At 37.3% G+C, this 57,440-nt stretch carries 66 protein-coding genes and 1 pseudogene; 7 read left to right on the top strand and 60 right to left on the bottom strand.

What is annotated here, in order from left to right:
- On the bottom strand, positions 1–387 hold a 387-nt coding region (locus RTP52_RS03955), incomplete at its 3' end, for an AAC(3) family N-acetyltransferase (protein WP_312369328.1).
- A 149-nt stretch (positions 388–536) separates the two neighbouring features.
- Positions 537–2,066, bottom strand: a complete 1,530-nt coding sequence (locus RTP52_RS03950) for a glycoside hydrolase family 43 protein (RefSeq protein ID WP_312369327.1) — start codon at positions 2,064–2,066, stop codon at positions 537–539.
- A 278-nt stretch (positions 2,067–2,344) separates the two neighbouring features.
- On the opposite strand from RTP52_RS03950, the gene RTP52_RS03945 reads away from it, so the two are divergent.
- Positions 2,345–3,073 (top strand): SDR family NAD(P)-dependent oxidoreductase, encoded by a 729-nt coding sequence (locus tag RTP52_RS03945; RefSeq protein ID WP_312369325.1) that lies wholly within the window; start codon positions 2,345–2,347, stop codon positions 3,071–3,073.
- Positions 3,074–3,317: 244 nt separating this feature from the next.
- Here the strand turns inward: RTP52_RS03945 and RTP52_RS03940 are convergent, their stop codons facing one another.
- The 7 genes from RTP52_RS03940 to RTP52_RS03910 all read right to left on the bottom strand — a co-directional run bounded on the left by RTP52_RS03940 (position 3,318) and on the right by RTP52_RS03910 (position 8,077).
- A complete protein-coding gene (locus tag RTP52_RS03940; protein WP_312369323.1) occupies positions 3,318–4,556 on the bottom strand; it encodes a cation:proton antiporter in 1,239 nt (412 codons plus the stop codon).
- Positions 4,553–5,164: a TetR/AcrR family transcriptional regulator gene (locus tag RTP52_RS03935; RefSeq protein ID WP_312369321.1), complete on the bottom strand. Its 612-nt coding sequence runs from the start codon at positions 5,162–5,164 to the stop codon at positions 4,553–4,555. The genes RTP52_RS03940 and RTP52_RS03935 overlap by 4 nt, the downstream gene beginning before the upstream one ends.
- Before the next feature lie 513 nt (positions 5,165–5,677).
- Positions 5,678–5,827 (bottom strand): hypothetical protein, encoded by a 150-nt coding sequence (locus RTP52_RS03930; RefSeq protein WP_312369319.1) that lies wholly within the window; start codon positions 5,825–5,827, stop codon positions 5,678–5,680.
- A 230-nt stretch (positions 5,828–6,057) separates the two neighbouring features.
- On the bottom strand, positions 6,058–6,567 hold the full coding sequence (locus RTP52_RS03925) for an SHOCT domain-containing protein (RefSeq protein ID WP_312369317.1): 510 nt from the start codon (positions 6,565–6,567) through the stop codon (positions 6,058–6,060).
- 28 nt (positions 6,568–6,595) lie between these two features.
- Positions 6,596–6,736 (bottom strand): hypothetical protein, encoded by a 141-nt coding sequence (locus tag RTP52_RS03920; RefSeq protein WP_312369316.1) that lies wholly within the window; start codon positions 6,734–6,736, stop codon positions 6,596–6,598.
- The gene (locus RTP52_RS03915) at positions 6,723–7,571 is read right to left on the bottom strand and encodes an alpha/beta hydrolase (RefSeq protein ID WP_312369314.1); all 849 of its coding nucleotides are present in this window, start codon (positions 7,569–7,571) and stop codon (positions 6,723–6,725) included. The genes RTP52_RS03920 and RTP52_RS03915 overlap by 14 nt, the downstream gene beginning before the upstream one ends.
- Positions 7,572–7,765: 194 nt before the next feature.
- Entirely contained in the window at positions 7,766–8,077 is a 312-nt protein-coding gene (locus RTP52_RS03910; RefSeq protein WP_312102123.1) for a helix-turn-helix transcriptional regulator, read from the bottom strand.
- A gap of 135 nt (positions 8,078–8,212) precedes the next feature.
- On the opposite strand from RTP52_RS03910, the pseudogene RTP52_RS03905 reads away from it, so the two are divergent.
- Positions 8,213–8,404, top strand: a pseudogene (locus RTP52_RS03905) (tyrosine-type recombinase/integrase); the annotation flags it as partial.
- 196 nt (positions 8,405–8,600) lie between these two features.
- Here RTP52_RS03905 and rpsI read toward each other — a convergent pair.
- The gene (gene rpsI / locus RTP52_RS03900) at positions 8,601–8,993 is read right to left on the bottom strand and encodes a 30S ribosomal protein S9 (RefSeq protein ID WP_012201622.1); all 393 of its coding nucleotides are present in this window, start codon (positions 8,991–8,993) and stop codon (positions 8,601–8,603) included.
- Between the two features lie 25 nt (positions 8,994–9,018).
- Positions 9,019–9,453, bottom strand: a complete 435-nt coding sequence (gene rplM, locus RTP52_RS03895) for a 50S ribosomal protein L13 (RefSeq protein ID WP_012201623.1) — start codon at positions 9,451–9,453, stop codon at positions 9,019–9,021.
- A gap of 575 nt (positions 9,454–10,028) precedes the next feature.
- On the opposite strand from rplM, the gene RTP52_RS03890 reads away from it, so the two are divergent.
- On the top strand, positions 10,029–11,087 hold the full coding sequence (locus RTP52_RS03890; protein ID WP_312369313.1) for a hypothetical protein: 1,059 nt from the start codon (positions 10,029–10,031) through the stop codon (positions 11,085–11,087).
- A gap of 21 nt (positions 11,088–11,108) precedes the next feature.
- On the opposite strand, the gene truA is transcribed toward RTP52_RS03890, so the two are convergent.
- The 38 genes from truA to RTP52_RS03700 form a co-directional block, all read right to left on the bottom strand.
- Positions 11,109–11,846 carry a tRNA pseudouridine(38-40) synthase TruA gene (truA, locus tag RTP52_RS03885; RefSeq protein ID WP_312369311.1) on the bottom strand — a complete coding sequence of 246 codons (738 nt, stop codon included), beginning with the start codon at positions 11,844–11,846 and terminating at the stop codon, positions 11,109–11,111.
- A 255-nt stretch (positions 11,847–12,101) separates the two neighbouring features.
- A complete protein-coding gene (locus RTP52_RS03880) occupies positions 12,102–12,914 on the bottom strand; it encodes an energy-coupling factor transporter transmembrane component T family protein (RefSeq protein WP_312105902.1) in 813 nt (270 codons plus the stop codon).
- Positions 12,911–13,774 (bottom strand): energy-coupling factor transporter ATPase, encoded by an 864-nt coding sequence (locus tag RTP52_RS03875; RefSeq protein ID WP_312369309.1) that lies wholly within the window; start codon positions 13,772–13,774, stop codon positions 12,911–12,913. The genes RTP52_RS03880 and RTP52_RS03875 overlap by 4 nt, the downstream gene beginning before the upstream one ends.
- Positions 13,755–14,624, bottom strand: coding sequence for an energy-coupling factor transporter ATPase (locus tag RTP52_RS03870; RefSeq protein WP_312105904.1), 870 nt, complete (start codon positions 14,622–14,624; stop codon positions 13,755–13,757). Before RTP52_RS03870 ends, RTP52_RS03875 begins: the two co-directional genes overlap by 20 nt.
- 314 nt (positions 14,625–14,938) lie before the next feature.
- Positions 14,939–15,475, bottom strand: coding sequence for a bL17 family ribosomal protein (locus RTP52_RS03865; protein ID WP_012201633.1), 537 nt, complete (start codon positions 15,473–15,475; stop codon positions 14,939–14,941).
- Positions 15,476–15,499: 24 nt separating this feature from the next.
- A complete protein-coding gene (locus RTP52_RS03860; protein WP_312100843.1) occupies positions 15,500–16,459 on the bottom strand; it encodes a DNA-directed RNA polymerase subunit alpha in 960 nt (319 codons plus the stop codon).
- A 72-nt stretch (positions 16,460–16,531) separates the two neighbouring features.
- Positions 16,532–17,128 (bottom strand): 30S ribosomal protein S4, encoded by a 597-nt coding sequence (gene rpsD / locus RTP52_RS03855; protein ID WP_312100840.1) that lies wholly within the window; start codon positions 17,126–17,128, stop codon positions 16,532–16,534.
- A gap of 16 nt (positions 17,129–17,144) precedes the next feature.
- Positions 17,145–17,543, bottom strand: coding sequence for a 30S ribosomal protein S11 (gene rpsK / locus RTP52_RS03850; protein WP_312100837.1), 399 nt, complete (start codon positions 17,541–17,543; stop codon positions 17,145–17,147).
- A 62-nt stretch (positions 17,544–17,605) separates the two neighbouring features.
- Complete coding sequence (gene rpsM / locus RTP52_RS03845; RefSeq protein WP_029503021.1) at positions 17,606–17,974, bottom strand: 30S ribosomal protein S13; 369 nt, start codon at positions 17,972–17,974, stop codon at positions 17,606–17,608.
- Positions 17,975–18,556: 582 nt separating this feature from the next.
- Positions 18,557–18,670: a 50S ribosomal protein L36 gene (gene rpmJ / locus RTP52_RS03840; protein ID WP_012201638.1), complete on the bottom strand. Its 114-nt coding sequence runs from the start codon at positions 18,668–18,670 to the stop codon at positions 18,557–18,559.
- 191 nt (positions 18,671–18,861) lie between these two features.
- Complete coding sequence (gene infA, locus RTP52_RS03835) at positions 18,862–19,080, bottom strand: translation initiation factor IF-1 (protein ID WP_012201639.1); 219 nt, start codon at positions 19,078–19,080, stop codon at positions 18,862–18,864.
- 69 nt (positions 19,081–19,149) lie between these two features.
- On the bottom strand, positions 19,150–19,905 hold the full coding sequence (map, locus tag RTP52_RS03830) for a type I methionyl aminopeptidase (RefSeq protein ID WP_312369304.1): 756 nt from the start codon (positions 19,903–19,905) through the stop codon (positions 19,150–19,152).
- Positions 19,906–19,989: 84 nt separating this feature from the next.
- Positions 19,990–20,643 (bottom strand): adenylate kinase, encoded by a 654-nt coding sequence (locus tag RTP52_RS03825; protein WP_312100826.1) that lies wholly within the window; start codon positions 20,641–20,643, stop codon positions 19,990–19,992.
- 174 nt (positions 20,644–20,817) lie between these two features.
- Entirely contained in the window at positions 20,818–22,146 is a 1,329-nt protein-coding gene (gene secY, locus RTP52_RS03820) for a preprotein translocase subunit SecY (protein WP_312100824.1), read from the bottom strand.
- 1 nt (position 22,147) lies between these two features.
- Positions 22,148–22,588 (bottom strand): 50S ribosomal protein L15, encoded by a 441-nt coding sequence (rplO, locus tag RTP52_RS03815; protein WP_029503017.1) that lies wholly within the window; start codon positions 22,586–22,588, stop codon positions 22,148–22,150.
- A 25-nt stretch (positions 22,589–22,613) separates the two neighbouring features.
- Positions 22,614–22,796 (bottom strand): 50S ribosomal protein L30, encoded by a 183-nt coding sequence (gene rpmD / locus RTP52_RS03810; protein WP_312100821.1) that lies wholly within the window; start codon positions 22,794–22,796, stop codon positions 22,614–22,616.
- A gap of 19 nt (positions 22,797–22,815) precedes the next feature.
- Positions 22,816–23,322: a 30S ribosomal protein S5 gene (rpsE, locus tag RTP52_RS03805; protein ID WP_312100818.1), complete on the bottom strand. Its 507-nt coding sequence runs from the start codon at positions 23,320–23,322 to the stop codon at positions 22,816–22,818.
- Between the two features lie 16 nt (positions 23,323–23,338).
- Complete coding sequence (gene rplR / locus RTP52_RS03800; RefSeq protein WP_312100815.1) at positions 23,339–23,707, bottom strand: 50S ribosomal protein L18; 369 nt, start codon at positions 23,705–23,707, stop codon at positions 23,339–23,341.
- Between the two features lie 17 nt (positions 23,708–23,724).
- A complete protein-coding gene (gene rplF / locus RTP52_RS03795; protein WP_312100813.1) occupies positions 23,725–24,267 on the bottom strand; it encodes a 50S ribosomal protein L6 in 543 nt (180 codons plus the stop codon).
- Positions 24,268–24,518: 251 nt separating this feature from the next.
- Complete coding sequence (gene rpsH, locus RTP52_RS03790) at positions 24,519–24,920, bottom strand: 30S ribosomal protein S8 (RefSeq protein ID WP_312100811.1); 402 nt, start codon at positions 24,918–24,920, stop codon at positions 24,519–24,521.
- 23 nt (positions 24,921–24,943) lie between these two features.
- Positions 24,944–25,129: a type Z 30S ribosomal protein S14 gene (locus RTP52_RS03785; RefSeq protein ID WP_312100809.1), complete on the bottom strand. Its 186-nt coding sequence runs from the start codon at positions 25,127–25,129 to the stop codon at positions 24,944–24,946.
- Between the two features lie 16 nt (positions 25,130–25,145).
- Entirely contained in the window at positions 25,146–25,685 is a 540-nt protein-coding gene (rplE, locus tag RTP52_RS03780; protein ID WP_312100806.1) for a 50S ribosomal protein L5, read from the bottom strand.
- Between the two features lie 24 nt (positions 25,686–25,709).
- Positions 25,710–26,027 carry a 50S ribosomal protein L24 gene (gene rplX / locus RTP52_RS03775; protein ID WP_312100803.1) on the bottom strand — a complete coding sequence of 106 codons (318 nt, stop codon included), beginning with the start codon at positions 26,025–26,027 and terminating at the stop codon, positions 25,710–25,712.
- Positions 26,028–26,041: 14 nt separating this feature from the next.
- Complete coding sequence (gene rplN / locus RTP52_RS03770; protein WP_012201652.1) at positions 26,042–26,410, bottom strand: 50S ribosomal protein L14; 369 nt, start codon at positions 26,408–26,410, stop codon at positions 26,042–26,044.
- Positions 26,411–26,470: 60 nt separating this feature from the next.
- Positions 26,471–26,728, bottom strand: coding sequence for a 30S ribosomal protein S17 (gene rpsQ / locus RTP52_RS03765; RefSeq protein ID WP_312100799.1), 258 nt, complete (start codon positions 26,726–26,728; stop codon positions 26,471–26,473).
- Positions 26,729–26,793: 65 nt separating this feature from the next.
- Positions 26,794–27,003, bottom strand: coding sequence for a 50S ribosomal protein L29 (rpmC, locus tag RTP52_RS03760; RefSeq protein ID WP_312100796.1), 210 nt, complete (start codon positions 27,001–27,003; stop codon positions 26,794–26,796).
- Complete coding sequence (rplP, locus tag RTP52_RS03755) at positions 26,993–27,430, bottom strand: 50S ribosomal protein L16 (RefSeq protein ID WP_312100794.1); 438 nt, start codon at positions 27,428–27,430, stop codon at positions 26,993–26,995. The genes rpmC and rplP overlap by 11 nt, the downstream gene beginning before the upstream one ends.
- A complete protein-coding gene (rpsC, locus tag RTP52_RS03750) occupies positions 27,430–28,089 on the bottom strand; it encodes a 30S ribosomal protein S3 (protein ID WP_312100791.1) in 660 nt (219 codons plus the stop codon). Before rpsC ends, rplP begins: the two co-directional genes overlap by 1 nt.
- 11 nt (positions 28,090–28,100) lie before the next feature.
- On the bottom strand, positions 28,101–28,487 hold the full coding sequence (gene rplV / locus RTP52_RS03745) for a 50S ribosomal protein L22 (protein WP_312100788.1): 387 nt from the start codon (positions 28,485–28,487) through the stop codon (positions 28,101–28,103).
- A gap of 220 nt (positions 28,488–28,707) precedes the next feature.
- Positions 28,708–28,986, bottom strand: a complete 279-nt coding sequence (gene rpsS / locus RTP52_RS03740; protein ID WP_029503003.1) for a 30S ribosomal protein S19 — start codon at positions 28,984–28,986, stop codon at positions 28,708–28,710.
- Between the two features lie 18 nt (positions 28,987–29,004).
- A complete protein-coding gene (gene rplB, locus RTP52_RS03735) occupies positions 29,005–29,850 on the bottom strand; it encodes a 50S ribosomal protein L2 (protein WP_312100784.1) in 846 nt (281 codons plus the stop codon).
- A 209-nt stretch (positions 29,851–30,059) separates the two neighbouring features.
- Positions 30,060–30,359, bottom strand: a complete 300-nt coding sequence (rplW, locus tag RTP52_RS03730) for a 50S ribosomal protein L23 (RefSeq protein WP_312100782.1) — start codon at positions 30,357–30,359, stop codon at positions 30,060–30,062.
- Complete coding sequence (gene rplD / locus RTP52_RS03725; protein WP_312100779.1) at positions 30,359–30,979, bottom strand: 50S ribosomal protein L4; 621 nt, start codon at positions 30,977–30,979, stop codon at positions 30,359–30,361. The genes rplW and rplD overlap by 1 nt, the downstream gene beginning before the upstream one ends.
- A 28-nt stretch (positions 30,980–31,007) precedes the next feature.
- Positions 31,008–31,643, bottom strand: a complete 636-nt coding sequence (gene rplC / locus RTP52_RS03720; protein ID WP_312100776.1) for a 50S ribosomal protein L3 — start codon at positions 31,641–31,643, stop codon at positions 31,008–31,010.
- Between the two features lie 189 nt (positions 31,644–31,832).
- A complete protein-coding gene (gene rpsJ, locus RTP52_RS03715; RefSeq protein ID WP_012201663.1) occupies positions 31,833–32,150 on the bottom strand; it encodes a 30S ribosomal protein S10 in 318 nt (105 codons plus the stop codon).
- Between the two features lie 800 nt (positions 32,151–32,950).
- Entirely contained in the window at positions 32,951–35,236 is a 2,286-nt protein-coding gene (locus RTP52_RS03710) for a methyl-accepting chemotaxis protein (RefSeq protein WP_312100770.1), read from the bottom strand.
- 475 nt (positions 35,237–35,711) lie between these two features.
- Positions 35,712–36,035: a cupin domain-containing protein gene (locus RTP52_RS03705; protein WP_312369298.1), complete on the bottom strand. Its 324-nt coding sequence runs from the start codon at positions 36,033–36,035 to the stop codon at positions 35,712–35,714.
- Positions 36,036–36,298: 263 nt separating this feature from the next.
- Positions 36,299–37,174, bottom strand: coding sequence for a class I SAM-dependent methyltransferase (locus RTP52_RS03700; RefSeq protein ID WP_312369297.1), 876 nt, complete (start codon positions 37,172–37,174; stop codon positions 36,299–36,301).
- Between the two features lie 491 nt (positions 37,175–37,665).
- On the opposite strand from RTP52_RS03700, the gene RTP52_RS03695 reads away from it, so the two are divergent.
- The 4 genes from RTP52_RS03695 to RTP52_RS03680 all read left to right on the top strand — a co-directional run bounded on the left by RTP52_RS03695 (position 37,666) and on the right by RTP52_RS03680 (position 41,623).
- Positions 37,666–38,343, top strand: a complete 678-nt coding sequence (locus tag RTP52_RS03695) for a PspA/IM30 family protein (RefSeq protein ID WP_312100763.1) — start codon at positions 37,666–37,668, stop codon at positions 38,341–38,343.
- 125 nt (positions 38,344–38,468) lie between these two features.
- The gene (locus tag RTP52_RS03690) at positions 38,469–39,602 is read left to right on the top strand and encodes a TFIIB-type zinc ribbon-containing protein (RefSeq protein ID WP_312100761.1); all 1,134 of its coding nucleotides are present in this window, start codon (positions 38,469–38,471) and stop codon (positions 39,600–39,602) included.
- Positions 39,599–40,600 (top strand): TPM domain-containing protein, encoded by a 1,002-nt coding sequence (locus RTP52_RS03685; protein ID WP_312369294.1) that lies wholly within the window; start codon positions 39,599–39,601, stop codon positions 40,598–40,600. Before RTP52_RS03690 ends, RTP52_RS03685 begins: the two co-directional genes overlap by 4 nt.
- 18 nt (positions 40,601–40,618) lie before the next feature.
- Complete coding sequence (locus RTP52_RS03680; RefSeq protein ID WP_312369292.1) at positions 40,619–41,623, top strand: SPFH domain-containing protein; 1,005 nt, start codon at positions 40,619–40,621, stop codon at positions 41,621–41,623.
- A gap of 70 nt (positions 41,624–41,693) precedes the next feature.
- Here the strand turns inward: RTP52_RS03680 and RTP52_RS03675 are convergent, their stop codons facing one another.
- The 11 genes from RTP52_RS03675 to rpoB form a co-directional block, all read right to left on the bottom strand.
- Positions 41,694–42,821 carry a GGDEF domain-containing protein gene (locus RTP52_RS03675; RefSeq protein ID WP_312100755.1) on the bottom strand — a complete coding sequence of 376 codons (1,128 nt, stop codon included), beginning with the start codon at positions 42,819–42,821 and terminating at the stop codon, positions 41,694–41,696.
- A gap of 479 nt (positions 42,822–43,300) precedes the next feature.
- Positions 43,301–43,846, bottom strand: a complete 546-nt coding sequence (locus tag RTP52_RS03670; RefSeq protein ID WP_312369290.1) for a biotin transporter BioY — start codon at positions 43,844–43,846, stop codon at positions 43,301–43,303.
- Positions 43,847–44,091: 245 nt separating this feature from the next.
- Positions 44,092–44,640: a dTDP-4-dehydrorhamnose 3,5-epimerase gene (gene rfbC, locus RTP52_RS03665; protein ID WP_312369392.1), complete on the bottom strand. Its 549-nt coding sequence runs from the start codon at positions 44,638–44,640 to the stop codon at positions 44,092–44,094.
- 151 nt (positions 44,641–44,791) lie between these two features.
- Positions 44,792–45,649 (bottom strand): dTDP-4-dehydrorhamnose reductase, encoded by an 858-nt coding sequence (gene rfbD, locus RTP52_RS03660; RefSeq protein ID WP_312369288.1) that lies wholly within the window; start codon positions 45,647–45,649, stop codon positions 44,792–44,794.
- Positions 45,646–46,671: a dTDP-glucose 4,6-dehydratase gene (gene rfbB / locus RTP52_RS03655; RefSeq protein WP_312369287.1), complete on the bottom strand. Its 1,026-nt coding sequence runs from the start codon at positions 46,669–46,671 to the stop codon at positions 45,646–45,648. Before rfbB ends, rfbD begins: the two co-directional genes overlap by 4 nt.
- Before the next feature lie 354 nt (positions 46,672–47,025).
- Complete coding sequence (rfbA, locus tag RTP52_RS03650; protein WP_312100743.1) at positions 47,026–47,910, bottom strand: glucose-1-phosphate thymidylyltransferase RfbA; 885 nt, start codon at positions 47,908–47,910, stop codon at positions 47,026–47,028.
- Between the two features lie 670 nt (positions 47,911–48,580).
- Positions 48,581–49,447, bottom strand: a complete 867-nt coding sequence (fba, locus tag RTP52_RS03645) for a class II fructose-1,6-bisphosphate aldolase (protein WP_312100741.1) — start codon at positions 49,445–49,447, stop codon at positions 48,581–48,583.
- A 141-nt stretch (positions 49,448–49,588) separates the two neighbouring features.
- The gene (locus RTP52_RS03640; protein ID WP_312100738.1) at positions 49,589–49,792 is read right to left on the bottom strand and encodes a hypothetical protein; all 204 of its coding nucleotides are present in this window, start codon (positions 49,790–49,792) and stop codon (positions 49,589–49,591) included.
- A gap of 254 nt (positions 49,793–50,046) precedes the next feature.
- On the bottom strand, positions 50,047–50,934 hold the full coding sequence (locus RTP52_RS03635) for a phosphatase PAP2 family protein (protein ID WP_312100736.1): 888 nt from the start codon (positions 50,932–50,934) through the stop codon (positions 50,047–50,049).
- A 411-nt stretch (positions 50,935–51,345) separates the two neighbouring features.
- Positions 51,346–55,113, bottom strand: coding sequence for a DNA-directed RNA polymerase subunit beta' (rpoC, locus tag RTP52_RS03630; protein WP_312369284.1), 3,768 nt, complete (start codon positions 55,111–55,113; stop codon positions 51,346–51,348).
- A 21-nt stretch (positions 55,114–55,134) separates the two neighbouring features.
- Positions 55,135–57,440: DNA-directed RNA polymerase subunit beta (gene rpoB, locus RTP52_RS03625; RefSeq protein ID WP_312369283.1), on the bottom strand; the 2,306-nt coding region annotated here is incomplete at its 5' end.

Genomic DNA, 57,440 nt, shown 5'->3' with positions numbered 1-57,440 from the left:
ACACCCCTCTGGAGAACCTGGTGTGTCAGAATTCTCTTCTCCCCTAATATATTCCTCTGCCCGCCTACCAAACGCAGCCATTGAATGGGTCGGGTGGTAAGACCTTCTTCCAAGCGGGTGAGATGCCGCTATATTAGGTAGAGCTCCAATACAGGTTGTCGGTTGTATTAAATCAAGCGTTGGACCATCTCCATTAATAAATGCCCATGTATGTGTTGGTATTAATAAAAGCCCATCCTTTAAATACTCCGTAAATGCCTTTATTAACCCTTCTGCACCGTTTTCAATCTCTCCTATTGCTCTAAGAGAGGTATGTATCATAACTGTATCTGTGGGTTTGATGTGTAACCCTTCGATTTCGCTTATTAATTGACTAATTGTTCGCATCCTAATCCTCCATTAACTTATGTTGCTATCCTAACTCAGACCTCATGCCCATTATCATACCATATTATGAGGTAAGCCAGCAAGCTAATGAATTAATTGTAAACAGTAGTCTTATCTTTCCTAAACTTCCTTACGATTCTTTCTCTTATTTACTCATAAACAAAATTATGAAAGCGTGCGATGCCTCCATATTGTTTCGTAGAATAGGTAAACAATGCAAATCGGCATCCTGCAAAATGATCTAACTTAAAGTATAAGGAATGCACGATGCCAAGTTGTATAAATCCATTCTCTGTCAGATAATAAAATGTTGCTTCATCTGTCTGATTCATAAAATCAACCGAAAGCTTTAAGGTGACTTCGGAGCTTTCCACCGGAATTCTAGCGTACTCTATGCCATGGGCATTTTCCGATTCCTGCCCTAGAGAAGTATTCGGTGCCTTCCTAGCCTGCATAGAGATATAATATTTCCCATTTTCACGAGTTAAGGCTATCATGCCAAAGCATCCCTGTAATGCTCCAATTCCGGCAAAATCACCATCATTTAGCTTTGCACCGTCCACAGTGACAAAGGCAGCACAGCTAGGAAATTTCATTCGCTGCGTTAAGGTATTATTCGTCTGTGTCATATCTTTAGCAAGCTTTTGAGTACGGATACAATAGCCATTCTTTTCTTGATCAATAAACCAAGAATTAGAATCAGGTTCATGATTCCACTGCCAAAAAGACTTTAGCTTATCTTTTCCCATGCCATTGAAATCATAGATAAAATCATCACTTCCCACCAGGGGTTGGTAGATATACTTAAGATTATGGCTATTGGTCGTTATCTCTTTCGGTACCTTACCATCTTCACCAAACACCGGATAATCATTCTTCCATGTTACTGGAACTAATACCGGAATCCTTCCAACCGCTCCTCTATCTTGAAATAAAATGGCATACCATTCTCCATCTTTCGTATCAACAATCCCCCCCTGCGCAACGCCTTGGTTTCGATACCCCATATCATCATTTAGTATATCTCCACCAATAAACGTACCATCTAAGGAATCTGAAACAAAGCAAGCCTCAATTCGTTTCCACTCTTTTGCATCCGAATGAATAAGAAATATGTAGTATTTGTTATGTATTTTATAGATATGGGAACCTTCATAACCAAGTATTGGGTTCCAGTCTTCGGAAATAATCATTCGGTGAAGTCCATCCAGTTTAGGACCTAGAAGATCTTCTCTTAATTCTGTTATAAATATTTGTTTATTCCCATAAACTATATAAACTCTGTCATCATCGTCAAAAAGAAGAGATGCATCATGATAAAATCCTTCCACGTGCTGCTTCTTCCATGGTCCTATCACCTGTTTTGACGTGTAGAGATAAGTTTTTCTAGTGTCATTTGCTACAAATAAGATATAAAAGAATCCTTTGTTATAACGAAATGTAGCAGCCCACATACCTTTTCCGTATATATTATCCTCATCCTGCAATCTCTGAGCTGGTGTACTATCCAAAACCTCATAAACATAAGTGGCGTGTTCCCAGTGAATCAAATCATAAGAACGCAAGATCTCACAACCTGGCATAAAATGCATCGTTGTACTCACCATATAATACGTATCTTCAACACGGATTACATTTGGATCCGGATAATCCAATCGAAGAATCGGATTAGTTTCCATATAAGCCCTCCCTTTAAACCTTTAAATTCATGCTATATCACTAGCTTCTATCGTATCCGACATGATATGAAAGTAATAATTATTTTTTCATACGATAAATTAATTTTAGTATTTACTCATTTATTAAAATGATAGTAAATCATGGATGCTATTGCAATAGGTTTATACGATTTATTTTGATATTTCTTATATTGTTTTGTGGTATGGTTTGTTATACTTTTTGCATAGAATACAGAATTAGAAAGGATCCGTCGCTTGACGGCGGAAGGGAGAATGGTATGATTAATGTTAAAGGACGTTGGGCTCTCATTACCGGTGCAAGTAGAGGTGTAGGATATCAAATTGCCTTATTTATGGCTCATCAAGGATGTAATCTCATCTTACATAGCCGCTCATTAGAGCATACTCATGAAGTATCAGAAGAAGTTAAAAAACTTGGTGTCAATGCTTATTCCGTAGCTGCAGATTTGTTTCGTCCTGATGAAGTTAGACTTATGTTAGAAGAAATCGATTCCCTTGGTGTAGAGGTATCTCTTATCTTTAATGATGCCGGTGTTCAGGTTGCATACCGCACTGATTATTTTAAAACCCCGGTGGAAGACTTTACATCAAGTTTTATGATTAATACCATAGCCCCTGCCATGATTTCTTATCACTTTTTACCAAAGATGATAGAAAAAGGGTTTGGACGAATTATTAATACAACAAGTGGTATTCAAAATGAGCCTCAGCAAGCTGGATACTCAGCAAGTAAAGCAGCTCTTGATAAATTCACCAAGGATTTAGCTTCGGTAGTAGAAGGTACCGATGTTGTAATAAACCTAACCGATCCAGGTTGGTGCCGTACTGATCTTGGTGGACCTTATGCTCCAAATTCCGTAGAATCGGTAATACCAGGTATTGTTGTCGGTGCTTTTGTTGATGATCAAAAAAGCGGACGACTATTTAATGCACAATCATTTCATGGCATGAGCTTAGAGGATGCGGTGAAAAAGGCACAAGAATAATTTAAAAATATTTTCTAGAGTTTTTTACTCTTGAAAACATGCCTGCTCAGTATACCTTGCGAAAGAAAATTTATAATTTTCTTTCATATTTACTTATTTAAGAAAGAAAGTTTTACAAAATAGCTAATTGCTATAATGTAAAACTTTCTTTTCTTCTTATTATTTATTACCTATTACTTCTTAAGCGCTTTTGCTGGTTCCGTACGATTAAGTCTAAGATTGGATAGAATAAGAGTTTATGGCGTTAACCATTTGTAACATCTGCTTTTTTATTAAACTCTCCTGCCCATTCAAATCCTTTCTTAGCAATGATTACAGCGATTATCTCATTAATAACTGCAGCGGCTGCAATCGTACCTTGTATGATTTTCGCACACTCTGGTGCAGGTGCAGTAAGCACGGAAACAGCTATTCCTGTAAATACAAGTGATACCCCTGAATGGGGTAATAGTGTTAATCCTAAATATTTTTTTACAGTGTCTGGTGAATTTGTAACTGTTGCACCGAATAAAGCTCCAAAATATTTTCCTAAGCCTCTTGCAATAATATAGATAGCGGTAAATACTCCTGCTCCCAAAATCAAATGATAATCAAGAGGTGCTCCAAGATTTAAGATAACAATAATCATTGAGAGTCCTAATATTGGATTAAAATTCTCCATGATTTGTTCTAGTCTTTCCTCTGATACCATATTAGCGAAAGTAGCGGAAAATGCCATACCAATTAGCATAAAGTTTAACACTGGTTTTGGCATTATATAGTTATTAAATAGAAAACCAACAGCTGACGCAATTAATAAGGTTCCAATGAGCAATGCAATTGTTGCTGGTGCTTTACGCTCTTTCTTTAAAACAACTCCAGCAAGTAAGCCTGTTACAACACCAATTATAAGTGGTAAAACTACCACTAAAACTATCAGATAAGCAGGTAATTTTTTTTCAGAAATATTTGATGCTATAATTGATATTGTTGTAAAAAACACAACAACACCAACCATATCATCAAGAGCTGCCATTGGTATCAGTGCTTTGGTTACAGGTCCATCCGTTTTAAATTCTCTTACAATAGAAAGTGCTGGTGCTGGCGCAGTTGCCAAAGCAATACCACCAAATATGAAAGCTAGGTATAAAGGAATATCAGAAAAATAGAAAACTACTCCAAATACCAATGATACAAAAAGAAAGGTTCCAAGCGACTGGGTCAATGTCGTTATAATAATTGACTTCCCGGACTTCTTAATTTGCTTCCACACAAGCTCAGTACCAATCATTAATCCTACTGCACACTCTAGAATGTGCACCGTTGTCTCATACCATTTGGCATCAAGTATTTCTTGATTCATAAGTGAAAAAGCATGTGGTCCAAGGATCATTCCAGCAATAAGCCAACCAAGAATTGCTGGTAACTTAACTTTAGAAACTAGTTTACCAACAAAATACGCAATTACAATTGCAGCTACTAATCTTAATAATAAAAGTATCATTTTTTTCCCTCCTTAGCAATTCCATAGAGCATCAAATCAAGTATTTTAGCAAGCTTCGTTTCATGTGCATCCATAAGTGCAGTGAAATCATCGTTTTGAAAAACTCCGTATTGAAATATACCATGAAACATATTCTGCACCATGCTATAATACTCGATTGCCTCCTGTTCGGTAACGCTATCCCTCAAAGTTAGTTTTGATAGCGCCAAACGATAGATTTTGATATTCAATTCATCAAAATCCTTTTTTAATTCTTTAATATCCTCTATTAGATGTTTTGGTGACTGTAAAACCGATTCAAAAAAGATTCGGGCGTAAAGTGGATGTTCCGAGAAAAAACGAAATCGCATTTCCATATACTGATGCATATCACTGTCCACGTTTAGTTCCTGTAAATATGCCGTAATCGTATCAAAGCATCTTCTTACACAAAGCAAATATATCTCATCTTTGCTTTTGAAATTATGGTAGATAAGACCTTTGGATATACCGTTATCGTTGCATATATTATTTAGGGATGCCCCTTCATATCCTTTTGTTCCGAACTCAAAGTTTGCAGCGTTTATTATCTTTTCCCTTGTTAATTCTGTTTTTTCCTCTTTCTTCATTATGCACCTCTTTTCTTAGTATCATTCCGTTCGTTTATACCTAAACTACGAAAGCTTTAAACTACCAGTTGATTTAAGCTTTGCTAAATGAATCGATTCCTTACAGATATTTATAGACCATCTGGTCTGTTATCATTCTACCAACTGTTGACTGGTTAGTCAACAATATAATTACGCATTATTTTAATATTAATGTTAAAAATTATACCTAAGTCAAATAACTAAGTGCTTAGCTACTCTAGGCTCCCGTAATTTCTATCTGTTCCAATTGTAATTAGCAAAAAGAAAGTTTTATTGCATAGCTTATTCACTATGATATAAAACCTTCTTTTATCTTCATAATTTAGACAACCACTCACTACTTTTGACCGAAAAGCAACTCACTGTCGCACAAAACGCCAACCACATAAGTGATTGGCGTAATAATTATAAGTGATTCAAACTAATTATTCTATATTAATGTTCTGTTCACAAGAGAATCCTGTTTTGATTTGCTTTTAAAATACATGGAGCTTAATAATTAATTAAAGCCTGTCCTTTTTGTGGAGTGTCTGCTAAAGCTTCACGTAAAAACCCTCTCTCTTCTTCAATTCTGTCTGCAACACTATTCATTGGAACCACAGCGTGCCATTGTATTCTATGCAATGGCTTGGTTAATTTCACTTCATAACCATTGTATATTTTTATAACTACAGGTATTATAAAGTATGGAGTAGCTCCATTAGTCAAGGAGGAAAACATATGGATGAGAATAATATGAAAAAAAACTTAAAATCGTATAGCGGTTTACTGATTGGACTTAGTTTTAAAGTGAAAGTCCAAAATTCTGGCGACACACTTTATAAATTGTTATTAAAAAGACTTCGCCATTTTAGCGAAGTCTTTTGGGCTAATTATATGTCTAATAATTGTTTTTTCTTTGTATCATACTCTTCTTGATTAATAGCACCTACGTCTAATAATTCCTTCATTTTTTTCAAATTATCAAGTTTCAAATTATCTTCTGCAAGTTTTTCTTGTGATTTTTTCTCTTCCTCAGCTTTCTTTCTCTCTTCCTCAGCTTTCTTTTTCTGCTCATCTACCATATCTTTTGAAAGTCCACAAGCACAAGTTCCCGTATAACTTGGATTAACTCTACCACACTGACATTTCCAACCATCATTGCGAAGCATTCTTTTTCCGCTTTCTTCTTGTGCCGCCTGACTAAGTAGCGAAGATGACTGATAATCATAGCTGCTATAGCACTCTGGTTTTGTCAAAGCAACAATTAACGCTATAAAGCCAAAGAAAAAGCCCCACCAGAACCAATTCTCATTATAACCTTTGTTATTAACAACAGCATTTGTCGCACATCCCCAAATAACGCCCCGAATAATAACTCCTAAAAGCCATACAAACCACATTGTAGCACCTCCACAATAATATTGTTTATTATCTCATAAAATCCCATTTTTGTCCATAAATCACATAGGATTTTCCATTTCTTGTCCCTTTATCCATCGCCCGCTTATATTCTTTGGCACATCTTCCTGCAAAGCCCACAACAACATGACAGTTGCTAGGCTTCATCATAGCAAAAGTCTCTAATTATTTCTAAAACTTCCTCCGACCAAAAAGCATTTCCGCTATGCCCCACGCCCTCTAGTTCATAATATTCAACTGATTTCTTTTTATCTTTTAATACCTGATACAGATTTCTACTGTGCTCTACTGATACAATACAATCCTGATCTCCATGCAATAGAACCACGGGCGGCAACGGTAGGCTCTCTCTTATATACATTTCACAGGATCCCTGCTTTGCAAGCTCCGGATGTTCCTCTACTCGTTCAACTCCTAACAATTCTGCAGTAGGTCTTATCTTCATCCAAAATGGTAGCTGTTCCTTCTGGCATAACATTAAATCAGATGGTGCTGCTTGAGCAATAACACCTTTTATTTCGTAATCCTTCATACCTACTGTTTCTGGTCCCCACACACCATTTGCCTTAGTAAAAGCCGCCATCAATGCAACATGACCTCCCGCAGAATGTCCAGCCAAGAATATTCGCGAAGGATCTATATGAAATCTCTGAGCGTTCTCCAATAAATAGCATGCTGCTCGGTGTATATCTTCAATTTGAGCTGGAAAAATAGAAATATCGCACTCTCGATGCTGCACCATAGCAATCACAATTTCATGCTCTGCCAATTTGCATACCTTCGGTATGTCATTGTACATTTCCTGTCTATGCCATGCAGCACCAGGTACATATAAAACAACCGGATATCTGGTGTCCTCTTTCCATTCTCTTCGGTATGGAATAATTAGCTGAAGTTTTCGCTGACATCCATCAATGTTGCAATACAATTCTTCTGGTGCATATAGCCATTCTGTTTCATTATATGTTACTGATATTTTTTTCAAAATTCTGTCCTCCTCAATGATTCTTGTTTTCATATAAATTTCTAGCAAATTAAACTAAATGTACTACCCCTACAATATCCATTAAATATAACTCATAATATTGCTCAGCCTCACTAATAACCTCCTCCAATTCCATTTTGTTAAAATGTACCTAAGAATTATCTTATCTGATTAACCTGCGAATATCTATAAACTTATAGTTTAATTCTAACATGAATAAGATAAATAACAGATAAAAAAAGCATCTCTGGCTCATTATCGAGTACATAGATGCTTTCTAAGGATACCTTATATAATTCTTTTAGAACAAACATATTGTTTATATCTGGCAAACACCGCCCTGCTTCCCATTTGTAGATTGTTGTAGGGTTATTGAATCCAAATACCCTTTGTAATTGTTCCACTGTGAAATTAGCACTAATCCGTAATTCCTTTAACTTTTTTCCTGTTTTAGTCAAATTGACATTAGGAATCTCATTTGCACAAAACTTATAGATACTGTCCATGTTACCTCCCGTTTTCTTTTAATTTGCTATACAACAGTTCTTCTCGTAATTCCAATTAATAGCATTATTATATCATCAGTTACGATTCTATTAAAGTTTATTTAGTTCTATAACTATTATGACAGCTACTTCCAACCATTGATGGAACAGCTAAAGATTGACCACACACCTCACTGTAGCCGACATTCCTGTATTTCTATGTTAGCGGAAGCTGGTGTGGATCAGAAGATTATCAAGAAGACTTTAGGACACTCTGGAGCAATGACACTCATAGAGAATGTTTATACTCTGTTTGATATTAAGGAGCTAGTCGATGGACTAAATTAAGATCACACGAAAAAAGGACACTTTCCAGCGAATCGCTTCACTGAAAAATGTCCTATAATTATTACTAATATTTTTGTTGCACACCTGTTGCAAACGTGTTGCACACAGAGTAAATTCCAGTGCGTTTGACAACATTCCACAACGTCTGTAACCCTTGTAAAATCGGGCATTTCTTGATAAATGCGTTGACCGCAAATTATCTCTTGGAGAACTGTGGAGCACGACGAGCTGCTTTTAAGCCGTACTTCTTTCTTTCCTTCATTCTTGGATCTCTTGTTAAGAAACCTGCCTTCTTTAATGCTGGACGGTAATCAGCGTCTGCCTGTAAAAGGGCTCTGGAGATACCATGTCTGATAGCACCTGCCTGACCTGTAAAACCACCACCATGAACGTTAACAAGTACATCGAACTTATCAGCTGTCTCTGTTAATACAAGTGGTTGACGAGCGATAAGCTTTAATGTCTCAAGACCGAAATATGCATCCATATCTCTTTTATTTATTGTTACTTTACCTGTACCAGGTACAAGGTAAACTCTAGCGATACTACTTTTTCTTCTACCAGTTCCGTAATATTTTGCTTTAGCCAATGTTATTTCCTCCTTTCAGTCCGAATTAGTATTTGATTTCAAGTACTTCTGGTTTCTGAGCTGCGTTGTTATGCTCTGGACCAGCGTATACGTGTAATTTGTTTAACATAGATCTTCCTAAAGGTCCCTTTGGAAGCATGCCTTTCACTGCAAGAGTGATAACATCTTCAGGCTTCTTTGCTAACATTTCTTTTAATGTAGTTTCTCTTACTCCACCTGGATAATCAGAGTGGCTGAAGTAGATCTTCTGATCCATCTTCTTACCTGTTACCTTAATCTTGTCAGCATTGACAACGATTACGTAATCACCTGTATCGATGTGTGGTGTATAGATTGCCTTGTTCTTACCTCTTAAAACTTTTGCGATCTCAGAAGAGAGACGTCCTAATGTATGTCCTGTAGCGTCAACTACATACCATTTTCTTTCAATAGTTGCTGGACTTGCCATAAAGCTTTTCATTGGTTTACCTCCTTAATATAATTTCGTATTTTATTAAGCGGACCTTCATAATCCGCTTTGATGTTTCGATTCGCTAAACGCCCCTATTTCATGGCTTTCAGACCATTTGCGGTTAATTTAAGTCACTTCGTGTATTATATAGTACAAAATAGTTGGTGTCAAGCAGGATTCTACTGATTTTTATGTAAATTTTAAAATTTTCTGATTTGGTGTGGTGAATAGTCATTTTCAAAATGACTATCATTGATACACTGGAGTTTTTATGTATTTTAGAGTTTATTCCACATTCTGCTACAGCTCAGCCTATGGTCACATTGTAAGTAATTAGGGTGGCTGAACTGCTACCACGTTCTTTGTATAGAATGAACTAAGGGTTGAAGTTATTTGATTCGCCAATTATAATTAAAAAAAGAATGGTTTTCCTCCTTTGTTGATAAAGTATAGGAAATGGAAATAAATTGTCTGGATTGGCGAATAATAGAAGTTCAATAGAACAGTAACACCAACATATAAGAAGAGATGCCTTTAGAAATAATATGGGCATAAAAAATAAATTTATTTAGGAGGATTAAAACATGCTAAGTTTCAGGAAATCATCGCGTGTAATTATCATAGCAGCTGTCGTATTGGTGACAGTGTTGTTGGCAGGATTTACGATGAGTAAAGTAAATAACAAAGATAACCGTGATGAAAACAAATTATTAACGAGTCTGGGTTATACAAAAAAGCTTGTCTCAGATGTTATTAACAATCGTACCTCCTTTGGAGTGAATAGCGAACAGATAAGCCAGCTTGTAGAATCCTTACCTCTACTAGCTTATCAGAAATATATCTCATTTTCTTTGGAACCGGACAATGAAATCAACATTGTGTATGAGTTTGACTATAATAATTACAATCGAGGTGGAAATGGTTTAGATACCTTCCCTGAAAGTGTGAAGGAAAACAACGCACTGCTGCTGTTTTCCGCTATGAAAGGACTTAAAAAGGTCAATATGCTGCTTTACGATGATCTTCATAAGCTTAGCAGCGTTAATTCATTCACGATTGATGATTTACACAAGCGTTTCGGGCAGATATCACCGTTTGATATAAGCTGCGCTGAATTGTATGATTTGCTGGCAGCAAACCTTCAACTATCTGAATTTTATTTTGCACATTACTCAAGGATTTATTTAGGCGCGAACTTCGAAGATGTCTCATACCGTAACGGTGAACCGGATAAGATATTGAAACAATCGGATGGCTCCGTTATCTGGATATACGGGGAGCTTGGTAAAAGCTATAAGCTGTTCCCACCAGATAATTGGATAATCGATAATCCTGGCCATACTGTAATTTATTATTTCAACAATCCGATAGCTGAGAAAAATGATAATTTGAGCGGACTGTACGCCACAATGTTTTATACTGACAATGGTGAGAGCTATAAAGACTTGACAGCTTATTTAGGTCTGCCAACTACTATAAAAGACCTAGGAAACGGTAGCACATATATAGCCTATTTGCTACGAGAAGGGCAACAACGAAATGCATATTTCATTTTACATGATAACAAAGTAATTGCGCAAGGCGTCATGTACGGAAATGATTATACAACATTGGAATTTGAGGAGATTCCGAACGACCTATAGTCTATAGGTGTATATATCCTCTTATAAATATTCTATTTCCACCAGTGTTAGCCCTTTAGCTGGTGCAGTAGGTCCAGCAGCTTGTCGATCTTTTTTTGTAAGAGCTTCTAATACTCGTTCTGATTCCCATTGGTGAGTACCAACCTGAATGAGTGTACCAGTAATGATTCGTACCATATTATAAAGAAATCCATTTCCCTTAATACGAATCACGATAAGCTCTCGTTCCTTCTCTATTTGAATATCATAAATTGTCCTTGTTGTATCTTTTACCTGTGTATTAGCAGAGCAAAAGCTTACAAAGTCATGCTCCCCAATTAAATAAGACGCTGCTTTTCTCATTGCTTCTAAGTCCAAATCGTAATATACAAAATGAGCATATCTCCGGTTTGTTGGAAGCGGGAAAGTTGCGTTATAGATCCGATATTCATAAGTTTTTCTTGTATCACAATACCTTGGATGAAAATCGGGCGCAACCTCCATAGAAGCTTGAATCACGATATCTTCTGGTAAATGTGCATTTAATGCATACGATAGTTTTTCTGCGGGAATTCTCGAATTAGTATCAAATACAGCGACATTGCCATAAGCATGTACACCAGCATCAGTTCTGCTTGCACCTACCACTACAATCTCTTCTTTTAATAATTTAGTTAAACATTCATTCAACACACCTTCGATGGTTTTCGCATTCGGCTGTACCTGCCAGCCACAATAATTCGTTCCATCGTAAGCTACCTTTAACAGTACTCTTTTCACAAAAATCTCCCATTCCTACATATGCCTTATACACATTTAAAGTATGTGCTAAATTGCACAAGCACAAAACTTTCTTGATGAATCAAATCTTATTTTTCAAATGATTTTCCTACCATTATTACAACTAAAATTAAGTGAAAATGCTTTATATATACACGCGAAGCTTAATTAATATTGCGAACCTATTTGCTCACTCATATAATACTATCATAAATAATCTTAGAAAACTAATTCATATTTTTTTACTACTTCACACTATATCATAGGTAAGTATCGATCTACACCTAAGATGGTGACGATATAAACTACATATACACAAAAAGCTACCGCATCCTTCGGCTTATACTTTAAAGGCTTCATCTTTGTCCTACCCTTACCTCCACGATAACAGCGTGCCTCCATTGCCATAGCAAGGTCTCCTGCACGACGAAATGCCGAGATAAACAAAGGAACCAAAATTGGTACCATTGCTTTAGCTCTTTTTATTAAGCTCCCAGTTTCGAAATCCGCTCCACGTGCCTGTTGTGCCTTCATAATCTTATCAGTTTCCTCCAATAAAATTGGAATGAAACGAAGCGCGATGGACATCATCATAGCCACCTCATGTACTGGTACGTGTAACACCTTTAAGAATCCAAGTAATCGTTCAATCCCATCCGTTAGTTCGTTTGGCGTTGTGGTAAATGTCATTAAGGACGAACCTAAGATTAATAGAACCAAACGAAGCCCCATAAAAATTGCAAATCGAATACCCTCCGTGGTAATTATGATAAATCCAAAATGCACTAATACATGTTCACCGGGTGTCAAAAACAGATTAAAGCTTACCGTAAAAAGTAACAATATAATTACGGATTTGAGTCCTTTTACAATATATTTTAAAGGCACCTTAGATGCCTTAATTACACCAAACAAAAATAACCCTGTTACAAGGTAACCCCAAAATGTATCGAATAGAAACATGGATACAATATACACTATTGTCCCAATTAGTTTAACTCTTGGATCTAAACGATGTATGATGGAGCCAGAAGGGTAATATTGTCCTATCGTGATATCTCTAATCATCGAATTATCCTTTCTTGTTGCCACCAATCAAGAATCTCTAACTTTGCCTCTTCCACGGTTGTAGCATCCGTTGATACCGGGATTCGCATCTGATTAAGGTCATGCATGACATAGGTTACCGATGGAGCAGCAAGCCCAATTTTCTCAAGCTCTTTATAATGTGAAAATACTGTCTTTGGAGTACCATCATAGGCAATCTCCCCTTTATTCATGACAATAATTCTATCAACGTATTTTGCAACATCCTCCATACTGTGAGAAACTAATATTACGGTAATTTTTCTCTCTTTATGAATTTTCTCGATTTGGTCTAATATCTCATCTCTACCCATAGGGTCAAGACCAGCGGTTGGCTCATCTAAAATTAATACTTCAGGCTTCATCGCCAAGACTCCAGCGATAGCTACCCTTCTTTTTTGTCCACCTGATAATTCAAATGGGGACGCATCGTACAAATCATCTGTGATACCTACCATCTTAAGCGCATCGTATGCCCTTAAATCAACCTCGAGTTGAGGTAAATCTAAGTTTTTAGGTCCAAATTGAACATCTTTTAGCACTGTAGTTTCAAATAACTGATGCTCCGGATACTGAAATACTAAACCAACCTTACTACGTAATTCCTTCTTATGAAAATTCTCTGCACCAATATCAGCTCCATTAAAGTACACTGTACCGTTTGATGGTTTCATCAAGCCATTTAAATGCTGAATTAATGTTGATTTACCAGAACCAGTATGTCCAATTAAACCAATAAATTGTCCATCTGGAATTTCAAGATTAATATTTTTTAATGCCTGTTTTTCATAAGCAGTACCGCCACCATAAACATAGCTTACGTTATCTAGTAAAAGCGCCATTGCGTACCTCCATCATTGCCTCTACGAACTCTTCTCTAGTTAGAATACCATCCGGAAGCGGCATTCCCTGTTTCTTTAATTCGTATGCAAGTTCTGTAACCTGAGGTACATCCAAGCGATATCTCTTTAACTTATCAACCTGGCTAAAAATTTCTCGCGGAGTTCCCTGCATTACAACTTTACCGGAATCCATAACAATCACCTTATCCGCATGAATTACTTCATCCATATAGTGTGTTATCAATAATACTGTTACTTTTTCCTTTTTATTTAAATCTCTTATTGTTTTGATAACTTCTTTTCTTCCATTCGGATCTAGCATTGCTGTCGGCTCATCTAAAATGATACACTTTGGACGCATCGCCATAATACCTGCTATTGCAACCCTCTGCTTTTGACCACCAGACAATTTATTCGGAGAATGGCTTCGGTATTCATACATTCCAACAGCTTTTAGACTTTCTTCTACTCTTTGCCATATCTCTTCTGTAGGTACACCAAGATTTTCAGGACCAAATCCTACGTCCTCTTCAACTACGGTAGCAATAATCTGATTGTCTGGATTTTGAAATACCATACCTGCTGATTGTCTTATATCCCAGATTTTTTCCTCATCCTTTGTATCAAATCCGTTGACATAAAGTGTTCCTTCGCTAGGTATCAAGATAGCATTGATGTGTTTTGCCATCGTGGATTTACCGGATCCATTATGTCCTAGTATAGCGACAAAGTCACCTTCTGAAACATCTAAGGTAACTTCATCAAGTGCTCGATTAATCGCCTCAACATTTCCTTCTTCATCACGACGAATATATTCAAATACTAAATTTTTAGCATCTATCATTCTCATATAGCATATCTCATTTCTTATAGTATTATTGTCGAATGTCAATTTACATTGTATTGTATTCTGGATAACTTTGCAATGAATTTTTCAAGCAAGTAACGAAATCTAGCCTTTATGATATTTAGTTTATGGCATAATCAATAGTTAAAACATTAATTATAAGAGTTTTTTGATTTATAGAAAATTGTGGTGCAATTTCTTGTAAATCAAAAAACTGCCCCGAATCACTTCGAGGCAGTCCAACTATTCCTATGTTATCTCACAATAAGTTTATAAAAATAATACTTACTGTGACAAAGGTACTGCTTTATTAGAAATTAAACAAGCTCAATTAAAACTTCCATAGCAGCATCGCCCTTACGTTGACCGATCTTGATGATTCTTGTGTAACCACCATTACGGCTAACATACTTAGGAGCGATTTCGTTGAATAACTTTTCAGTTAAATCAACTTCCTTTGTGTTTTTCTTCTTTCCTGCAGCTTCTGCTGGAACTTCAGTTACAGGGTAAAGGTAAGCTAACATCTTTCTTCTAGCGTGAAGTCTGGATGCCTTATCCTTCTGAATAGTCTTTTCAACGCTATCATAAACGTCTACTTTCTTACCATTCACAACTTCCTTTACTCTCTTACCATCTTTATCTTTACGAGCAACCTTAGCAGTTACTGTAACAGTTTCAAAGTTATCCTTCTCTTTAACAGCAAGAGCAATCATACCTTCAGCAATTCTACGAATTTCTTTCGCTTTTGCCTCGGTAGTTACAATCTTGCCATTGTATAAGAGATTGGTTACTTGATTTCTTAACAATGCTTTTCTCTGACTTGAAGTTCTTCCAAGTTTTCTGTAGCCTGCCATTTTTTAACCTCCTTAGCTTCGAACTTAATCGTCGCTCAAATTTAATGATAATCCAAGCTCTTTGAGCTTAGCTAATACTTCTTCTAATGACTTACGTCCAAGGTTTCTTACCTTCATCATATCTTCAGAAGTTCTGTTACATAATTCTTCGACAGTATTAATTCCCGCTCTCTTCAAACAGTTGTAAGAACGAACAGACAATTCTAACTCATCGATATTCATCTCTAACACTTTTTCTTTTTCATTGTCTTCCTTCTCTACCATGACTTCAGCAGTCTTAGCATTCTCGGAAAGATCAATGAAGGAGTTTAAGTGCTCGCTTAATACTTTTGCAGCCAAGCTAACAGCTTCATCTGGACCTAAGGTTCCGTTTGTAAATACATCAAGTGTCAGTTTATCGAAATCGGTAATCTGACCAACACGAGTATTTTCAACTGTTAAATTAACACGCTCAACAGGAGTGTAAATAGAATCCACTGCGATTACACCGATTGGTAAATCATCGTTTTTATTCTTATCTGCACTGATATAACCTCTGCCTTTTGTAATTGTTAACTCAATATACAGTTTGCTATCAGAGCCACCGTTTAAAGTTGCAATTACTAATTCTGGATTTAATATCTCAATATCAGGATCTGCTTGGATATCGCCTGCTCTAACCACGCCTTCGCCTTCGAACTCAATATAAGCAGTCTTTGGCTCATTCGTCTCGCTTGTGTTTTTAATTGCTAGGCTCTTAATGTTCATAATAATTTCAGTCACATCTTCCTTAACACCAGGAATTGGAGAGAATTCATGAACAACGCCGTCAATTTTAACTTGACTGACAGCAGCACCAGGTAAAGATGAAAGCATAATTCTTCTCAAAGAATTGCCAAGTGTTGTACCATATCCTCTCTCAAGGGGCTCGACAACAAATCGGCCATATTTCTTATCTTCTGAAATGTCAGCTATCTCAATTTTTGGTTTTTCAAAATCAAACACAGTAGACCCTCCTTATGGGTTTTTTTGAGGGTATTCCAAACATAAGAAAAATAATAGGTTATTTGCTTCTTATTATTTAGAGTACAACTCGACGATAAGCACTTCGTTTACAGGAACATCAATTTGATCTCTTGTAGGGATTTCCTTTACAGTACCTGTTAAATTCTCATGATCAGCTTCTAACCATGCTGGTACAGTTCTTCCATCGGTTACTTCTAAAATATCTTTGTATCTCTGAGCAGACTTACATTTTTCTTTAATAGAAATAACATCGCCAGCTTTTACCTGGTAAGAAGGAATATTTACACACTTGCCGTTAACTAATACGTGCTTATGGTCAACAATCTGTCTTGCCTCTGTTCTTGTTCTGCCATATCCCATACGGAACATAACATTATCAAGTCTTAACTCAAGGAGAATCATTAAATTCTCACCGGTTGTACCGTATTTTAACTTCTTAGCTTTATCGAAGTTGTTTCTGAAAGGCTTCTCTAATACACCATAGATGAATTTTGCCTTTTGTTTTTCTCTTAACTGAGTACCGTACTCACTAACTTTTTTACCCGCTCTCGCAAAGTTTCTATTAGACTTCTTGTCAATTCCCAAAAATGTTGGTTCAAGACCAAGAGCTCTACATCTCTTTAAAACAGGACTCATATCTCTTGCCATCTTAATTTACCTCCTATTAGACTCTTCTGCGTTTTGGTGGTCTACAGCCGTTATGAGGAACTGGAGTAACATCTTTAATACTTGTTACTTCGATACCACAAGCCTGAAGTGCACGAATTGCTGCTTCTCTACCTGAACCAGGACCCTTAACCATAACTTCTACAGTTCTTAAACCATGAACTAAAGCTGCCTTAGCTGCAGTTTCAGCTGCCATCTGCGCTGCATATGGAGTTGACTTTCTAGAACCTCTAAATCCTAATCCACCTGCACTTGCCCATGAAAGAGCGTTACCTTCAGCGTCTGTTAAGGTAACAATTGTATTATTAAAAGATGACTGAATATGTGCCTGTCCACGATCGACGTTCTTTTTAACACGCTTCTTTGTCACTTTTTTAGCTGCTATCTTCTTAGCCATTTCAAACCCTCCTATTGGATTTTTTACATCGTAATAAATGGCTCATGTTATACTACATGAGACTATTTCTTCTTATTAGCAACAGTACGCTTAGGACCTTTTCTAGTTCTAGCGTTTGTTTTAGTCTTCTGTCCACGAACTGGAAGACCTTTTCTGTGACGGATTCCTCTATAGCATCCGATTTCCTGTAATCTCTTGATGTTAAGAGCGATTTCTCTTCTTAAGTCACCTTCTACTAACATTGTCTCATCGATGACATCACGAATCTTTGCCACTTCTTCGTCAGTTAAATCTCTAACACGAGTGTCTGGGTTAACTCCAGCTTTAGCAAGGATACGGTTGGAGCTTACTCTACCGATACCATATACATAAGTAAGTCCGATTTCTACACGTTTCTCTCTTGGTAAGTCTACACCACTAATACGAGCCATGTGACCATTGCACCTCCGTTAATTGTATTGAGCAAGACATCTTGGTATCATGTCCCTAAGGACAAGTGAAATGTATACCTTATGTTCCAGCTCTTATCATATAAGTTACCTTCAACAACCGAAATTCCACTTAGGAACTGGTTGTCGGTAAAAGTTTAGATAAACTCTTACCTAGGATAAGACAACGTCCTACCCCTCTTAAATAAGCGTAATGAACAACACACCCTGGTGTGTCAACGCGAGAATGTTCTTAGGGTAGTAATTCCCATAAAAAAAGACACCTCTAGCGGATGTCATTACGTCAGCCGCTTTAAATTGTGACAATACATTGCGAATGTACTGAAAGAGTAGATGATAATGACACCTAACTCTAAAATCAAAGATTCACTTTGACCCACAATATCACAATAATACCTGTCGGTTCACTCTCTATAATAAGAGCAGTGCCGCAATATTTGACTTAGGGCCTAAATTTTTTTCAGACTCCTAGTACAGGTGATTGTAACACAGAAAGCAAGAACTATTTCTATATAAGTACAAAATGCACTCTATGGAAACAATTAATCGCACAGATTAATTGAATTAGCCTTGTCTTTGTTTGTGTTTTGGGTTCTCACAGATAACTCTGATTGCGCCCTTTCTTTTAATGATTTTACATTTTTCGCAAATTGGTTTAACTGAAGATCTAACCTTCATTGACAATTCACTCCTTTCAAAAAAGTCCGTCTTATATTATATCATGTGTAAACTATAATAGCAAGTAGTATTTTTTCTATAAATTTCGAGAAAATTATTCTTAATTTTCTTGCTTGTATTACTGTGGGCTTGCCCACAAAATTGACAGAAGTTATGGTTGAATTGTACTAACTTCAACCTTCTTTCGCTACTTATTTATCTCTCCAGATAATTCTACCCTTCGTTAAATCGTATGGGGACAACTCTAAAGTTACCTTATCACCAGGCACAATTTTAATGAAGTTCATTCTAAGCTTTCCACTGATATGGGCCAACACTCTGTGTCCGTTCTCAAGTTCTACTGAAAACATTGCGTTTGGTAGTTTCTCAATTACGGTTCCTTCAATTTCTACAACATCGGTCTTTGACATCCTAACCTCCATTCTGGCTATTTAGCGCCAAATTATAACGATGGTATATTTGCTAGTTAGCAAAAATTACTACCATCTCAGTGACAATATTTCCGGTTCTCCGGTTGTTATTACGATTGTATTTTCATAGTGCGCGGACAGACTTCCGTCCTGAGTCGCTATCGTCCAATCATCTTCTAAGCACCACACTTCATGGCTTCCTGCATTCACCATTGGTTCAATAGCAAGAGTCATACCAGGCTCCAACCGAATACCCCTTCTCTTTTGTCTGAAGTTTGGTATCTGTGGATCCTCATGCATCTGTGTTCCTATTCCATGCCCCACTAGGTCTTTAACACAGGTAAATCCATGAGCGATTACATAGTCCTCAATAGCAGCAGAGATATCATGTAGATGATTACCTTCTTTTGCATATTTCATACCTTCAAAAAAGCTTTGCTTTGTAACATTAATCAGCAGTTCGGCCTCTTTCGACACATTTCCAACCGCTATGGTTCTCGCTGCGTCAGAATGATAGCCCTGATAGATAACTCCAGCATCTAGACTAACGATATCGCCTTCTTTTATAATGCGACTTTTCTTTGGAATTCCATGAACTACTTCATCATTTAATGATACACATACCGAAGCTGGATATCCATTATAATTTAGAAAGGATGGAGTACATCCAAAGGAACGTATTTTTTCTGTTGCTAGTTTATCAATATCGAGAGTAGAGATGCCAGGCTTTATCATTTGTTCCAGTGCATCGTGCACTTCGGCTAGAATTTTCCCAGCTTCTCTCATTAACTCTATTTCTTTTGCAGATTTAATTGTTACTGACATTCGTAATCTCCATTCTGTCACAAGCCTGCGAATTTGGGCGAAAGCTCAAATTCGTGATTCTGCTTCTTTTTCGTAACTCGCTATTTACTGTGCTACTTTCCCAAGAATGCCGATAATATCTTCGAATACTTCTAATGCGTCCTTCGTACCATCCACTTCCTCTAATAGCCCGAGTCCATGATAATAATTTATTAACGGTTGTGTCTGATTATGATATACGTTAAGACGTTTTGCTACCGTTTCTGGCTTATCGTCATCACGTATGATCAGCTCTCCTCCACAAGCATCACAGATGCCTTCCTTTTTGGTAGGAGTAAATACCACATGATAGGTTCCGCCGCATGATACACATGCTCTTCTTCCAGACATACGAGAAACAATTAATTCATCCGGAACTTCGATATTAATAGCATAATCAATTTGTTCTCCTACCTCTACCAGCGCTTTATTTAAAGCATCTGCCTGAGGAATTGTTCTTGGAAAACCATCCAATACATATCCATTCTTACAGTCATCCTGTGCAAAACGATCCATAACCATATCTAAAGTAATTTCATCTGGAACTAGTAACCCCTGGTCCATATACTCTTTCGCTTTTGCCCCGAGCTCCGTATTATTCTTAATATTTGCTCGAAAGATATCTCCTGTTGAAATATGTGGAATTTTGTACTTTTCTGCTATTTTTTTCGCTTGTGTTCCTTTCCCCGCTCCTGGAGCACCTAACATAATAATTTTCATGGTATTCATTATCCTCCTATTATTTAACAATAAAAAGCACGCTTGGCGAACTTTTTCCTTGTCATGAATAAACCAACGATAGGAGCTGAAGCAAAAGTGTCTTTTACTACAGCTCCTATGTTAGTAATACAATAGGTAACGACTTACCGTACATCCCTATTGCAATGCTTTACATTAGTCATTTAAGAAACCTTTATAATGACGAACGAGCATTTGTGATTCAACTTGCTTCATTGTCTCAAGTACTACACTGACTACGATGATTAATGATGTACCGCTAAAGGATACATGTGCATCAAACATACCAGAGAAGAAAATCGGGATAATCGCAACAATCATAAGACCAATTGCACCGATAAAGATAATGTAATTCAAAACCTTTGTTAAGTACTCAGTCGTTGGCTTACCTGGACGAATACCAGGAATGAAGCCACCCTGTTTCTTCATATTGTTTGCTACTTCCATTGGATTGAAAGTAATTGATGTATAGAAATAAGCAAAGAATACAATCAATGCCATATAAATAAGTACACCAACAGTATATTTAAATTCACCGTTTTTAATGCTAAACCAGTTTTGAGAGTTCAGCATGTATAATACCTTTGGCCAGAAGTAAGCTCTAGCTGGCTGAACACCAAAGAATGAAGCAATGATAATAGGGAACTGCATGATAGATACCGCAAAGATTACTGGGATAACACCAGCAGTGTTTACTTTTAACGGAATATGGGAGGATTGTCCACCCACCATTTTTCTACCCTGCACCTTCTTAGCATACTGTACAGCGATTTTTCTCTGTGCAGCATTAAGTAAGATAATTAATACAACAGATACTAGAATTACTGCTACGATGATGATACCGGCAGTTACACCCTTAACAACACTTTCTCCAATGATGAACTTCTGGATTAATCCATAGATATCAGTTGGCATATTAGCAACAATGTTAATTAACAGGATGACAGAGATACCATTACCTACACCCTTTTCAGTTATTCTTTCACCTAACCACATAAGAATTGCGGAACCAGCAGTGAAAGATGCAGTAATGACTACTATGTTAGTGAAGGTTAAACCACCCTCTAATGCACCTGAACCACTAAAGCCTATAACCATAGCTACAGATTCAATAATAGCTAGTCCGATAGTAACATATCTAGAAATCTCTGCGATTTTCTTTCTTCCAGATTCTCCATCCTTTTGCATCTCTTCAAGCTTAGGAATTGCAATTGTTAATAATTGCATGATAATCGAGGAAGTAATGTATGGTCCGATACCAAGAGCAAATAATGACATTCTAGTAAAGGAACCACCAGTAAAGGAATCTAGGAAACTAAGTCCACTACCGAAGTTGTTCTGTAACCAATTGGCGATTACCGCCTGGTTCACTCCCGGAACCGGGAGCTGTGAACCAAGACGTACGATAATCAAAACCATAAACGTAAATAAAAGCTTGTTTCTAATATCTTTAATCTTAAAGGCATTTCTGACCGTTTTAAGCATACTAGATCACCTCAGCATTTCCACCAAGAGCCTTAATCTTTTCGATCGCGCTTTCAGAGAAAGCTGAAACCTTAACATTAAGCTTCTTAGTTAATTCTCCGTTTCCAAGAATCTTTACTCCGTCTTTCGGATTGCTAATGATGCCAATTTCTCTAAGGCTTTCTACTGTTACGTCTGCACCATCTTCAAATCTATTTAACATGCTTACGTTAACTGAAATAATTTCTTTTGTATTTCTGTTCTTAAAACCTCTCTTAGGAAGTCTACGGTATAAAGGCATCTGACCACCTTCGAAACCAACTCTAGGAGCTCCTGAACGAGCTTTTTGGCCTTTATGACCTTTACCTGCAGTCTTACCATTTCCCGAACCGTGTCCACGTCCACGTCTGAAGTTTCCACTCTGTTTAGAACCGTCTGCTGGTCTTAAATCTGTTAAATTCATCGTGTGCACCTCCTTACTTATATTATTAAATCTCTTCTACCTTTACTAAATGCTTAACCTGCTTAAGCATACCTCTGGTAGCTGCATTGTCTGGAACTTCATTAGTACTATGAAGTTTTCCAAGACCAAGAGCGCTAACAGTTAACTTATGCTTAGGGATAGCACCGATAGTAGATTTTGTTAAAGTAATCTTTAATTTATTAGCCACTTTTAACACCTCCGCCTTTCTAACCCAACTGATCCACAGAAATACCGCGAAGTGCAGCTACTTCCTCAGGAGTCTTTAATTGGCGTAATCCTTCAATTGTTGCAAGAACTACGTTCTGCTTATTGTTGGAACCAAGTGATTTTGTACGAATGTTCTTGAATCCTGCAAGCTCTAATACGTTACGAGCAGGACCACCAGCGATAACACCAGTACCTGCAGGGCTACGTTTTAATAATACAGTAGCACTACCGAACTTACCGATGAAATCATGAGGTACACTACCATTCTCATCGATTGGTAATGAAATCATTTTTTTAATTGCATCTTCTTTTCCTTTACGAATAGCTTCAGGAATTTCAGTTGCCTTACCTAAGCCTGCACCGATATGACCGTTCTTGTCACCAACAACGACCAAAGCTGTAAAACGGAAGTTACGTCCACCTTTAACAACCTTTGTTACACGCTTAATAGTTACTACTTTATCTTCTAACTCTAATTGAGTAGCATCAACGATTGTACGTTTCATGTGTTCTCCTCCTTACTTAGAAATTAAGACCAGCTTCTCTAGCTGCTTCTGCTAATGCCTGAACTTTACCCTGATATATGAATCCGCCTCTATCAAAAACAACAGTTGTGATACCTTTTTCAAGAGCTTTCTTAGCGATTACAGTACCGAGCATTGCTGCTGCAGCAACATCGTTTGTCTTCTCAAGTTCTGCTTTTACACCTTTTTCAAGTGTGGAAGCTGCAACTAAGGTATTTCCTACTGTATCGTCAATGATCTGAGCGTACATATGGTTATTACTTCTAAACACAGCTAAACGTGGTCTTGAAGGAGTACCGGAGAAACGATTACGCATTCTATTGTGTTTTTTAATACGAACTTCTGATTTATTAACTTTGCTAACCATTATTATCTCTCCTCCCTTTACTTCTTACCAGTCTTACCAACTTTACGTCTGATCACTTCATCAGCATACTTGATTCCCTTGCCCTTATATGGTTCAGGTCTTCTCTTGTCTCTGATTTCAGCAGCATATTGGCCAACTTTTTCTTTATCGATACCTTTAACGGTGATTTTGTTCTGACCTTCAAGAACAGTTTCAACACCTTCTGGATCTTTCATAACTACTGGATGAGAATATCCAAGAGTTAATGTAAGCTCCTTACCGTTCTTTGCAGCTCTGTAACCAACACCGTTGATTTCGAGAACTTTCTGATAACCAGCTGTTACACCAGTTACCATATTAGCGATTAATGTTCTTGTAAGACCATGTAAAGATTTCATTCTCTTTAACTCGTTTGGTCTTGTAACAACAACTGTTTCGCCTTCTACTTTAATATCCATCTCTGCAGGTAACACTCTAACAAGTGTTCCCATAGGACCTTTTACAGTCACTTTATTATTTTCTGCAATTTCAACAGTAACGCCTGCTGGAACCGCGATTGGCATTCTTCCTATACGTGACATGCCCGTACCTCCTTAAATTTTAGTGAAATGTGAACCTTATTGATTCACAATTCAGACTCGTTTGACAGTCTAATCACTGTCCCCATAGAAAAGAGTATCTAATGGGATCAGGAAACCCGAAAAGACTTCTTTTCCGTGAAAGAAAATTCTAAACTTACAAACAGGTTATTTATTCTTTTGCTCATAGATTTCTCTACGAACGTTATAACGAATTGTCTCGTTATTTCCATTTTACTACATTCAGATATAAATTACCAGATGAATGCTAAAACTTCTCCGCCCACGTTAGTATTTCTTGCCTCTTTATCAGTAAGAACACCTTTGTTTGTGGAGATAATTGCTACACCTAAACCACCAAGTACTCTTGGAAGTTCTGTGCTGTTAGCATAAACACGAAGACCTGGCTTGGAAATTCTCTTAAGACCAGTAATAACCTTCTCATTCTTGTCTTTACCGTACTTTAATGTGATGTGGATTGTCTTGAAGCTACCAACTTCTTCAATCTCAAAGCTCTTGATGTAACCTTCCTTTAAGAGGATTTCAGCAATAGCAATTTTCATCTTAGAAGCAGGTACATCTACTGTATCATGTTTCGCAGTATTTGCATTACGAATTCTTGTAAGCATATCTGCAATTGGATCGCTCATTGTCATTTAAATTTGCCTCCTTTCTTAAACTACCAGCTTGCTTTTTTAACACCTGGTATTTGTCCCTTGTATGCTAACTCACGGAAGCAAATTCTGCAGATTCCGTATTTTCTTAAGTAAGCATGAGGACGGCCACAGATTCTACAACGATTGTATTCTCTCGATGAGAATTTCTGTGTCTTCTGCTGCTTTATTTTCATTGACGTTTTAGCCATGGAATTCCCTCCTTAACTATTTGCTAAATGGCATACCGAATAATGTCAGTAATTCACGAGCTTCTTCATCGGTCTTGGCAGTTGTTACGAAAATAACATCCATACCACGAACCTTATCTACCTTATCATATTCGATTTCAGGGAAGATTAATTGCTCTTTTACACCGAGTGCATAATTACCTCTACCATCGAATGCATTTGGATTAACTCCTCTAAAGTCACGAACTCGAGGGAGTGCTAAGTTAATTAAACGATCAGCGAATTCATACATCTTTTCGCCTCTTAAAGTAACTTTACATCCAATAGCCACGCCTTCTCTGAGCTTAAAGTTAGCAACTGACTTTCTTGCTTTTGTTATAACTGCCTTCTGACCAGCGATAATCTCCATATCTTTGATAGCTGTTTCAAGAGCTTTCGCATTGTCTTTCGCTTCACCAACACCCATGTTGATAACGATTTTATTAAGCTTTGGAATCTGCATTTCGTTCTTGTAACCGAACTTCTTCTGCATACCAGCCATAATTTCATTCTTGTAAATTTCTTTTAAACGAGTCAACTGAAATGACCTCCTCTCTTAGAATTAGTCAATAATATCTCCTGTTGCCTTAGCAACACGTACCTTCTTCTGGCCATTCTTACCTTCAACGGTAGTAAAGCCGATTCTGGTTGTTTTACCTTTATGCACGTACATTACGTTAGATGCATCGATAGGTGCTTCCTGATGGATGATTCCACCCTTTGGATTAGCCTGAGATGCCTTGCTGTGCTTGGTAATTGTATTTACACCTTCTACTAAAACTTTGCCATTGGAAGCGGAAATTACTTTTCCTTCTTTTCCCTTGTCTTTACCAGCGATAACCTTAACGCTATCGCCCTTTTTAATCTTTGTAGTTGCCATGCGTCGACACCTCCCTATAATACTTCTGGTGCTAATGAAACGATTTTCATGAATTGCTTTTCTCTCAATTCTCTAGCTACTGGTCCAAAGATACGAGTTCCCTTAGGGTTCTTGTCGTCTTTGATGATTACGGCAGCGTTCTCGTCGAATCTGATATAGGAACCATCCTTACGGCGTGCTCCCTTTACAGTACGAACAACAACAGCCTTAACAACATCACCTTTCTTAACAACTCCGCCTGGTGTTGCATCTTTAACGGAAGCAACGATGATGTCACCGATATTCGCATATCTTCTGGTTGAACCGCCCATAACGCGGATACATAATAATTCTTTTGCACCGCTATTGTCGGCAACCTTAAGTCTGGATTCTGATTGTATCATGTCCGATACTCCTTTCTCAATTTAAGAGTAACAATTTTACAAGCCGATCTTGTAAACGAATTATTTTGCCTTCTCAATAATTTCAACAAGTCTCCATCTCTTATCTTTAGATAATGGTCTTGTCTCCATAACTTTTACTCTATCACCAATCTGGCATTCGTTGTTCTCATCATGAGCTTTTAACTTAGTAGTTCTCTTTACAATTTTACCATAAAGAGGATGCTTTACGTTATCTACTACTGCAACAACGATTGTCTTATCCATCTTATCACTTACTACCTTACCGGTACGTGTTTTTCTGAGATTTCTTTCTACCACAGCAATACTCCTTTCTATAACCCTCACCTATTATCTAGCTAAGGTTTATTCGTCACTGTCTATAATTAGTTAGCAGCCTTTGCTTTCTGTGAGATCACAGTCTGAATTCTTGCGATGTTCTTTCTAACATCTTTAATTCTGCTTGTGTTATCTAACTGATTTGTTGCGTTCTGGAATCTTAAGTTGAAAAGTTCCTTCTTAGCAGCTACTAATGTCTCATTCAACTCTGTAGTTGATTTAACTTGTAATTCTTCTACATACTTATTAGTTTTCACTGCCCGCACCTCCTTCTAAATCTGCGCGAGAAACGATCTTGCACTTAACCGGTAATTTGTGAGTAGCAAGACGAAGAGCTTCTCTAGCAGTTTCTTCTGCCACGCCAGAAATTTCGAACATTACACGACCTGGCTTAACTACAGCTACCCAATATTCTAAAGAACCTTTACCGGAACCCATACGAGTTTCTGCTGGTTTTGTTGTTACAGGTTTATCAGGGAAAATCTTAATCCAAACTTTACCACCACGTTTGATGTAACGTGTCATCGCGATACGGGCAGCTTCAATCTGGTTTGACTTAATCCATGCTGGTTCCATTGCTACGATACCGAACTCACCGTGGGAGATAGTGTTACCTCTCATAGCCTTTCCTGTCATACTGCCACGGAATTGCTTACGGCGCTTTACTCTCTTTGGCATTAACATTATTTATCTCTCCCTTCCTTTTTGTTTCCTTTTGTTGGAAGAACTTCACCGTGGTAGATCCAAGCTTTAACGCCTAATTTACCAAAAGTTGTATCTGCTTCTGCGAAACCGTAATCGATGTCTGCACGAAGTGTCTGTAGTGGAATAGTACCATCACTATAGAACTCAGTACGAGCCATATCTGCTCCGCCAAGACGACCGGAAACTGATGTCTTAATACCCTTTGCACCAGACTTCATAGTTCTGGACATAGTGGATTTCATTGCTCTTCTGAAAGAAATACGGTTCTCAAGCTGAGCTGCAATGCTTTCTGCTACTAACTGTGCACATACATCTGGCTTCTTGATTTCCTTGATTTCAAGGTTTAATTTCTTTGTTGTGTACTGAGCAATTTCAACCTTTAATTTCTCGATCTCAGCTCCAGCTTTACCAATTACTACACCTGGCTTAGCTGTGTGGATAATAATTTTTAATTTATCGGAAGCGCGCTCAATTTCGATCTTAGCAACGCCTGCACTGTATAACTTCTTTTTTAAGTAGGTTCTGATATTATAGTCTTCTACTAAGTTATCTGCAAAATCTGCTTCCGCATACCATCTTGAGTCCCAGTCATTGATAACTCCGACTCTTAAGCCATGAGGATTAACTTTTTGTCCCATGATTGCCCTCCTTATCTTTCATTAAGCACGATTGTGATATGACTTAATCTCTTTAAGATTCTGTAAGCTCTACCCTGTGCTCTTGGTTTGATTCTCTTCATTGTAGGTGCGGAACCTGCGTAACACTCCTCAATGTAAAGTTTGGATACGTCCATACCATTGTTGTTCTCAGCGTTTGCGATCGCTGATTTTAATAATTTCTCTATTAAAGTTGAAGCATATCTTGGGTTGTATGCTAAAATACCAAGTGCTGTCTGTACATCCTTGCCTCTGACTGCATCAAGAACGAAACATGCCTTCTGAACGGAAACTCTAGCGTAAGATAACTTTGCGCTTGGTCTTGTGTCCTTATTCGCATTTCTTTCTCTCTTAATTTGGGATCTATGTCCTCTTGCCATGGATGATACCTCCTTTCAAAATTTAACGGCTCTCCGTTACTTCTCTTCCTGCAGAAGTATCGTTATAACACTCTGCTACTTCTTTTTTAAAGTGATTCACAAAAAGTTAAGGGGAAAGATACTTCTTAGCCCTACACTCTTCGATCTTCACCAATCTATTTTTTAAAGTTCGTACGAGTATCGCCACTGCGAACTTCTTTCAAGAAAGTAATTTTAAAAATTACTTTCTTGACTTCTTCTCGTCCTTACCATGTCCACGGAAAGTTCTTGTTGCAACAAACTCACCAAGTTTGTGACCTACCATATCCTCAGTAACATATACTGGAACATGTCTTCTTCCATCATGAACAGCGATTGTATGAGAAACCATCTGTGGGAATATTGTAGAACGACGTGACCAAGTTTTGATAACAGTTTTGTTACCAGCTTTATTCATGTCATCTACCTTCTTAAGTAAATGGTCATCTGCAAATGGTCCCTTCTTTAATGAACGTGCCATATAGGTTCAACCTCCTTTTTACTTCGATAATGCCTTACCGTCTCTTCTTCTCATGATCAACTTGTTAGACTGCTTATTCTTCTTACGAGTCTTAAGACCAAGTGCTGGTTTACCCCAAGGAGTAACAGGGCCCGGACGACCGATACCTGTCTTACCTTCACCACCACCATGTGGATGGTCATTAGGGTTCATTACAGAACCACGAACGGTAGGTCTAATACCCATATGACGTACACGACCAGCTTTACCGATTGTTATTAACTCATGATCAATATTACCAACCTGACCGATTGTTGCACGGCAGCCAATTGGTACCATTCTCATTTCGCCAGATGGTAATCTAAGTGTTGCATACTTACCTTCTTTAGCCATTAACTGAGCAGAGTTACCTGCAGAACGAACTAACTGTCCACCCTTACCAGGATATAACTCAATGTTGTGAATCTGAGAACCTACTGGGATGTTAGCAAGTGGTAAGCAGTTACCAACCTTAATTTCAGCAGTTGCTCCGTTCATAACTGACTGGCCAACCTGTAAACCGTTTGGTGCTAAGATATATGCTTTCTCACCGTCTGCATAGCAGATAAGTGCGATATTTGCTGTTCTGTTTGGATCGTATTCAATTGTCTTAACAACAGCTGGAATACCATCTTTCTTTCTCTTAAAGTCGATGACTCTGTATTTTCTTCTAGAACCACCACCTTGGTGTCTTACTGTAATCTTTCCTTGATTGTTACGACCAGCATTCTTCTTTAAAGAAACCACTAAGGATTTCTCAGGTGTAGAGGTTGTAACCTCTGCAAAATCGGAGCCAGTCATATGTCTTCTGGAAGGTGTATATGGGTTAAAGGTTTTAATTCCCATGGTACTATCTCCTTTCGTTACGCTCCATACGCAATAGTTATTTTCAACAAGCAACGACTTCTTGTTGAATTTATCAGCAGCTTTTATCACTGCTATAGGATGCAAAAACATTTAATTGCAATGCCCTTGCTTATCTGCGTTTATCATCACATAATAGCTTCAGCTATTTGCTTTAACTATTTTACAGCGTTATGCTGCCTGCTGTATTCCTACAGACCTGTGAAAATTTCGATTTCAGCACTCTCAGCTGTTAACTGAACGATTGCTTTCTTAGTCTTAGAAGTTTTACCAGATGTGTTTCCACGTCTGCGGTTCTTACCCTCTAAATTCATTGTGTTTACGCTTGCTACCTTAGTGCCGGCAAACATCTTCTCTACAGCCTCTTTAATCTGAGTCTTAGTAGCTTCTGGATGAACGGAGAAGGAATACTTCTTTTCGCTCATAGAATTCATGCTTTTCTCAGTTACGATTGGCTTGAGTATAACATCATAATATTTTAAATTTGCCATTATGCGTACACCTCCTCAATCTGTGCCACTGCATCCTTGGTAATTACTAAAGTATCATACTTTACAATGTCATATACATTGATAGCGTTTGATGTTGCTGTTCTTACCGTTGGAATGTTTCTTGCAGAAAGGATTACATTGTCATCCTTCTTATCAAGAACTACTAATGCTTTGTTAACTTTTAAGTTTTCAAGTACAGCCTTGAACTTCTTTGTCTTAATTTCATCCATGTTCATGGAATCTAATACGATTAACTTCTGAGCTTCAACTCTGGATGTTAATGCAGATTTGATAGCTAAAGCTTTCTCTTTTCTGTTCATCTTGAAAGAGTAATCTCTTGGCTTTGGAGCAAATACAACGCCGCCGCCTTTCCATTGTGGAGATCTTGTCGAACCCTGTCTTGCATGGCCAGTTCCCTTCTGTCTCCAAGGCTTTCTTCCGCCACCGCTCACTTCTGCGCGAGTCTTTGCGCTCTGTGTGCCCTGACGCTTGTTAGCAAGTTGGCTAACTACAGCCATGTGCATTAAATGCTCATTTACTTCTACTCCAAAGATAGCATCGTTAAGTTCTAATGAACCAACTTCTTTACCTTCTATATTATAAACCTTTACATTTGCCATTCTAGTGTTCCTCCTTTCTTAAAGCTTTCTACTTACCGCTCTTAACTGTTTCCTTTAACATTATCATAGCTTTCTTTGGTCCTGGTACAGCACCTTTAACTAAGATAAGGTTATTTTCAACGTCAATTTTAACTACTTCAAGGTTCTGCACAGTAACCTTTACGTTACCCATATGACCAGGCATGTGCTTTCCTTTGAATACACGACCAGGTGTTGTAGCAGCACCGTTAGAACCAGCATGTCTGTGGAACTTGGAACCGTGACCCATAGGTCCTCTGGATAATCCGTGGCGCTTAATAGCACCCTGGAATCCCTTACCCTTAGAAGTTCCAGTAGCATCAATCTTATCACCTGCTGTGAAGATGTCTGCCTTAATTTCCTGACCTACAGTGTAGTCTGCAGCGTTTTCGAATCTAAACTCTTTAAGAAATCTTTTATTTGCAACACCTGCTTTTGCAAAGTGTCCCTTTTGTGGCTTGTTAACAAGTGTTTCTCTGATGTCACCGAAGCCAACCTGTACTGCTGCGTATCCATCGTTATCTACAGTTTTAACCTGAGTAACTGCACATGGACCAGCCTGCAATACTGTTACTGGAGTTAAAACTCCATTTTCATTGAAGATTTGAGTCATACCAATCTTCGTAGCTAATATTGCTTTCTTCATTACTTTTACCTCCTGTTAATCTACAGCGGATTATGCTGCTTGCATAATCATCCTAGATGGTCTTATACCGGAAGTTTCCTAATATATAAACCCTAAGGATTATTACCTAAAATTTTGTTTGCATTAAGTTTTTAGCAAAGCTTTATTTTGCTTTCATCGAGATGAAACTTCTCATCTAGCAGGAAAACACTATTTTGCTTTCATCTTAATGTCAATGTACACACCTGCTGGCATCTCTAATCTAGATAATGCATCAACAGTTTTCTGTGTAGGAGCAATGATATCGATTAATCTCTTATGTGTTCTCTGCTCGAACTGTTCTCTGGAATCCTTGTACTTGTGTACCGCTCTAAGAACTGTAACTATTTCCTTCTTAGTAGGCAATGGAACTGGTCCACTCACCTTTGATCCTGTCTTCTTTACAGTTTCGATAATTTTTCCTGCAGACGCATCGATTAAATGATGATCATACGCCTTGAGAGTAATTCTCATAACTTGATTTGCCATAAAAAAAGCCGCCTCCTTTTCGCACTTCATTTCAGTACGACAAGTGGTGACTGTACACTCACCCGTGTGTTTCATACTTGTCGGAAATATATAACCTAAGACACAACCCGTCCTAGGTGTCAATAAAAATCGCTTCATCCCGAAAAGCCTTCGTTTCAACACGGTTTATCTGCCCGTAGCAGAATTATATTCTTGTACAGTGACTTGTCGCCAGTTTCATAACATGACATTCGCTCCACGGAAAACCTGTATCAATTGATACAGCAACCTCACGTTTCTACGCTATCATCGTCACAACAGTAGTTATTATATAATAGAACAAAAATATTTGCAAGTATTTTTTTATTTTTTCTTTCTAGTAAATTTTTTCCTTTATTTGTGTTGGAATTCCTTTATTCATTTCATGTACATTGTCTAATTTTCTCTGATCAGCCTATCACGATTAGCCTATCCTGATTAGTCTATCCCGACTAGTTTCTTCCTATTAATATAAGTACCTGCCATTCTTCCTATTAAAACATGTATCAGTCATTCTTCCATATTAATGTTAATATTATTCAATATAATCTTCTTCCTTATTATAATACTAACATCCAGAATGATTATTTTATCCATTCATAATTCTACAATGAATTGATATTTCCTTTTACACATTGCAGTCATTTATATAGAACAAGTAGTAACCCCTATAACAATTTACTATATACGAGGAGAACGCACTATGGACACTTTTCCTTGCACAAAAAAAGAGATGAAAAAAATCATCTCTTTTTTTGTATCTAGAACCAATATCCCAATTCTTATACCGTAAACTTACGCATCGCATCCTTTAATTCTTCCGTACGTTGCTCTAATTCTTTGGTACCTTCCACAAGAGTTTTGGATAATCCTAACTGCATCTGAGCTGTGTTATTAACAATAGAAGAAGAAGCAGCGGTTTCCTCATAAACAGCTGATATACTTTCAATTGAATCTAAGGTCTTTTGTCTGTCTTCATTCATATTTTCAACATTTTCAATTACTTCTTTCAGATTTGTTAATAGACGATCTACACATTCACTCATGCTGTGGAATGCTTCCCTAGTTGTTTCTACAGACTTCACCTGAGATGTAACTTCTGTTTCTGCTTTTTGCGCTGTCTGTACTGTTGTTTCAGTTTTTGTCTTTATATCAACAACAACTTTTTGAATCTCTTGAGCGGCATTTACAGAACCTTCTGCTAGTTTACGTATTTCTTCAGCAACTACTGCAAATCCTCTTCCTGCATCACCAGCTCTAGCAGCTTCGATAGATGCATTTAATGATAGGAGATTTGTTTGGCTAGCAATATCATTTATAATTCCAATGAATTGCTCGATAGATGCAGACTGTTTTTGAAGAGCCTTAACATCAGTCATTACCTGTTGTGTTATTTCATTTGTTGTATTAGATTGTTTTGTTAACAAGGTCATTGTATCGATACCGTTTTGAATCATCACCTGCGTCTGATCGGCAAGCGTTTGAATTTCATTAACGTTATTATTTACAATGCCCATCTTATTTGATAACTCATCCATCTGGTTACAACATAATTGAGCTTCTTCTGCCTGTTGAGCAATTCCGATATCTATCTCATTGATTGCTGTCGTAATGTGCTCACTAGAATCGGTCATATCATTTGATGTTGCCGAAAGACTATCGGTGGCCTCTGTAACTAAATTTGTTACCTGAACAACTTTATGAATCAAATCTCTCGTGTTATTTACCATTTCCTTAACATTACCGGCAAGCATACCAAATTCATTGCTTGTATGGATGTCCATATCGACGGTTAAATCACCTTCCGATACTTTAATCAATTTTTTTGAAATACGAGAAATGCTCCTACCAATCATTATGGATATTAATCCACCCACGAGTACTGCAACAATGATAGCAATTAAAACAACACTAACTGTAACCCCTTTAATGTCAGAAGCACTTTTCATTACAGATGCTTTCGGTACTAATGCGCAAATAGAGAATCCTTTTGAACTACTCTTTGACATCATAAAGAGATAATCCTCTTTACCAACTTTTACATATGTGTTATAGTTGCCTTCATTTTTACCTATACCTTCTTTATAGTAATCAGTATCGCTAAAGGTAATAGCATCGCTTATCGCAGAAATTTCTCTACCATCATCCATTACAAAGGAAATATAACTTCCTTCTGCTAAGTCAATATCCTGTAAGAGTTGAACAACTTTTTTCTTACTTAAGTCGACTACGATATAACCATTCTTTGACTTAAACTGTCGGATATAGGAGCAAGCATAATTGTTATTGGAAGATTTTAATTCTTCATCAATCGTATCATGACCACCAACCCAAGTTGCCTGAGCTTTTGATTCTGTCATTATAGCGGCGTCTGTATCCTTCATGGCGTCACTAAACCCTATGACTCCCCTTGTTTTCGTGGATAATACTTTTGCATGATCTTTTGGTATGATATGTATATCTTGAATAAATTCATTTGCTACCTGTGCTGCTGTTAACTGAGCATAAATAGCTTGTGTCAACTCATACAATCTTATTTGCTCTTCGTTTTTACTAGTAAACATATAACTTGTAACATTGTCATTTTGAGATTGCACGAAAGCCTCAGATTCTAGGGTACTCATTCCAACATCAATATAGTTTACCGCCATACCAATTGTTTTCGTTGCAGAATCTTCAAAGCTACTTATTAACCCATTCGAAGCTTTAACATAAGATATCACCCCAAGTATTATGACAAATAAAATCGGTACAGTGAAGCCAATAAGCATTTGTGTTCTAATACTAGCAATAACTTTAAAAAACTTACCATTCCTTACTTTACTAGGAACAATATTAGCATCACTTTCTATGCTTTCTTTCAGCACTTTCTTTAAATCTTTGTTCTTAAGGTTTTGTTTCTTTTTCGTTCTCTCTCTTTGTTCCCCATCTTTATTACGTTTTAATTTTTCACTCCATTTTTTCTTTTTTTCTTGTTTCATTTGTTCCATCATAGTCTCATCAAACTCAACATTTCCCTTCTTTGTTTTTCTGAGATTACCAAATAACTTTTTGTTCTTTCCATTCATCTGTTATTCGCACCCCCGTTGCTTTCGTTTCTACTCTAAGTGTCCTTAGGCTTTTTCTTATTCGACAATATAATTCCAAATGTTTTATAATTATACCACATCCTACCATCATATACAATAATTATAATGTCTCATATTATAAAACTTCACAATTTGCGTGCATGAATTCTATGGTTTAAGTGCAAAAACCAGAATTCAGAACTCTTTCTACAGTTTTTTTGTCATTCACTAATTTAAATTTATTAATAATTTATTAATAGCAAACAAAACCAAACTTTTTTTAATGACTAATCACAAATCCAAATAATACAACATAACATACAACAATAAAGAATTATAAAAACATGGCTTTTCATAAAAAAGATCCGTTCCTACAGAAAGCCATGTATATTATTTTCTCCATCATGAAAAAAGGCAATCAAAATATCCAAAAATTTATCTTTCCTGGATAATTTGATTTGCCTTTGACTAACTATTACTTTAAGAAATCTTCTCTTATTGGATTAAATACATCAACTAAGACGCCTTCTTCTAACGCTGTTACTCCATGAACAGCATCACTTGGCATATAAACACTATCTCCTTGCTTTACAACTTTGGTTTCTCCATCGATTGTAAATTCAAAACTTCCTTTTGCAATATAAGTAATTTGAAGATGTTTATGGGAATGAAAGTATCCTTTCGCACCCTTTTCAAATGTGATTTCACACATCATTAAATCATCAGAATAACTTAAAATTTTTCTTGTTACTCCTGGTTCACAATCCGTAGCTACGACATCTTTATTAAATGTAAACATATCTCTCTTCCTTTCGAACTTCCCTTTTTTCTAGGTATGATTATTCTCCAGTATAACACTTCTCTTTTTTTGCTTACCACTAATATTTTATGATTTCATGTATCTTTTACTTTATTTTCACACTATTTATTATGACTTTAATCTATCTTATACTTTATTTTCACACTAATATTTTGTGATTTCATGTATCTTTTACTTTATTTTTACAGACCATTTGATTTTACTATCTACATAAGCTTTTTCATGAGAAAGAAAGGTTCTTTTTAGTCTTCCCATCGACCTGAAGCACCACATGGTAATACTAAGCCCGTCGATGTTACCGGAAGTCCAATTTCCTCAGCATTTACGGTACCACCGAATTTCTTTTGTAACTCAATTCCTAGCATATAAGCTAATACCGCTGGTTGAAGCCCTGTTGTATAGGAATTTATCAAATAAAATAACGGTTTTTCTGTTAATACTTCAGTACACAGCTTTACAAATGGATGAATACTCTCTTCGATCTTCCATATCTCACCCTTTGGGCCTCTTCCATAAGAAGGGGGGTCCATAATGATGGCGTCATAATGATTTCCTCGACGTATTTCTCTTTCTACAAATTTAACGCAATCATCCACAATATATCGAATTGGGGCATCTCCTAATCCTGAGGATTCCGCATTTTCTTTCGCCCAAGTAACCATACCTTTGGAAGCATCTACATGAGTAACATTTGCTCCTGCTTTTGCTGCCGCTAACGTAGCACCTCCAGTATAGGCAAATAAATTTAATACTTTTATCTCTCGGTTCGGATTTTTTTCTTTCGCTTTTCTTATTTTATCACCAAACCAATCCCAATTGGTCGCTTGCTCAGGAAACAATCCGGTATGCTTAAAACTAAATGGTTGTAAGTTAAAGGTTAATTCTTTATAGCGAATCTGCCATTGTTTTGGCAAATCAATAAACTCCCATTCACCGCCACCTTTGTTACTTCTATGGTAGTGTGCATTTTTGATTTTCCAGCCACGTTCTTCTTTTTTAGTATCCCAGATTACTTGAGGATCGGGACGAACTAATATATACTTTCCCCAGCGTTCTAACTTTTCACCGTTAGAAGCATCAATCACCTCATAATCTTTCCATCCGTCTGCAATCCACATAAATTCCTCCAACTCTTAGTATCTCATCTACTAATGGTTTATTTCTATCAAACATACTTTTTAAGTATCCTATACAATCAGCGTTTCCAATATCTTAATCTCCTAATCATAAGAAGCAACATCCATTGCATATCACATCTTCCCGAAGTGTCTTCGCCTTCAAGATAAAGTCTATGGAGTAACATTTCCCATAAATTAATATCTTAAGATAATCAGGACTTAGAATTACTTTTATAACATATAGATTATATAGTACTTTCCTACACGGTGCAAGTTAAACAAGAATTTTTTATCCTAATGAAATTTTAAACATTCTGAACTTATTATAAGTATTCTTGTCTTATTTTAACTTGACGTTTATTGGTTAAAATACTAAACTATTAGATAACAGGAGAAAAGGTAAAACTTCCTTTCCTTTGTTAAACAAGAGAGCTTTTATAGAGTCTCACTTGTCATGAATAAAATTATCATAATAAGTGGAGGTACATACTATGGGTATATTAACACGTTTTAAGGATATTATGTCCGCAAATATCAATGCACTTTTAGACAAAGCAGAAAATCCTGAGAAAATGATAGATCAATGTCTTCGTAATTTAAATGAGGATTTAGGTAAGGTAAAATCCGAAACTGCTGCCATTATGGCAGAGGAAGCTAGAGCAAAAAGAGCATTGGATGAATGTAATGAAGACATTACCAAGATGCAGACTTATGCTATCAAAGCTTTGGAAGCAAACAATGAAACAGATGCTAGAAAGTTCTTAGAGCAAAAGGTATCCTTAACAAATAAGTCAGCAGGATTACAACAAGCTTATGACCTTGCTCATACCAACGCAACTAACATGAAAGCAATGCATGATAAGTTAGTAAGAGATATTAACGAGCTTGAGTCTCGTAAAGATATGATTAAAGGTAAGCTTGCTGTTGCTAAGACACAGGAACGTATCAATAAGATGGGTTCTTCCGTGGATAGTGCTAATAATTCTATGGCCAGCTTTGCTAGGTTTGAGGAGCTTGCAAATAAAAAACTTGATGAAGCAAATGCAATGGCGGAATTAAATAACTCCTCACCAGAGAATACCATTAAAGATTTAGCTGCAAAGTACAATTCCTCTAGCCCTGATATCGAGAATGAATTGGCAGCTTTAAAGCAAAGCCTAGGAAAATAATTCCAAGTAATTGCTGCCACAAAGACACTTGTCGTGTGCCTTTGTGGCATTTTTTATGAATGCATACACTTTTTAGCGCCGAATTACGGCATGCTATAAAATTGTTTAGAAAGTGAGAACTACTCATGGTAATTCAATATAAATGCCCTAGCTGTGGCGCTGATTTAACATATGATACTATGTCAAAAAAACTTCATTGTGCCAGCTGCGGAAGTTATTATTCCATTGATTCTATGCCCCCTCCTGATATCCCTCTTGGCGAATCAAATGACGCCCCGAAGGTTAATCCCTTTGGCCCTCAGGATATCCACGAGGAAGCCTCCTTTGATTATGACAAGCAGAAATCTGCATGGCAACATAAGGATTTTACTAACAGTAAGGTCTCTGAGTATCATTGCAAAAGCTGTGGTGCTGTTGTTATTACAGACAAAGATACCATTGCAACTTCCTGTAGTTTTTGTGGGGCTGCCGTAGTTTTAAGTGATCGAGTAGAAGGACAACTAGAACCTTCAAGAATTATACCCTTTAAAATCAATCGCGATCAAGCAACAAAAGCATTTCAAAAGTGGTGCAAAAAAGGGCTACTTACTCCTACAGAATTTAAACATGCAGACCGAGTAAAAAACATTACCGGCATCTACATACCATTCTGGTTATATGACTTAAATGGCATAGGAGATATTGATGCTACCTGTACTAAGGTAAGAACCTATACCCGCGGTGACTATATCTATACTGAAACGCAGTATTATCACGTTTACCGTAAGGTTAGTCTTAATTATTCCAATGTACCAGCCGATGCCTCTGAGAAAATGAATGACGATTTAATGGATCGTTTGGAACCTTATCAAAGCCGTGAATTGATCACCTTCGAAATGCCGTACCTAGCAGGTTACCTTGCCGAAAAGTATAACTTTAGTGCCGATCAAATCTTTCCGCGTGTTCGAAACAAAGTAGGTGGTTTTGTGGACAATTATCTAAGAAATACCATACATGGATACAGTAGTGTTGTCACGAACCGAAAAGATATCTCTATCTATAAAAAGAATGCCTACTACACTCTTTTACCAGTTTGGATGGTTTGCTATGACTATAAAGATTCGGAACATATCTTTGCAATGAACGGGCAGACCGGAAAGATTGTTGGAAAACCTCCTCTATCTGTACCAAAAATATTCGCATGGTTTGCTGGCATTACCTCCTTATCCTTTCTGATTATAAAACTAATTGTTGTTCTGAACGGAGGGCCTTGGTTATGACAGTAAAACACAAGAAAAATTTCATTGCCATTCGGCTGATGCTTATGATAAGCTGTATCTATATCATTGCTACAGTACTAGGCACGCCTAAATTTATCGTTATGGCCGAAGATTCCAAACATTCCGCTCACATTGAAGACAATGCAGGCTTATTATCTGATAGTGAGGAATCAAATCTTTTACAAAAGCTCACAGACTATGCCGTAAAGTCAGAGCTTGATCTTGTCATCTTAACAACAGATGATCTAAATACGAAAGTGAAAGATGATGATACTGCTATCATGAACTATGTAAAAGGATTCTTAGAAGATTACATTGACGAGAACCTCGATAATGGTACTTTTACAGAAGATGTAGCAATCTTGTATTTTGATTCTACTTATCGTTGGTTAAACATCCAGGGATATGGGAGTGCCGAGAACATATTAAATGACGACCGTATTGAAACTATCTTAGATAAAATCTCAAGTTATTTTGGTGAGAATGATTATTATAATGCATTTTTAAATTTTGGCAAGAATGCGAAATATTATGCAACATTACAAAGTACAAATTCCGGTAATAGTAGTAACAGCAGCCAGAATGGTTCTAATAATACCTCACCAAATGGAAGTCACGGAAATAATTACAATAGCGGGCATGGCCAGACATCTCAAAATAATTATAATGATACACAAAGGCAATTTGTTGAAAATGTTCTTTATAAAACATGGTTTCAACTATTAGCAGCTATTATTATCGGTGTAATTACCGTAGCAATCATGGCCTCACGATCTGGCGGTAGAGTAACCATTAATAACCATACCTACCTTAATGAAGGTAATTCAGGAATCGTTGCAAGACGCGATGACTACATTAGCACTAGTGTAACAAAGGTAAAACGTCCAGAACCTAATCACACCACAAATACATCTAGTAGTGGTGGCGGTAGAAGTAGCGGTGGCGGTGGAGTCAGCAGTGGTGGACGGTCACATAGCGGTGGTGGACGCAGAGTATAAAGAGAAAGGTGGATTTCTATGGGATTTTTTACAAGTCAGTTATCAAATGTCGTAGAGTGGAAAGAATTCCGCGATGACATGATTTTTTACAAATGGCACAACAATGAAATAAAACGAGGTAGCCGCCTCATCATTCGCCCAGGTCAGGATGCTATATTTCTATTCAATGGAAAAATAGAAGGTATATTTAAAGACGATGGAGATTATGATATTGAATCGGATATTATTCCATTCCTTTCTACACTAAAAGGATTTAAATTTGGTTTTAACAGTGGTATGCGTGCAGAAGTTGTATTTGTTAATACAAGAGAATTTGCTGTTCGTTGGGGTACCTCTAATCCAATTAACATACCTGCCCCACAATATAACTTACCTGGAGGACTTCCAATCCGTTCCCATGGTACCTATACCTTTAAGGTAAAGGATTATGTGAAGTTAATCGATAATGTGGCTGGGATTAAAGATTCTTACTTAGTAGAAGATGTGAAGCTTCGTATCTCTTCTGTATTGGATCAATTATTGATGAAGTGGGTTGTGCAAGAAGGTAAAGATATTTTTAATCTTTCTATTAATTCCTTAAATATTGCGAATGGTATTAAACAGGATCTTGATATGCAACTATTTGATACCGGAATTAGCATTAGCTCCTTCCAAATCATGAGCTTTACTTACCCAGAAGAAGTTCAGGCAATGATTAATAAAAATGCCTCCCAAAGTATGGTTGGCGATATGAGCCGTTATCAGCAGATTAACTTCTCCGATGGTCTCTCCTCTGGTAAAATAAAAAGCGGTGGGGTTGCATCCGATATGGCAGGTATGATGATGGGGATGCAGTTTGCAAATCAGATGGTGCAAAATATGAATCAAGGCATGGCGGAGGCCGATGCTCAGCAAAAAACTTTTACTCATACGGCAAATAATGAAGCTGGCACATCAGCAAACAAACCGAACTTCTGTCCTAACTGTGGACTGAAAACTGGAAATAGTAATTTCTGCCCAAATTGTGGTCAAAAGCTGGTGTAATTAAAAAAAGGATAAATCAAAGTATCCAAGGTAAGCTTACAGGCTTACTTAAGTTACTCTGATTTATCCTTTATTCTGCCATTCTATTTCTTTTTCCACATACCTTTTCTTGATATACCACTACATTTCTACCGCTTTGTTTTGCTGTATATAATGATTTATCCGCCAATTTATATAATTCCGACATGCACTTCGTCGTAGTAGGAACTACAGAGGATACACCAACGCTAACCGTAACAACTGCAGTTCCAAGCGTTGGACTATGTTTAATATTAAGATTTTCTATGTTAGTTCGTATTTTTTCTGCAAAAGCAATTAATTCCGATTCCTTCTCATCATATACAAGGATGACAAACTCTTCTCCACCGATTCGAGCAGTAAGGTCACTGCTTCTTCTTGCAGTTTTTCTAAGCTCGGCTGCAACCATTTTTAAACATTTATCCCCTTGTGGATGCCCAAAACTATCGTTGTAGCGTTTAAAGTTATCCACATCCAAAATCATTAGTCCAACTCTGATACCGCTCCGAATACAATAAGGCAACAGGACTTCCAGATTACGATCCAATCCCCTACGATTTAATAAACCAGTAAGTGGATCTTCTTCCGCATTCTTCGCCATAGATTGAAGCTTCTGCTGCATCTTAAGCATTTTTCTTTGCTGTGAATATAGAATTCTTGAAATACAAAGTAACGCACCACTGTATATTATCATACTTAACTTATTCGCAATGGATAACTCAAGTTGAAATACTACGAGGCTAATGAAAATGATCTGTGTTGCAACAAAACATAGAAACTCCCTTAAATCTAAAAGGGGTACCAAGGATGCAACAGAGATTAAAACACAATATATTCCTATGTTCTTACTTTCAAACAGCGAGATATAACTGGAAGCATAAATAAATAATAAAGAAAACCCCCAGAAACTTCGATAAATAAGAGGGGCAATTACATAATCCTTCTTTCTCTTACTATAAGAACCTAAGATAAGAAATGCTAATGTTATCACCTCAAATGTTAATAGAAATCCAAGGTATGCTTTTTGAACCTCGTTATCCTCACCGAAATTCCATAGGAATACAGCCAAAATCGGCAATAACAAACCAAAAATGGACGAAAAAACTACTACTCGTTTTAAATTCTCACGAACGAGTCGGATTCTTAATTTTTCTCCATTTGATAACATGAAATTCTCCATACCTATCCCCTATACACGCGAAATTATAATTATCCTTCTCGTATTTTGTTTGAAATATCTGCTTTTGTAAATAGGTATTTAAGCCTTTATGCTATTCATATCTTAATCGTGAACGCTTCCACCACTTAAATCAAAGAAGTTAATTTTAATAAAAAGTACCAAGAATCGAACAAGCTACCTAGGCAAAGAATTGCGAAAATTACCTCTTGATTCTGATACAATAAAAAATAGATTCTACATAAATCACGCGCCCCTGTATACTTTTCATAAGTATACTAACCTAATGATAATTATAACATACTAAAATTGTAAAATCCAATCATTTTTTCGTTCTTTATCGGTAAAGATGTCAAATTTCATGTATTATAAATAATGCTAATTTTATGAAAAGAAAACTATTTTATAATCGGAATGAGCTGGTACCCCGCACTAACTATTATTTGCTATCACTATCCCCATCTATAAATAAAAATTTTTTATTATTTTCCTACTTCCAGATAAACTTTTATTTGTTTTCGTACTGGCAGGGAGATTGCTGTACATGCAACCATTTTTATGATATCTCCTGGTATAAATGGAATAACTCCCGCCATCAATGCTTGCCATACCCCAAGATTAAGCTGTAGGCCAAGCCATATCGTTCCGATGAGATAGCAACCTATTGTACCAATTACCATGCCTAAAAATACAATAAGCGGATTTTTCCCCCACTTCTTTGTAAAGAAACCAGTAAAAAAAGCTATGACAAGGTAACCTATCAGATATCCACCTGTTGGTCCGGCCAAAACTCCAAATCCAGCCATTCCTTCTGCAAAAACTGGAATTCCAACTAATCCAAGCATAAGATAGATAAGTACACAGATTATTCCATTTTTGGGTCCTAAAATTGCTGCACAAAGATATACACCAAAGGTTCCCAATGAGATTGGAACTGTGGATAGTGGAATAGATATTGGGGCTAAAATACATAGTATTGCTGTCATTAATGCTATCATTGTGATTGTCATTGTTTTTGTTTTTTTCATAGTTGCACCTCGGTTTTTTTGAACATTATATTCTATGATAGTTTATATGTCAACCTTTATTTTATAATTGGTTTACATTTGTTACGATGTAGATTTAACAATAGCCCCACATCTAGTATCTAGGCGGGTTCTTAAGGAATCTCACCCCGAAAATTGATACAAAGCTGATTTAGTTTTAGGTACAAACCTAACAACAAAGGCTGAGATATGAAATCTCAGCCTGTTGTTCTAAAATCTAGCCTATACTATTTTATCTCCGCTAAAGTCCCCCATTCTTGGTCTCTTTGTGCAATTACTAACTCCATATCTTTAGGAATTGGCCACTCAACACCAACCTCAGGATCATTCCAAAGCAATCCACCTTCATCACCCGGGTGATAGAAGTCAGTACATTTATAAGCAAACACTGCAGTCTCAGATAAAACTAAATATCCATGGGCAAATCCTTCTGGTACAAAAAATTGTTTTTGGTTCTCTTCACTAAGTACCACACCATACCATTTACCAAATGTTTTGGAACCTTTTCTAAGATCTACCGCCACATCAAAAACCTCACCGCTTAATACCCGTACAAGTTTCGCTTGCGGATAATTGATTTGAAAATGCAATCCTCTTAGTACTCCCTTTGTTGACATCGACTGGTTGTCCTGTACAAACTCGGCGGTGATCCCTACGGCTTCATACGCCTCTTTATGATACGTCTCTATAAAGTATCCACGATTGTCTTTAAATATTGTAGGTTCAATTACAAGTAACCCATCAATACCACATTCTGTAACTGTTATTTTTCCCATTCTTTTATTCTCCATCTTAATTCCACAGACATTATCAACGCGGATACTCGGAATCCGCTTCACTACTTCCTCGTAACCTACAGTGGATGCTTGAATATGCTTAAATACACTGAGACGAAGAATGACATCTTCTGTAAGGTTATACATTATTCTATATAAGATTCTCTGCTTGTAACTCGTTTAAATAGCGAGATAACGCATCTTGCCAAGAAGGTAGCCGTTCAAATCCCTGTTCTGTTAATTTTTCTTTGCTAAGTCTGCTATTTTTAGGGCGTTTTGCTTTGACTGGAAATTCATCCGATGTTAATGGTTGAACTGTTATATTTCTTCCAGACATACGAAATATTTCTTTCGCAAAATCATACCAGCTGCAAAATCCTTCATTGGTAGCATGATAAATCCCATATTTATCTGATTTTATCATGTCTACAAGGCACCTTGCCAAATCTACTGTGTAAGTTGGTGAACCGATTTGATCAGCAACAACAGATACGGTACTTTTTTCCTCACTAAGACGTAACATTGTCCTTACAAAATTCTTTCCATTCTTACCAAATACCCAGGAAACTCTAACAATAAAATAGCTTTCCAGTTCTCGAAGTACAGCCTGCTCTCCTTCGTATTTCGTCTGTCCATACCAGTTGATAGGAGCAACTTGATCTAATGTTTCGTAAGGTTTTTCTCCTTCCCCTGGAAAAACATAATCTGTACTAACATATATCATTTTCGCATGAATTTCTGCACAAGCTTTTGCCAGATTGGAGGTCGCCAGCGCATTTACTCTCAATGATTTTTCTGTTTCCTCCTCAGCAAGATCTACAGCTGTATAGGCAGCACAATGAATTACCGCTTCTGGATTTATTTCTCTAATTGTTCTCATTACTTGATTTTCATCAGTTATGTCAAGGTTCTCTCTTGTTAACCCGATAGCTGTAAATCCTTGTTTTTTTAATTCCTTTACCACATCATAACCCAACTGACCATTTACCCCAGTTACAACTACTCTCATGATAAACGTTCTCCATACATCTCATTGAAATAAGAGCGGTACTCACCATTCATAATACGTTCCCACCAGTCCTTATTTTCCAGATACCAGTCAATTGTTTGCTTTAAACCAGTTTCAAAATGGTATATAGGTTTCCATCCAAGCTCTTGCTCTATTTTTCTTGGATCGATCGCATAACGTAGGTCATGCCCAGGGCGATCGGTTACATATTCTATTAAGCTTTCCTGTTTATTTAGTGCCTTTAGAATTTCCTTAACTACTTCAAGATTGGTCTTTTCATTGTGTCCACCAATATTATATACTTCTCCTGGTTTTCCACCCCGGATAATTAAGTTGATAGCCGAACAATGGTCTGTCACATGTAGCCAGTCTCTGACGTTACTACCATTGCCGTAAACGGGAAGCTTCTCATTATGGAAGGCGCGAATAATCATAAGAGGTATTAATTTTTCTGGAAAATGGTAAGGCCCATAATTGTTTGAGCAACGGGATATGGTTACCGGTAACCCGTAAGTACGAAAATAAGAAAGTACGAATAAATCCGCACTTGCCTTACTGGAGGAGTAAGGACTTGAAGTATGAAGCGGTGTATCTTCCGTGAAAAATAAGTCCGTACGATCAATTGGAAGGTCACCATACACCTCGTCAGTTGATACTTGATGAAATCTCTTTACTTGAAATTTCTTTGATGCATCTAGCAGTACTAGAGTTCCTAACACATTTGTTTTCACAAAAACTTCAGGATCTAGGATGGAACGATCTACATGACTTTCTGCAGCGAAATTTACAACAACATCAAACGCTTCTTTTTCAAACAGCTCCATGATAAATGCTCTGTCCGAAATGTCTCCTTTAATAAAGCGATAATTCGGCTTATCTTCTACCTGTTTTAAGCTTTCAAGATTTCCTGCATAGGTTAGCGCATCTAAATTAACAATGGTATCCTCAGGATAATTATTTACCATATATTGTACAAAGTTGCTGCCTATAAAACCAGCACCTCCGGTAACTAATAATTTCATAATATTATTCCTTTGCCCTTTCTTTTAAAGTCAAGTTTTCGCTATGCTTATTATACCCTTATCCATTTTGCAATACAAGTAAATGCAGACAAGTAGTTAAAGTCAAAGCGATATTTGCTATCCGCTTAAGCTACTGCATAACCTCATTACCACTACGTGTATGAAACAGGGAAGTCCCACGCTTTCAACGGCGAGGAACTTCCCTGGTGAGATTAAATGCTTCTTCGGTCTTTTTGATAAATTTATACTCCAGTAATTTTTAATTCTACCTTTTTTGTAAACATAAGCAATGTTAGAAAGACAATAATTTACCGCAATAAACAAAAATACATTCCTATGGGGAAGCTTGTTGACTTACTGCTTATCTAAGTATTTACCATCCAATATATCCTTTAAATAAGTTCCATATTGATTGTTTTTAAATTGTAGATAGATACTCTCGAGTTTCTCTTTGTCAATCCAGCCCATTAAATATCCTATCTCCTCAAGGCAGCCTATTTTTCTGTGTTGATGTGTTTCTACTGTTTTTACAAAATTAGTCGCCTCAACCAAAGATTCATGCGTCCCTGTATCAAGCCAAGTGTAACCTTGTCCTAATAATGAAACTTCCAATTCTCCTTGTTCCAAATAGATACGGTTTAAATCAGTAATTTCAAGCTCACCGCGTTTGGAAGGTTTCAACCTCTTCGCATACTCAACTACTCTATTATCATAGAAATACAATCCTGTAACACAATAGTTTGATTTCGGATTTACCGGTTTTTCCTCAATAGAGACCGCTTTTCCTTCCGAATTAAATTCAACAATACCAAAACGCTCAGGGTCGTCAACATAATACCCAAAAACGGTCGCCCCTATTTCTTTTGAAGCTGCTCTTCTTAAACGAATATCCAAGCCATAGCCATGAAAGATATTATCTCCAAGTATCATCGCCACATTATCGGTACCAATAAATTCCTCGCCAATGAGAAAGGCCTGCGCCAATCCATCCGGGCTATTCTGAACCGCATACGATAACGCAATTCCAAATTGACTTCCATCCCCAAGAAGTTCCTTAAACCTTGGAGTATCTTCCGGTGTCGAGATTATTAAAATATCACGAATTCCGGCTGTCATAAGTACGGATAGCGGATAATATATCATTGGTTTATCGTAAACAGGCAATAATTGTTTTGATGTTACTCTGGTTAATGGATAAAGCCTTGTACCACTACCACCGGCTAACACAATTCCCTTCATATTTAACCTCATTTCTGCACACGAATGAATGTGTGTCCCTTTCTCGCAATACAAGTATTGTGTAAGCGAACTTGTTCGCTTTGCAGCGCACTGACACAAACTTGCTGAGTTCTTGTTATATAAAACTATTTTCTTATAATAAATACCATATCAAGTCAATCCAAATTCTTTTCAATATCTTTCCTTTATTCTGGCCGTAGCTTTACGTTTACGCTTCCTGTCTATATACCATAGCAATACTAATCCTTCATAAAACCTTAGTCAAAGCGGATATTCGCAATCCGCTTACGCTACTTGCTCATAAGCTCATTGTCACAAATTTTTTAGTTTAAAAATCGAGATCAATATAAAAAGTATAACATTTCCAATTTGGGTTGTAAATACAAATTATGTCTGGTGGAGTCATTTTGTCAAGGTGAATGCATTTGTCTTACCAAACCTCCAGAGTAAAGGCGTGCCCCTCAAAAAATTTTAATTTGTGGGAAATAAAAAGCTGAAGAACCAGAATCCAATTCCGTTTCTTCAGCTTTTAAATATAAGATAATTTAATATCTATATTATTTCATCACTCTAAACCGACTTATGCTTTTACTTATGTCACGATATTCTTATACCACGGTATACTTATATCGTTTACATAACTGAACATATAATGCAAATTAACATTACCCTACTCTGCTTTTCCAACAGATCCGAATAACTGCATCTTCTCTTTCACAGTTGCCTTAATTGCATCTACACCAGGAGCTAATAATTTACGTGGGTCAAATCCTTTTCCCTCTAAATCCTTACCAGCTTCAATGTACTTACGAGTTGCATCTGCAAAGCTTAGCTGACATTCTGTATTTACATTTATCTTAGCTACACCAAGAGAAATTGCTTTCTTAATCATATCTTCTGGAATACCAGTACCACCATGAAGAACTAATGGCATATCGCCAGTTAACTTCTGAATTGCATCTAAAGTATCAAAGCTAAGACCAGCCCAGTTTTCTGGATACTTACCATGAATATTACCGATACCTGCTGCTAACATAGTAACACCAAGATCAGCAATCATCTTGCATTCGTCTGGGTCAGCGCATTCTCCTGCACCTACAACACCATCTTCTTCTCCACCGATGGATCCAACTTCTGCTTCTAAGGATAAATTCTTTTCAGCACAAATCTTTACTAATTCTTTTGTTTTCTCAATATTCTCTTCAATTGGATAGTGGGAACCATCAAACATGATTGAGGAGAAACCTGCATCGATACATTTTAAACAACCTTCAAATGAACCATGATCTAAGTGTAGAGCTACTGGTACTGTAATTTTTAACTCATCTATCATATTAGATACCATAGCTGTTACAGTTTTGTAACCTGTCATATATTTACCTGCACCTTCAGATACACCTAAAATTACTGGTGAATTAAGTTCTTGTGCAGTTAATAAAATAGCCTTTGTCCACTCAAGATTATTAATATTAAATTGGCCTACAGCATAATGGCCTGCTTTTGCTTTTGTTATCATGTCTTTTGCTGATACTAACATATTTTATCCTCCTTATATTCGTTAAATATTTCACAACTTGTAAATCTATCTAATAATATATTTTTTCTTAGCCCTAAGATATTATACATGATAATATTATAAAAGGGAACCTTAATTTTCAAATAATGCTATTATCATGAATTAAGATAATCCCTTTCTCCTTTGCTTCATACGAATAACTTTTAAGAATTGATGAGTATTTTCAATCGAATATTCCTTTAAAAAGTTTTCAAAGTTCTCTGTTAATTCGAAATCTTCTTGCTGCATATATTCCCACACTCTTAAATCGAATTCATCTTCATCAAAGGAACGATCATATCCTTCCATATATTCATAGATATCCATAGTAACCTCCATTCCTGCGCTTGTTCTGCGCATTTAAAAATCGTAACTTACTTTCTATTTATTGTAATAGCACATTTAATGTTAGTATAAAGTATATCCTATTTTGATCTTTCTCCTCATTCCTGCGCATCTTTCCTTGTATCTGAAAATTGTGCCGAGGATTACACAGGCCACAAGCAATGAATGAAACCAGTGTGAAGTTTTAGAATTTCTTAGGCAGTGCCTTTTGGCGCCTTAGAAAATCTCTTCACACCTCACATTTTACTCATAAATCTTTTAATAATACATGGATAACCTATCATAATCCATAATACCAATAAAAAATATTTAATACCCTTTCCTGCAATAGAAGCCCCAAGGATAACACCTAAGCCTTCTTGTAGTAATACAGTAATGGATAGTCCAACCAATAATTTTACTACTTGCATTCGATTACTACATGCTCTCTCATTAAAATTAAGATACGTACTTTCTACATACCAGCCAATGGCTAAACCTACACCGGCTGCTGCTGCACTGCAACTATCTGCTGCATATGCTAACTCTATTGTACCATTAGTATATAAGGATATGCAATAAATTAATAGAGCGACCGCGAATACACCGATACCAATCATCAAATATACCTTTTTATCTTTAGTAAGCTCATATTTTGAGAAATAATGCACAAGTAAAATAGTTACTAAAGTAATTCCAAAAGAAGTTAATACATCTGCTGGAGTATGAACTCCAAGATACATTCTAGACAAACCTACCATTGCTATTACAAGAAAAAATATAATCTTTGATGCTTTTTTATTAGCTGCAAGTGCCAATGTCCCATACAAAGCTGTCGCCGCTTGTGTATGCCCACTTGGAAACGAATAACCGGTTGCAGCATTAATAGCCCCCTCTACTGGTATAAATAGAGGATCCTTTACCCATGGCCGAGGGATTCGAAACGTTATCTTTAATCCCTGAACTAAAATCGCAGAAAGAAAGAAACCAAAACTTATTTGATAAGCTAATTTTTTATTATAACACCAGTAAAAAAAGCACAATACTGCTAATACTATGACCTCTTGTCCTAATAAGGTAAATAGACGAAATATCCCACTAAAAAATGGGTTTCTTATACTCTCTAACTGATATAAAAAATCCATATACCCCCTCCATTCTGTCGCAATCCTGCGAAAAATCTTGATCTTTCACACTTGTAACCATGCCTGCTCAGTAGGGTGTTAGAAGAAATCTTGGTTAGCGTATTATGCTGACCTATTCTTCCCACACTATCCCCTTTCCTCAAACTATCTAAAGCTATTGTATTCCCGTACTTTCCTTTCGTCAAGGGTACATACTATACAAAAAACATCTATAATCAAGAACATCAATGCTATCTTGTTGTTGGTAATAACGGTTCCAAAGGACCCTACCCCCAACACTTTGTACAAAGAGCCGTAATAACTACAATACCTTCCTCATATTACAAAAAGGCTGTTGCAAATATTGTTTTGCAACAGCCTAATCTTTTTAAAGTTTTATAGAATCATCACTCAATCCTTTAAAACCCTTACTTATTCTTCTTCCTCAGAAAATTTTAAATCATCATAATTCTCAACGGAAAGATCATTTTCTTCATCCTCGAAATATTCATCCTCAGAGAAGTTTACTTCTTCATCCGAATTAAGGTCTTCGTTCTCATAGAAGTTTTGTTTAAAATCATTACCAGAGAAATTACCTTCATAATTTCCATTGTCAAATTCATCCTCAGAGAATGTAACTTCCTCATTCTGATCCGTATCTAACTTAACATTGCGGTAGTGTTTCATACCAGTACCTGCTGGAATTAACTTACCGATGATTACGTTTTCCTTAAGACCAATCAATGGATCAATCTTACCCTTAATCGCTGCTTCTGTAAGAACTTTTGTTGTCTCCTGGAAGGAAGCCGCGGAAAGGAATGAGTTCGTTGCAAGAGAAGCCTTGGTAATACCAAGCATTGTCTGCTTTCCTTCAGCAATCTCTAAACCTTGCGCTGCTAGGCTTTCGTTTACATCGTTAAACTCTAAGATATCTACCATTGTTCCTGGTAAGAACTCTGCATCACCATTATTCTCAATACGAACCTTCTTTAACATCTGGCGAACAATCACTTCGATATGCTTATCGTTGATTTCTACACCCTGTAAGCGGTAAACTCTTTGAACTTCCTGAATCATGTAATCCTGTACTGCACGAACACCCTTAATCTTTAAGATATCGTGTGGGTTTACAGAACCTTCTGTTAACTCATCACCAGCTTCAATTACCTGTTCATCCATAACCTTAATTCTAGAACCGTAAGGAATTAAATATGCTTTCGATTCTAAAGAATCATTGCTTGTTCTAGTAACTATAACTTCACGCTTTTTCTTGGTATCCTTAATTGTAACGGTACCACCGAATTCTGCGATAATTGCAAGTCCCTTTGGCTTTCTTGCCTCGAAAAGTTCTTCGACACGAGGAAGACCCTGAGTAATATCATCACCCGCAACACCACCGGTATGGAACGTACGCATGGTAAGCTGTGTACCTGGCTCACCAATTGACTGAGCCGCAATAATACCAACTGCTTCACCAACCTGTACTGCTTCACCAGTAGCCATGTTTGCACCGTAACATTTAGCACAAACACCGATGTGTGATTTACAAGAAAGAACGGTACGAATCTTAATCGTTGCATTTGGATCTTCGAATGCTTGGCTTGCTACGATACGAGCAGCACGTTTTGGTGTGATGATGTGATTTTTCTTCACAATCAACTCACCATTATCATCGTAGATTGTCTCACATGCATAACGACCTGTAATTCTGTCTTCTAATCCTTCAATAACTTCTTTTCCATCCATGAAGGCTTTAATTTCCATACCTGGAATTTCATCAGTACCTTCACAACAGTCAACCTCACGAATAATTAAATCCTGAGATACGTCTACAAGACGACGAGTTAAGTAACCAGAGTCGGCTGTACGAAGAGCAGTATCGGAAAGACCTTTACGAGCACCATGTGCGGAGATGAAGTACTCAAGTACGTCAAGACCTTCACGGAAGTTCGCCTTGATAGGCAACTCGATTGTCTTACCTGATGTATCCGCCATAAGTCCACGCATACCAGCTAACTGTTTAATCTGCTTATCGGAACCACGGGCACCGGAGTCAGCCATCATGTAGATGTTGTTATATTTATCAAGTCCAGAAAGAAGTTCCTTTGTGATTTCATCATCGGCTTCTTTCCAGGTTTCAATAACTGCTTTATAACGCTCTTCTTCGGTCATCAAACCACGACGGTGGTTCTTAGCGATATCTTCTACCTGCTTTTCCGCACGCTCAATGATATCTTTCTTCGCTTCTGGTACAGTCATGTCAGAAATGGATACTGTCATCGCTGCACGAGTAGAGTACTTATAACCTAAAGACTTAATCGCATCAAGAGTTTCCGCAGTTTGAGTTGCACCACGAGTATTGATACATTTCTCAAGAATCTTCTTTAACTGCTTCTTACCAACGTGGAAATCAATTTCAAGTGCAAGGAAGTTTTCTGGCTTGCTACGATCAACAAAACCAAGATCCTGCGTAATAATTTCATTAAAGATGAAACGTCCCACGGTAGATTCTATTATTCTGGATTCCTCCACACCTTCTGCATTAAGACAAGTTCTACGAACTTTAATCATTGCATGAAGTGAGATTGCACCATTTTCATAGGCAAGAATTGCTTCGTTTACACTCTTAAAGAACTTACCTTCTCCATTATCACCTGGTTTTTGAAGTGTTAAATAGTAAATACCAAGAACCATATCCTGAGATGGAACCGCAACAGGACCACCATCGGATGGTTTTAACAAGTTGTTAGGTGATAACAAAAGGAAACGACACTCTGCCTGAGCTTCTACACTAAGTGGTAAATGCACCGCCATCTGGTCACCGTCGAAGTCGGCGTTGAACGCTGTACATACGAGTGGATGAAGCTTAATCGCCTTACCTTCTACAAGTACTGGCTCGAATGCCTGAATACCAAGTCTATGGAGGGTAGGAGCACGATTTAACATAACTGGATGCTCTCTGATTACCTCTTCTAAGATATCCCATACCTCAGGCTGTAATCTTTCTACCATCTTTTTCGCAGATTTAATATTATGAGCAGTTCCTTTTGCAACTAACTCTTTCATAACGAATGGCTTAAACAATTCTATCGCCATCTCTTTTGGAAGACCACACTGGTATAGCTTAAGTTCAGGACCTACAACGATAACAGAACGACCGGAGTAGTCAACACGTTTACCAAGTAAGTTCTGACGGAAACGACCTTGCTTACCCTTTAACATATCGGATAAGGACTTTAATGGTCTGTTACCAGGACCAGTCACAGGACGTCCTCTTCTACCATTATCAATTAGAGCATCCACTGCTTCTTGTAACATTCTCTTCTCGTTACGAACAATAATATCAGGCGCACCAAGCTCAAGAAGTCTCTTAAGACGATTGTTACGGTTGATAATTCTACGATATAGGTCATTCATGTCAGAAGTAGCAAAACGGCCACCGTCTAACTGTACCATTGGACGTAAATCTGGTGGTATAACAGGAACCACTGTCATAATCATCCACTCAGGCTTATTTCCAGACTCACGGAACGCTTCTACAACCTCAAGTCTCTTAATAATACGAGCTCTTTTTTGTCCCGTAGATTCTTTTAAGCCTCTCTTTAGGTCTTTTGACTCTTTCTCTAAGTCAATGGCCTCTAAAAGTTCCATAATCGCTTCAGCGCCCATTCCTACACGGAATCTGTCACCATATTTATCATATGCTTCTCTAAATTCTTTTTCATTTAACACCTGTTTGTACTGTAAATCGGTAGTTCCCTTATCAAGTACAATATAAGATGCAAAATATAAAACTTTCTCAAGAGTTCTTGGAGAAAGGTCTAAGATAAGACCCATTCTACTTGGGATTCCCTTGAAGTACCAAATATGAGACACTGGAGCTGCAAGTTCGATGTGACCCATTCTTTCACGTCGAACACTTGCCTTAGTTACTTCAACTCCACAGCGGTCACATACTACGCCCTTATAGCGAATCTTCTTGTATTTACCACAATGACATTCCCAGTCTTTGTTTGGCCCAAAAATCTTTTCGCAGAATAAACCGTCTTTTTCCGGTTTGAGCGTTCTGTAATTGATTGTTTCTGGCTTTCTAACTTCACCCCTAGACCACTCTCTGATCTTCTCTGGTGAAGCCAGGCCTATCTTAATCGCGTCATAGGTAATATCCTTGACACTTTCATTTATCATCTCTGTTGGCATTGTCTGGCTCTCCCTTCAGTATTATTCTCCGAAATCATCCGACTCACTAAACTCCACTACGCTATCACTCTCGTCGAAGCTTTCGAATGTGTCGCTTTCCTCATCCGGATTCACTTCACTGTATCCAGCTTCCTCAAAGCCCTCATCATATCTGAAGTTATCTTCCTCGATATACTGCGTAAACTCTGTTTCACCGTAATCGATTTTTTCTGTCATCTTAACTTCATCACCGTTCTCATCAAGAACTGTAACATCAAGTGCAAGTGACTGAAGTTCCTTAAGGAGTACCTTAAAGGATTCCGGAATACCAGGTTCTGATATATTGTCACCCTTAATAATTGCTTCATAAGTCTTAACACGTCCTGTAACATCATCGGACTTCACAGTTAAGATTTCCTGTAAGATATGAGCTGCACCATATGCCTCAAGTGCCCAAACCTCCATCTCACCGAATCTCTGACCACCGAACTGAGCTTTACCTCCAAGAGGCTGCTGAGTTACTAAAGAGTAAGGACCGGTAGAACGAGCATGAATCTTATCATCTACTAAGTGGTGAAGTTTTAAGTAGTGCATGAATCCAACGGTTACAGAACTATCAAAGTACTCACCAGTTCTACCATCACGAAGACGTACCTTACCATCACGGTTAATTGGAACACCTTCCCACTGTTTTCTGTAATCTTCATTTGTTACAAGGTAATCCATAACTTCTGGATCTAATATATCTTTATATTTTGCCTGGAACTCACCTAATGGTGTATTTACATAATCGTTCGCAAGCTCTAAAGTATCCATAATATCGAACTCGTTTGCACCGTCAAATACTGGTGTTGAAACATTAAATCCAAGTACTCTAGAAGCAAGACTTAAGTGGATCTCTAACACCTGACCGATGTTCATACGGGAAGGTACGCCTAGAGGGTTTAATACGATATCAAGTGGTCTACCATTTGGTAGGAATGGCATATCTTCTGCTGGTAATACACGGGAAACAACACCCTTATTACCATGTCGACCAGCCATCTTATCACCAACTTGAATCTTTCTCTTTTGAGCGATATAAACACGTACTGTCTGGTTAACACCAGGAGATAATTCATCACCATTTTCTCTTGTGAATACCTTAGCGTCTACGATAATACCGTACTCACCGTGAGGTACACGAAGGGAAGTATCACGAACTTCTCTTGCCTTCTCGCCAAAGATTGCACGAAGAAGTCTCTCTTCTGCTGTAAGCTCAGTTTCACCCTTTGGTGTAACCTTACCAACTAAGATATCTCCGGCACGAACTTCAGCACCAATACGGATAATACCTCTTTCATCAAGATCCTTAAGTGCATCATCACCAACACCTGGAACATCTCTTGTGATTTCTTCTGGTCCAAGCTTTGTATCACGAGCTTCCGCTTCATATTCTTCAATATGAACAGAAGTATAAACATCTTCCTGAACAAGTCTTTCACTTAACAATACCGCATCTTCGTAATTATAACCTTCCCAGGTCATAAATCCGATTAATGGGCTTTTACCAAGTGCTAATTCACCGTTTGCCGTAGATGGACCGTCAGCAATAACCTCGCCAGCTTCTACCTTATCTCCCTTTACCACGATAGGTCTTTGGTTGATACAAGTACCCTGGTTACTTCTTGCAAATTTAACAAGACGATAGGTCGACTTTGTTCCATCCTCATTCTTTATTACAACTTCACGGGAAGTTGACTTCTCAACAGTACCCGCTTTCTTTGAAACAACACAAACACCAGAGTCTACTGCTGTTTTCAATTCCATACCTGTTCCAACAACAGGTGCCTCAGTAAATAACAATGGTACCGCCTGACGCTGCATGTTAGATCCCATGAGCGCACGGTTTGCATCGTCGTTTTGGAGGAATGGAATCATCGCTGTAGCAACAGAGAATACCATCTTAGGAGAAACGTCCATTAAATCAACTTTTCTCTTCTGATAGGAAGAAGTTTCTTCTCTGTAACGACCAGATACACTCTGATTTACAAAATGTCCTGTTGCATCTAATGGCTCATTTGCCTGTGCAACAACATATTTATCTTCTTCATCCGCTGTTAAGTAAACAACTTCTTCCGTTACACGTGGATTTTCAGCTTCAGTTTTATCCACCTTACGATAAGGCGCCTCAATAAAACCGTATTGGTTAATTCTAGCGTAAGATGCTAAGGAGTTAATAAGACCGATGTTAGGACCTTCTGGTGTCTCAATTGGACACATTCTACCATAGTGAGAATAGTGAACGTCACGAACCTCGAATCCCGCACGATCACGGCTAAGACCACCAGGACCAAGGGCAGAAAGAC

The organism is Lachnoclostridium sp., assembly GCF_031997925.1.
GTDB lineage: Bacteria > Bacillota > Clostridia > Lachnospirales > Lachnospiraceae > Lachnoclostridium.
The sequence above is the reverse complement of the archived record's forward strand: the minus strand, read 5'-3'. Positions and strand labels throughout refer to the sequence as shown.

Bases quoted from the DNA above. Each gene is read 5' to 3' on its own strand.
- RTP52_RS03950 (WP_312369327.1), bottom strand. From the start codon at position 2,066: ATGGAAACTAATCCGATTCTTCGATTGGATTATCCGGATCCAAATGTA.
- RTP52_RS03945 (WP_312369325.1), top strand. From the start codon at position 2,345: ATGATTAATGTTAAAGGACGTTGGGCTCTCATTACCGGTGCAAGTAGA.
- RTP52_RS03940 (WP_312369323.1), bottom strand. From the start codon at position 4,556: ATGATACTTTTATTATTAAGATTAGTAGCTGCAATTGTAATTGCGTAT.
- RTP52_RS03935 (WP_312369321.1), bottom strand. From the start codon at position 5,164: ATGAAGAAAGAGGAAAAAACAGAATTAACAAGGGAAAAGATAATAAAC.
- RTP52_RS03925 (WP_312369317.1), bottom strand. From the start codon at position 6,567: ATGTGGTTTGTATGGCTTTTAGGAGTTATTATTCGGGGCGTTATTTGG.
- RTP52_RS03920 (WP_312369316.1), bottom strand. From the start codon at position 6,736: ATGATGAAGCCTAGCAACTGTCATGTTGTTGTGGGCTTTGCAGGAAGA.
- RTP52_RS03910 (WP_312102123.1), bottom strand. From the start codon at position 8,077: ATGGACAGTATCTATAAGTTTTGTGCAAATGAGATTCCTAATGTCAAT.
- rplM (WP_012201623.1), bottom strand. From the start codon at position 9,453: ATGAAAAGCTTTATGGCAAGTCCAGCAACTATTGAAAGAAAATGGTAT.
- RTP52_RS03890 (WP_312369313.1), top strand. From the start codon at position 10,029: ATGCTAAGTTTCAGGAAATCATCGCGTGTAATTATCATAGCAGCTGTC.
- RTP52_RS03880 (WP_312105902.1), bottom strand. From the start codon at position 12,914: ATGATTAGAGATATCACGATAGGACAATATTACCCTTCTGGCTCCATC.
- RTP52_RS03875 (WP_312369309.1), bottom strand. From the start codon at position 13,774: ATGGCGCTTTTACTAGATAACGTAAGCTATGTTTATGGTGGCGGTACT.
- RTP52_RS03870 (WP_312105904.1), bottom strand. From the start codon at position 14,624: ATGAGAATGATAGATGCTAAAAATTTAGTATTTGAATATATTCGTCGT.
- RTP52_RS03865 (WP_012201633.1), bottom strand. From the start codon at position 15,475: ATGGCAGGCTACAGAAAACTTGGAAGAACTTCAAGTCAGAGAAAAGCA.
- rpsD (WP_312100840.1), bottom strand. From the start codon at position 17,128: ATGGCAAGAGATATGAGTCCTGTTTTAAAGAGATGTAGAGCTCTTGGT.
- rpsK (WP_312100837.1), bottom strand. From the start codon at position 17,543: ATGGCTAAGAAGATAGCAGCTAAAAAAGTGACAAAGAAGCGTGTTAAA.
- rpsM (WP_029503021.1), bottom strand. From the start codon at position 17,974: ATGGCTCGTATTAGTGGTGTAGACTTACCAAGAGAGAAACGTGTAGAA.
- rpmJ (WP_012201638.1), bottom strand. From the start codon at position 18,670: ATGAAGGTTAGATCTTCAGTTAAACCAATTTGCGAAAAATGTAAAATC.
- infA (WP_012201639.1), bottom strand. From the start codon at position 19,080: ATGTCAAAGACCGATGTTGTAGAAATTGAAGGAACCGTAATTGAGAAA.
- map (WP_312369304.1), bottom strand. From the start codon at position 19,905: ATGTCAGTAACAATTAAATCTGCAAAAGAAATAGAGTTAATGAGAGAA.
- RTP52_RS03825 (WP_312100826.1), bottom strand. From the start codon at position 20,643: ATGAAAATTATTATGTTAGGTGCTCCAGGAGCGGGGAAAGGAACACAA.
- secY (WP_312100824.1), bottom strand. From the start codon at position 22,146: ATGCTTAAAACGGTCAGAAATGCCTTTAAGATTAAAGATATTAGAAAC.
- rplO (WP_029503017.1), bottom strand. From the start codon at position 22,588: ATGAATTTAACAGATTTAAGACCAGCAGACGGTTCTAAACAGAGTGGA.
- rpsE (WP_312100818.1), bottom strand. From the start codon at position 23,322: ATGAAACGTACAATCGTTGATGCTACTCAATTAGAGTTAGAAGATAAA.
- rplR (WP_312100815.1), bottom strand. From the start codon at position 23,707: ATGGTTAGCAAAGTTAATAAATCAGAAGTTCGTATTAAAAAACACAAT.
- rplF (WP_312100813.1), bottom strand. From the start codon at position 24,267: ATGTCACGTATAGGAAGAATGCCAATCGCGGTTCCAGCAGGCGTTACT.
- rpsH (WP_312100811.1), bottom strand. From the start codon at position 24,920: ATGACAATGAGCGATCCAATTGCAGATATGCTTACAAGAATTCGTAAT.
- RTP52_RS03785 (WP_312100809.1), bottom strand. From the start codon at position 25,129: ATGGCTAAAACGTCAATGAAAATAAAGCAGCAGAAGACACAGAAATTC.
- rplX (WP_312100803.1), bottom strand. From the start codon at position 26,027: ATGGCAACTACAAAGATTAAAAAGGGCGATAGCGTTAAGGTTATCGCT.
- rplN (WP_012201652.1), bottom strand. From the start codon at position 26,410: ATGATACAATCAGAATCCAGACTTAAGGTTGCCGACAATAGCGGTGCA.
- rplP (WP_312100794.1), bottom strand. From the start codon at position 27,430: ATGTTAATGCCAAAGAGAGTAAAGCGCCGTAAGCAATTCCGTGGCAGT.
- rpsC (WP_312100791.1), bottom strand. From the start codon at position 28,089: ATGGGACAAAAAGTTAATCCTCATGGCTTAAGAGTCGGAGTTATCAAT.
- rplV (WP_312100788.1), bottom strand. From the start codon at position 28,487: ATGGCAAGAGGACATAGATCCCAAATTAAGAGAGAAAGAAATGCGAAT.
- rpsS (WP_029503003.1), bottom strand. From the start codon at position 28,986: ATGGCACGTTCATTAAAGAAGGGACCATTTGCAGATGACCATTTACTT.
- rplB (WP_312100784.1), bottom strand. From the start codon at position 29,850: ATGGGAATTAAAACCTTTAACCCATATACACCTTCCAGAAGACATATG.
- rplW (WP_312100782.1), bottom strand. From the start codon at position 30,359: ATGGCAAATTTAAAATATTATGATGTTATACTCAAGCCAATCGTAACT.
- rplD (WP_312100779.1), bottom strand. From the start codon at position 30,979: ATGGCAAATGTAAAGGTTTATAATATAGAAGGTAAAGAAGTTGGTTCA.
- rplC (WP_312100776.1), bottom strand. From the start codon at position 31,643: ATGAAGAAAGCAATATTAGCTACGAAGATTGGTATGACTCAAATCTTC.
- rpsJ (WP_012201663.1), bottom strand. From the start codon at position 32,150: ATGGCAAATCAAGTTATGAGAATTACTCTCAAGGCGTATGATCATCAT.
- RTP52_RS03710 (WP_312100770.1), bottom strand. From the start codon at position 35,236: ATGAATGGAAAGAACAAAAAGTTATTTGGTAATCTCAGAAAAACAAAG.
- RTP52_RS03705 (WP_312369298.1), bottom strand. From the start codon at position 36,035: ATGTTTACATTTAATAAAGATGTCGTAGCTACGGATTGTGAACCAGGA.
- RTP52_RS03700 (WP_312369297.1), bottom strand. From the start codon at position 37,174: ATGTGGATTGCAGACGGATGGAAAGATTATGAGGTGATTGATGCTTCT.
- RTP52_RS03695 (WP_312100763.1), top strand. From the start codon at position 37,666: ATGGGTATATTAACACGTTTTAAGGATATTATGTCCGCAAATATCAAT.
- RTP52_RS03690 (WP_312100761.1), top strand. From the start codon at position 38,469: ATGGTAATTCAATATAAATGCCCTAGCTGTGGCGCTGATTTAACATAT.
- RTP52_RS03685 (WP_312369294.1), top strand. From the start codon at position 39,599: ATGACAGTAAAACACAAGAAAAATTTCATTGCCATTCGGCTGATGCTT.
- RTP52_RS03680 (WP_312369292.1), top strand. From the start codon at position 40,619: ATGGGATTTTTTACAAGTCAGTTATCAAATGTCGTAGAGTGGAAAGAA.
- RTP52_RS03675 (WP_312100755.1), bottom strand. From the start codon at position 42,821: ATGGAGAATTTCATGTTATCAAATGGAGAAAAATTAAGAATCCGACTC.
- RTP52_RS03670 (WP_312369290.1), bottom strand. From the start codon at position 43,846: ATGAAAAAAACAAAAACAATGACAATCACAATGATAGCATTAATGACA.
- rfbC (WP_312369392.1), bottom strand. From the start codon at position 44,640: ATGGGAAAAATAACAGTTACAGAATGTGGTATTGATGGGTTACTTGTA.
- rfbD (WP_312369288.1), bottom strand. From the start codon at position 45,649: ATGAGAGTAGTTGTAACTGGGGTAAATGGTCAGTTGGGTTATGATGTG.
- rfbB (WP_312369287.1), bottom strand. From the start codon at position 46,671: ATGAAATTATTAGTTACCGGAGGTGCTGGTTTTATAGGCAGCAACTTT.
- rfbA (WP_312100743.1), bottom strand. From the start codon at position 47,910: ATGAAGGGAATTGTGTTAGCCGGTGGTAGTGGTACAAGGCTTTATCCA.
- fba (WP_312100741.1), bottom strand. From the start codon at position 49,447: ATGTTAGTATCAGCAAAAGACATGATAACAAAAGCAAAAGCAGGCCAT.
- RTP52_RS03640 (WP_312100738.1), bottom strand. From the start codon at position 49,792: ATGGATATCTATGAATATATGGAAGGATATGATCGTTCCTTTGATGAA.
- RTP52_RS03635 (WP_312100736.1), bottom strand. From the start codon at position 50,934: ATGGATTTTTTATATCAGTTAGAGAGTATAAGAAACCCATTTTTTAGT.
- rpoC (WP_312369284.1), bottom strand. From the start codon at position 55,113: ATGCCAACAGAGATGATAAATGAAAGTGTCAAGGATATTACCTATGAC.